This window comes from Arhodomonas aquaeolei DSM 8974, assembly GCF_000374645.1.
In the GTDB taxonomy this organism is placed as follows: Bacteria; Pseudomonadota; Gammaproteobacteria; order Nitrococcales; family Nitrococcaceae; genus Arhodomonas; species Arhodomonas aquaeolei.
On the sequence record NZ_KB894808.1, the window covers coordinates 1 to 56884 of the forward strand.

Sequence of the window (56884 nt, forward strand, 5' to 3'; positions counted from 1 at the left end):
AAGGGGAGCGTCTTGGCCTGGGCCACCTCGCTGACGCTACGGGCATCGATCCGATCGGTCTTCGCGCGCTGCAGCTCAGAGCGCGCGTGGTGAATGACCTGCGCGGGGTTGAGCAGGTGCACGCCGTAGCCGAGGGCATAGAAGCGCTCGGCGAGCGGCTCGCTGTAGATGCCCGTGGCCTCCAGGGCCACCACCGCCTCGGTGAGCCCGAGTGACTCGAGCCAGCGGTGACAGGCCTGCACGCCCGCGGCGGTGTTGGGGAAGCGGCGCTCGTGCCAACGCTCACGCCCGGGGGGCTGGATGGCGGCGTGGAAGTCGTGTTTGGCGACATCGATGCCGAGGGTAACGGCCATGGCTCCTCCCTTTGAGCACGAAGCAGGGTTTACAGGAGCGCCTGCGAGGGGGAGCGCTTCGTCGCGGCCTAACCTTGTCTGTGCAGGCTCTGAGCGCCTCAGGCCTTGGATACCGTTCGGGCTGTATGCGACAAAAATAAAATGGGGAGCAGGGGGCGAATCTACGTCGCAGGCTCTGTCCTGTAGGCCGAAGGTCGGTTACAGCCTCCCTGCTCCCCTCTCTCCCAGGCGTCCCCGGGACCGACACTAAGGGCTACAAACCCTTACCGTCGAAAACACAAGGTCGGTTGCTCCTGGCAGCCAACCTGTTGCCTGGCGGTTCGGTTTGGCGATGCCGGAGATGTCGGCTTCCGGAGGCAGCCGACCTACCCGGGCGCTCCCCGATTCCCTGCCGGGTAGCGTCCCCATGAGTGTGTAAAAGGCGGTAGGCGGGTCACCACGGGCCTCCGTAGGATTTGGGTTGTAGAGACCTTGAACCCTGGAAAAAGGAGACCCGCGATGACGGAGGACAGGATGGCACTGCTGGCGATGGCGGAGAAGGCCGGTGAGACGGATTTTTTGCGTGATCTGGTGCGCGAGGTGCTCCAGGAGCTGATGGAAGCGGAGGTGGACAGCCGCTGCGGGGCGGAGCGCCATGAGCGCAATGCCGAGCGCACGGATCACCGTAACGGCTACCGTAGCCGGCGCTGGGACACGCGGGTGGGGTCGATGGAGCTCTCGATCCCGCGGCTGCGCCACGCGAGCTATCTGCCGGGCTTTCTCGAGCCACGCCGGGCGGCGGAGCAGGCGCTCACGGCGGTGGTGCAGGAGGCCTACATCCAGGGCGTGTCCACGCGCTCGGTGGACGATCTGGTGCGCGCGGCGGGGATGACGGGCATTTCCTCGTCCCAGGTGTCTCGGCTGTGCCAGAGCATCGATGAGCGTGTCTCGGCGTTCCTGTCTCGGCCGATTGAGGGACGCTGGCCGTATCTGTGGCTGGATGCCACCTACGTGAAGGCGCGTGACGGCGCCCGGGTGGTCTCCAAGGCGTGCGTGTTGGCAGTGGCGGTGAACACCGAGGGCCGGCGCGAGGTGCTGGGCCTGGCGGTTGGGCCGGCGGAGACCGAGGCGTTCTGGAAGCAGTTCCTGCGCGATCTCATCGGCCGGGGGATGGCGGGCGTGCAGCTGGTCATCTCCGATGCGCATGCGGGGTTGAAGAAGGCGGTGGCGCAGGTGCTCGGGGCGAGCTGGCAGCGCTGCCGGGTGCACTTCATGCGCGATGTGCTCGCCCACGTGCAAAAGCGCCACCAGTCGATGGTGGCGGCGGCCATCCGCACCGCCTTCGCCCGGCAGGACGGCGCCGAGGCGCGCGCTCAGTGGCGCGAGACGGCGGAGTCGCTGCGCTCTCGCTTCCCGAAGGTGGCGGCGATGATGGATGCCGCCGAGGACGAGGTGCTCGCCCACACCGCCTTCCCGGCGGCGCACTGGTCGAAGATCGCCTCCACCAACCCACTCGAGCGGGTGAACAAGGAGATCAAGCGCCGCAGCGATGTAGTGGGCATCTTCCCCAACGAGGCGGCGATCACGCGCCTGGTTGGCGCCGTGGTGCTGGAGCAGTCCGAGGAATGGCAGGTCGGGCGCTGCTACATGGCCAAGCACAGCCTCGCCGAGCTGCACGACGAGGACAACGACGAGCCCAAGCAGATCCACAACGCAGCCTGAAGTCCCTGACTCGGAGGCCGCGGTGACTCAGAACCATTTACACACTTGACGGGACACTACCCCCTGCCGTGAAGGGTGGGGGCCGGAGTGGCAGGTTTCGTGCGTTCACCGGCCGTTCCGCCCGCTTCCGCTTATCGCGTGTTCATCCGGCCGCCAGGTGCACGGCGAGCCAGACCGCCGGTGGTGTCGTGCTGGTGCGCTCGACCCGGTGGCGCCGATGGGCGGGGATGAGCAGCCAGTCCCCCGGGGCGAGTGTCGTGGTCTCCGGTCCGTCCTCGAAGCGCAGCTCGGCCTCGCCCTGCAGTAGCACGACCCACTCGTCCCACGCCTGGTCGTACCATTCCCCGGCCGGTGTGGCCTGGCCGGTGGAGACGATGCGCTCGATCCGCTCGCCTGTACCCTCGGCGAGGGTATCGAAGCGCTCTTCCGCGAGGGTTTGGGGAACGTCCGCGAACAGATTGCCTCGGGTCATCCGGTACCCGTGCTGGTCGTGCGTGTGAATGGGGCGCCCGGGCGGTGGACCGCCCGGGCGCAAAGGCGTGTGGATTATACCCGCCGGGCGCCTATTCCGCCGGGATGTCGTTCGGCGACTGGATCTGCACGGTCTCGATACCGCCATCCGTGTACTGCCAGATGGCGATGGGCGTGATCACGTCGCCGTTGTCGTCGAAGTCCGCCGGTCCGGCGGCGCCCGAGTAGGCCACGTCCTCGCCGTTCATGATCGCCTTCACGCCGGCGGCGATGCTCTCCGGGTCGCCGGCGATGATCTCCTTGCCCGGCGGGTTGGCGACGCCGCGGATGCGGTCGCGGAGCACCGTGCCGGTGATCTTGTCGGCGCTGTCGAATCCGTCGGCGACGGCCTTGACCGTGGCCAGCCCGATGACCATGGCCGCGTCATAGGCCGACTCGGTGAACGGCGGGATGCGGTCGCGATCGAATTTCGCCTTGAACGCGTCGGCGAAGTTCTTGAAGCCCGGGATGCTCGGGTCCTGGCCCGGCGCGGTGCCGTACAGCCCCTCCAGGTCCTCGGCGCCGACCGCGTTGATGACCTCCTCCGAGCGGTTGCCGTCGACGAACTGCCAGCTGGTGCTGTCGAAGATGTCCCGCGCCTCCTGCAGGAAGGTCGCGCTGTGGCCGGGGTAACTCGCCGCGAACAGCAGCTCCGGGTCGCCCTGGAAGGCCTGGGCGAGCTGCGAGGTGTACGTCGGCTGGGGCTCCTCCGGGTGCGGCACCTGGGCGTTGATGGTCCCGCCGCGTTTCTGGAACGCCCGGGCGAAGGCGTTGGACAGGCCCTGTCCGTAGGGGTTGTTGACGAAGATCGTCGAGGCGCTGTCGAAGGAGTAGTCGTCGAAAATCTCGCCGCGGGCGAGCTGGGCGGCGACCACGCCCTGCAGCGCGTCGGAGGCGGTGGTGCGGAAGAGCATGTCCGCATCCCGGTCCTCGGGCAGGACGGTGATCAGCGGTGAGGTGGAGCCGTTGGATATCTGCAGCACCTCCGCGGGGATGGTCACCGAGGTCGCCACCGCCACGGTCACGCCGCTGGACCAGCCGCCGATGATGGCGGGCACGCCTTCCACCTCGACGAGCTTGCGCGCGGCCTCGATCGCCGGCGTGGGCAGGGTGTTGGTGTCCTCGCTAAGGTGCTCGGCGATCACCGGTCCGCCCATGACCTCCTTGGTGGCCGCGTTGATGTGCTCGACGCCGAGTGCGGCGCCATCGCGGTAGAACTCGCCGAACTCGGCGCCGGCCCCGGTGAAGGGCGCGAGCTGGCCGACCTTGATCGCGGGCGGGGCGTCCTGGGCGCTGGCGGTGCCGGCGATCAGCGCGGTCGCGAGGGCGACGGCGCCGAGCGTGCGGCCCCTGCAGTGTCGTTTCCGTTCCATTGCTTACCCTCCTGCATCTGTAAGCCGGTGGGGAACCCGCACGCCGGGTGCGTGGGAAGGCGACACACAGCGGGCGTGGTGCCCAGGATTTCAGTGTAGACGCTGGCCGGCGTTCGACAATCGGGCACCGCTGCCGCGTCCCGGGCGCGTCGACAGCACGCCCGGGTGTTGCTACGTTCAAAGACGTTGGCGCGAAACGGCGCGGGGAGACGGCATGAGCGCGACGGCCGGTGACGACGAGACAACGGGTGCTGCCGCGGGGACACCCGCGGGACAGGTGCTCCTGGAGGTCCGGGGGCTGGTGCGCGGGTTCGACAGCCTGCGCGCGCTGGACGGCGCGGACATCACCGTTCACGAGGGCACCATCACCGGGCTGATCGGGCCCAACGGCGCGGGTAAGACGACGCTGTTCAACGTGATCACCGGCTTCTACATGGCTCAGGCCGGGCGGGTGGTCTTCGACGGGCACGACATCACCAACCTCCCGCCCCACCGCATCTTCCGTCACGGCCTGTGCCGCACCTTCCAGATCCCGCGGGAGCACGAGAGCCTCTCGGTGCTGGAGAACCTCATGCTCGTGCCCACCGGACAGCAGGGCGAGAGCCTGATGAACGCCTGGTTCCGGCCCGGGGCGGTGCGGCGCCAGGAGCGGGCCAACCGCGACAAGGCCCTGGAGGTGCTGGAGTTCGTCGAGCTCTCCCACGTGCGTGACGAGTACGCGCGGAACCTCTCCGGCGGACAGAAGAAGCTGCTGGAGCTCGCCCGTATCCTCATGACCGACCCGCGCCTGGTGCTCCTCGACGAGCCCGGTGCCGGGGTGAATCCGACGCTGATGCAGCGCCTGACCGACAACATCCGCTATCTCAATGCCGAGCGGGGGATCACCTTCCTGGTCATCGAGCACGACATGGACATGATCATGTCGCTGTGCGACCCGGTGATCGTGATGAGCGAGGGCCGCCAGCTGATGACCGGGCCGCCGGAGGTGGTGCGCCGGGACCCGCGCGTGCTCGAGGCCTATCTCGGAGGGCAGTATGCCGTTGCTGAAGGCTGAGGGCGTCACTGCCGGCTACGGCGACACCGAGATCCTGCGCGATGTGCACCTGGAGGTGGGCGAGGGCGAGATCGTCTCGCTGATCGGCCCCAATGGGGCGGGCAAGTCCACCCTGATGAAGACGGTCTTCGGCCTGGTGCACCCGCGCCAGGGCTCGATCCGGTTCCGCGACACGGAGATCGCCGGGCGCTCGCCCTACGACATCGTCAAGGAGGGCATGTGCTACGTGCCCCAGGTGGCGAACGTGTTCGTGCAGCTCACCGTCGAGGAGAACCTGGAGATGGGCGGCTACCTCCTCGAGGAGCGCGAGCTTGCCGGGCGCAAGGAGCAGGTCTACGAGCTGTTCCCGAAGCTGCGCGAACGCCGCCGCCAGCGGGCGGGCAAGATGTCCGGCGGCGAGCGCCAGATGGTGGCGATCGGCAGCGCGCTGATGCTCGAGCCGGCGCTGCTGCTCCTCGACGAACCCTCGGCGGGGCTCTCGCCCAAGCTGGTGGACGAGATCTTCGAGAACATCCGCCGCATCAACGCCACCGGCCTGGCGGTGCTGATGGTCGAGCAGAACGCCCGCAAGTCGCTGGAGATGGCGGAGCGCGGCTACGTCCTCGCCGGCGGGCAGAACCGCGTGGAGGGCTCGGGGGCCGAGCTGCTGAACGATCCGGACGTGGCCCGGCTGTACCTGGGGGGATGAGCATGAGCGACGAGGCGGCAGCGGTTACACGGCAGCGGCGCCCCGCCGAGCGTATCCGCGCGGTGGTGCAGACCCGCGCCTTCCTGCTCGTGGCGGTGGTGGCGTTGTTCATCGTGCTGGTGGCGCTGGCGATCCACCAGGGGGTGGGTGCCTCGCGGCTCCTGTCCCTGGCTGCCTGGGGCGTGATGCTGGGCGGCATCATCGGTCTCGGCAGCATCGGGCTCACGCTGGTCTACGGCGTGCTCAAGTTCCCCAACTTCTCCCACGGCGCGCTGGTGACCTTCGGCGCGTACTTCACCTACGCGTTCATGGCCTGGCTGCCGGAGAGCGCGCCGCTGCGGCCGCTGTCCTTCGGCTGGACGTTCCCGGTGGCGCTGGTGCTGTCAATGCCGCTGGTGGGGCTGGTGGCGCTCGCGGTCGACCGTGTGGTCTACCGCCGGCTGCGCCGCCAGAACGCCCACCTGGTGCTTTTCGCCATGGCCTCGCTGGCGATGGCGTTCTTCCTGCGCAGCGTGATCTACATCGTCTGGGGGCCGGACTTCCACTTCTTCTTCCCGGGCCGGGCGAATCCGGCGCTGGAGCTGCCGTTCAACATCCGTGTGCGTGCCGACCAGGTCTTCATCCTGCTGCTGGCGCTGGCGATCATGGCCGGGCTCTACGTGCTGCTGGAGCGCACACGCATCGGCAAGGCCATGCGCGCGACCGCGGACAACCCCGAGCTCGCCCAGGTACGGGGCATCAACACCGAGCGGGTGATCGCCTGGACCTGGCTGCTCGGCGGCGCCCTCGCCGCCGCCGGCGGCACGATGTACGGGCTGTCCTCCCAGCTCCGCCCGGAGATGGGCTTCTGGCTGCTGCTGCCGATGTTCGCCGCGGCGATCATGGGCGGGATCGGCAATCCCTACGGCGCCCTCGTCGGGGCGCTGGTGATCGGTGTGACCCACCAGGTATCCACCGCCTTCCTCGATCCCACCTACGGGCCGGCGGTGGCCTTCGTGCTCATGGTGATCGTGCTGCTCGTTCGCCCCCAGGGCCTGTTCGGGCGCGAGGGAGGCTGAGGCAATGGAGACGCTGGTCCTGGTCAAGGCGATGCTGCTGTTCGTGCCCCTGGCGCTGGCTTTCGGACTGGTGCTGCCGGCACGGGCGTGGCGGCCGCTGGCGGCGGTGGTCGTCGGTGCGGTGGTGGCCCTCGCGGCCGCGGCCGGACTCTCGGCGGGGCTGCTCGCCTATGGGGTGTCCTTCGCGATCATGGGCTGCGTCTACGCGCTTCTGGCGCTGGGGCTCAACACCCAGTGGGGCTACACGGGCCACCTGAACTTCGGTGTCGCCGGATTCTTCGCCGTGGGTGCGTTCACCTCCGCGCTGGTGACCATCGAGGCCCCTACCGGGGTCGCCGCGCAGTACACGCAGATGGCGTTCGGGCTGAACATGCCCTTCCTGGTCGGCGTGCTCGCCGCGGCGGTGGTCTCCGGGGTGGTCGCGTTCCTGATCGCGGTGCCGGTGCTGCGGCTGCGCATGGACTTCCTCGCGATCGCGACCATCGGCGTGGCGGAGATCATCCGGCTGATCTTCCAGAATGAGCGCTGGCTCGCCAATGGCCCGCAGCCGCTGCGCGGCATCCCCCAGCCCATGCACTGCCTCGTGGAGGCGAACGGCTGCGGCTGGGCCCCCGGCTGGCTGAACGGGGCCCTGTCCGTGCTCTCACCGCGGGATTACCCGCTGTTCTACCTGGTGATCATCGCGGTGTTCGTGGCGCTGGTGTACGTCGTCATCGAGCGGGCCTGCCGCTCGCCCTGGGGGCGGATGCTGCGCGCGGTGCGCGACGAGGAGTCCTCCGCGGCGATGAACGGCAAGCCCATCACCTACGTGCGCATCCAGTCCTTCGTGGTCGGCGCGGTGATCATGGGCATCGCCGGCGCGCTGTACGCGCACTACACGGTGACCATCGATTACAGCCACTTCCACGCCCTGTTCGCCACCTTTCTGGTGTGGGTGATGCTCATGCTCGGCGGCAGCGGCAATAACCGCGGCGCGATCATCGGGGGATTCATCGTCTGGGGCGTTTGGAGCGGCACCGCCTTCCTCGCCGACGCCATCGAGCCGCTGCTGGCGTTGATCTCCGACGACCTGCCGCGGCGGGCCGCCTACTTCCGCTGGCTGCTGGTGGCGCTGCTGCTCGCCGGCATCGTGCTGTTCCGTCCGCAAGGGCTGCTGCGCGAGGAGAAGGTGGTCTCGCGCTATCTTCGGGACTGACGGTCACGGGCATGCCGGGTAATCCCTGGGCAAGGGCGGCGGTCGGCGGGGCGATCGCCTTCGTGATCGCGAGCCTGGTGAGCAACGGGCTTTTCTTCGGGCTCGCGGCGCCGGTGCTCTTCGATCCGGCGGTGCAGAGCGCCAAGCTCCTGGATGTGCTTTTCGAGGCCTCGCCGCGACCGCTGATGTTCACCAACGGGCCGTTGTACCTGCTCATCGCCGCCGGTATCGGGGTGCTTCACGGCCTGGTGTTCGCCTATATCGAGCCGGTACTGCCCCGGGGCCGGATCCCCCGTGGGGCCGCGTACGCCGTGGTCCTGTGGGTGTTGATGGCGCTGTATTTCGAGTTCCACGCGCCGTTCAACATGTTCCGCGAGCCGGTGGCGCTGCTCGCCCTGGAGCTGGCCCTGTGGGCGGTGGTGGTGCTCGTCGAGGGGCTGCTGCTCTCGTGGCTGTACGGTCCCGGCCGGGACCGGGTGCCGTGAGTCAGGCGCCGCGGGGGCGCCGGCCGCCGGCGCCCCCGCGGCACGGGCCGGGTCAGCCGGCCTGCTCGCTGCGGCTGGGCGGCGCCATGAACTCCGGACCCACCGGATCGGTGATGTGCTCGGCGAGGATGGCGTCGATGCGCTCGAAGTCCGTCTCGGTGAGGTGGAAGTCCATCACCCCGGAGATTGGCTCGAGCTGCTCCGGCCGCCGGGCCCCCCACAGGGCGATGCCGACACCGGGCCGGTCCAGGAGCCAGCGCAGCGCGAGTTCCAGCACGCCCTTGCCGAAGCGCTCCGCGGCGAAGGCATTCAGCGCGTCCACCGCGTCCAGGTACTGGCGGTAGCGCGGGGCCTGGAACTTGGGGTCGTTGTTGCGCAGGTCGTCGCCCTCGAACTGCGTGTCCGCGCGCATCCGTCCCGAGAGCAGGCCACGGCAGAGGGCACCGTAGGTCAGCGTGACCAGGCCCCGCTCGCGCACGTAGGGCAGCAGCCCGGACTCGATGCCGCGCTCGAAGAGGTTGTACGGCGGCTGGACCGTATGCAGCGGCGCCACCGAGCGAAAAGTCTCTGCCTGCTCCGGGGAGAAGTTGCTGACCCCGATTGCGCGGATCTTGCCGTCGCGGTACAGGCGCTCCAGTGTCCGCGCCGTCTCCTCGATGGGGGTCTCCGGGTCCGGCCAGTGGACCTGGTAGATGTCGATATAGTCCGTGCCGAAGCGGCGCAGAGAGTCCTCGACCTCCTGCTGGATCCGCTCCGGGGAGGCGTTGCGCACCACGCCGGCGTCGTTCCACTCCAGTGCCACCTTGGTCGCCAGGACCACGTCCTCGCGCCGGCCGTGGCGGGCGAGGGCGCGGCCGACGATCTCCTCGGAGCGGCCGAAGCCGTAGACCGGTGCGGTGTCGATAAGGCTCACGCCCCGCTCCAGTGCGGAGAGGATGGTGCGGATGGAGCGCTCCTCGTCGGTGCCGCCCCACATCCAGCCGCCGATGGCCCAGGTGCCGAGGCCGATGCGGGAAGCGGTGATCTGCGTGCCGGGGATGTCGATGTGTTCCACGGTCTCACCTCTGGTGTCTGTGCAATCGGGTGTCCACGCCGGGCGGGGGTTATCGCCGTCCACCTTGCCGCGTGTCCTCCTCCCGGCAATGAAGTTTTTGTTTTTCTGATATGTCCCCATCCCGGTATGCTCATGCCGGTGACTTCGCAGACAGGTTCCGCATGGACGGCGGATGGTGCAAGCAATACTTTCTACAGTCCGTAAAGTGGAACTTTAGAGTGGTGCCCATGGCCCGATCCCTGCCGCCCCTCAACGCCGTCCGTGCCTTCGAGGCCGCGGGCCGGCACCGCGGCTTCGCCCGCGCGGCGGAGGAGCTCAGCATCACCGCCGCCGCGGTGGGCCAGCACGTGCGCCGGCTCGAGGAGCGGCTGGGGGCGCGGCTGTTCCGGCGTCACGGTCGCGGGGTGGTGCTGACCGCGGCCGGACGGGCCTATCTTGAGGCGCTGACGCCGGCGCTGGAGCGGATCGAGGCCGCCACGGAGCGTGTGGTGCAGGCCGAGCGAACGGGGATCGTCACCGTCTCCACGACGCCCTCGTTCGCGGCCAAGTGGCTGGTGCCGAGGCTTGCCGGATTTCAGGTCCGGCACCCGGAGATCGATGTCCGCCTGTCCACCTCTAACGCGCTGGCGGACCCGGCGGTGGAGGACGTGGACGTGGCCGTGCGCTACGGCCCCGGCCGCTGGCCGGGGCTCGAGGTCCATCCGCTGATGGAGACCGAGCTCTTCCCCGTGTGCAGCCCGGCCCTGCTGGAGGGGGCGTCGCCGTTGCGGGAGCCGGCCGATCTGCGCCACCACACCGTCCTCCACCTGATGGCGGACGACTGGCCGCGGTGGTTCGCCGCCGCCGGCGTCCCGGAGCTGGCGGCGGTGGCCGAGCGGGGGCCCCGGTTCAGCGACGCCGGCCTGCTGACCGCCGCCGCCGTGGCCGGGCAGGGCGTCGCCCTCGGCCAGCGGGTGCTGGTCGCCGATGATCTTGCCGCCGGCCGGCTGATCGCCCCGTTCTCCGTCACCCTCGCCAGTACCCACGCCTATTACCTCGTGTGCGCCCCGGGTGAGCTGGAGCGTCCCAAGGTCAGCGCCTTCGCGGCGTGGATTCATGGTGAGGCGGGCGGCGTGTTTACCGGCCGTTAGGACCGGCCTTGCCAGCCCGCATGTGGGCAGCGGTCAATCCTGGCGGTGGTAGCTGCGGTAGGCATCCGAGACCACTTCCTCGACATCGACGCTCGGGTCGTCCGGGTCGTGGGCCAGCCAGCGCCGTTCCGCCAGGGCCTGGCGGGCGTCGCGCAGGCCGGCGGCCCAGTGGTCGCGCACGGACGCACGGGAGAATTCGTAGTCCTTGCTGTATGTCTCCGAGGGGCCGCTGCGGTAGATCATGTGGACGATGCACATACTCGTGGTGCACCCCCAGGCGGCGAGTTCGCGGACCCGCGGGTCGTCACGCTCCGCGGCCGGCAGGCGCCGATAGAACTCGTTGATGATCCGTCGCAGTCGGTGACTGGTGCGGTAGTACTCGATGTGGCGGGCGGAGCGGCTGGCGTAGGTGATGTCCTTGTGGCGCTCGAGCACTTCGTCCAGGTTCCGCGGTGCCTCGCCGCGGGCGTCAAAGAGGTCGACCATGAAGCACACCGTGTCCCGGCGGGGGTTGTCGTCCAGGACCGCTTCCAGCGGCGTGTTGGAGACGATCCCGCCGTCCCAGTAGAGCTCGCCGTCCACCGTCACCGGCGGGAAGGCCGGTGGGAGGGCGGTGCTGGCGAGCACGTGCTCGGGGCCGATGCGCCGCTGGGCGGAATCGAAGTAGACGGTGCGGCCGGTGTGCAGGTTCACCGCCCCTAGGCTGAGGCGCATAGGCCCGGCGTTGATCCGCTCGAAGTCCACGAGCGCGGCGATCGTCTCGTGCAGCGCCTCGACGCTGTAGAGGCTGCGCGCGGCGTCGCTGTCCGGGATCAGGCGTGCCGGCGCCAGTGGCGGGCGGGGATGGAAGAACCCGGGCTGGCCCGAGGCCGCGGTGGTGGCGGCGCTGAGGCGGTTGTAGCCCGCGCGCCAGGGCGAATCCCACGCGGGTGCCGGTGCCCAGTCGGAGCGGGTGATGCGCTCCCAGAACGCCTGCAGGCGTTCCAGGCGCCGTTCCGGTGGGTTGCCGGCGATGATCGCCGCCTGGATCGCACCGATGGAGGTGCCGACGACCCAGTCCGGGCGGTGTTCGGCCTCCGCCAGGCCCTCGTAGACGCCGCCCTGGAAGGCACCGAGGGCGCCGCCGCCCTGAAGCACCAGGGCGACCTGGGGTCGCGGTGTGCGTGTGGCGTGTCCGTCGCCGCCGGTGGTCTGATCGTTGCTCATCGGCCCGCCGTCCTGCTGTCGTCGATAAGGCGATGATACCGGTGCCCGCCCGCCTCGGCGACCGCCGTGAAACTACTCCAGGGCGAGCCAGATGCCGACGCCGATCATCAATGTGCCCGCGATGCGGTTGAGTAGGGTAACACCGCCGCGGCGGGCCAGTAGCCGTCCGAGCGCCCGCCCGCCGGTGGCGTAGATCAGCAGTGCCGAGAGCTCGATGGTAAGGATCATCCCGACCAGGGCCGCGAGCTGGGGTGTGAGCGGCAGGGCCGTGTCGATGAAAGGCGGCAGCAGTGCAATGAAGAATGCCCATCCCTTGGGGTTGGCCACCGCGGTCACGAATCCCTGGGCCGCGAGGCCGCGCCGGCCGGTGCCCGGCCCCGGGCTTGCTTCCAGGTCCAGGGCAAGCCGCCCGCGGGAGCGCCACAGCTGGATGCCGAGCCACAGCAGGTAGGCGCCGCCGGCGTAGCGCAGCACGGCGAACGCCATGGGATAGCGCAGCATCACGGTCGCCACGCCCACGACGGCGGCGACCGCGACCACCGCCACCCCCGCGAGCTCGCCGGCCATCATCCACAGCGCACGGCGCACGCCGACGGTGATGCCGAGCGACAGTGCCAGTGTCATACACATCCCCGGCGTGATGGACACCAGAAAGAAGGTGGGCAGGAAGGCGTAGAGCAGTCCGGAGCTGAGAAAGCTGGTCACGGCGGCGATATTCCGGGTGTCGGTGGGTGGCACGCCGGTGCTGTGAGACGCATTCGGCGCTCGCGTTCCGGGGCCCGGGCGCCGCGCCGATCCTCGCGGGTGGGCGCGTGCGTATGCCCGTTTACGGCGTCGGAAATAACATACAATAACGTGGCGGGATGGGGGTGTGGTAGCACCGGGCCGCCGGTCAGCGCGGCCCGGTGGCGCGGGGTCTCAGACGCGGAAACGGGAGACGGCCTCGCGGAGCTGCTCGCCCATGCGGCTGAGCTCGCCGCTGGCCTGGCTGGTCTGCTGTACGCCCTCGGAGCTCTGGCCGGCGGCCTCGACGATGCCGGAGACGTTACGGTTGAGCTCCTCGGCGACCTGTCCCTGCTCCTCGGCGGCGGTGGCGATCTGGGTGATCTGCTCGTGGATCTCCGAGACCGCGGTAGCGATGCCCTGCAGCGCCTCGCGGGCTTGGTGGGAGCGCTCGAGGCTGCTGTGCGAGCGCTCCTGTGAACGCTCCATGGTGGACACGGCGGTGCGCGTGTCGGCGACCAGTCCCTCGATGATGGTGCGGATGCGGTCGGCGGATTCGCTGGAGCGCTTCGCCAGGGCGCGGACCTCCTCGGCGACCACGGCGAAGCCGCGGCCCTGTTCGCCGGCCCGCGCGGCCTCGATGGCGGCGTTGAGGGCGAGAAGGTTGGTCTGTTCGGTGACGTCGTGAATGACGTCGAGCACGGTCTCGATCTCGCGGCTGCGCTCGGCGAGCTGGCTGACCGCGGTGCTGGTGGAGCCGATGTCCTCGGCGAGGGTCTCCATGGCCGTGTGATTCTCCCGGACCACGCCGTCGCCCTCGCGGGCACGCTCGTCGGCGTCGCGGGCGGACTCCTGGACGGTGCCGGCGTTGCGCGAGATCTCCTGTACCGTGGCGGTCATCTCGTTGATGGCCGAGGCGATGTGATCGGTCTCTTGGCGCTGGCTGTCGACGTTGCTTCGGGTCTGGTCGGCGACCTGGCTGAGCTCTTCCGCGGCGGAGGCGAGCTGGTCGGTGGTGCCGCGCACGTCACGGAGGGTCTCCTGGACCTTGGCCACGAAGGCGTTGAACTGGCGGGCGAGCTCGCCGATCTCGTCCTCGCGGGCGACGGGCAGGCGCCGGGTGAGGTCACCCTCGCCCTCGGCGATGTCGCGCATGGCCCCGGCGGTCTCGCGGATGGGGCCGATGATGCGGCGGGTCAGGAACACGGCGATGACGGCGATAACCGCGAAGGCGGCGATGCCGGAGAGCGCGGTTGCCAGGACCTCGCGGCGGACGTTGGCGTTCACCGCCTGCCGTGCGGCGCCGACGTTGGCCTCGATGTCGTTGATGTACACGCCCGTGCCGATCATCCAGTTCCACTTGTCCAGGCCTGTGGTGTAGGAGAGCTTGGGCTCTGCCTTGCCCGTGGCCGGATTATCCCAGCGGTAGCGGTAGAACCCGCCGCCCTCCTTGGCGTCGGCGATGAGCTCGCGGATCAGGTAGTCGCCATTGTCCATCTGGAGATCCCAGAGGTTTTGGCCTTTCAGCTCCGGCTTGGGCCGGGTCACCAGGTTGGTGCCCTCGTAGTCATAGACGTAGATGTAGCCGTTCTTGCCGTAATCGATGCTCCGCAGGATCGCCTTGACCCGCTCCTTGGCGGCCTTGTCGTTCGGCCCGGCGTTGTCGTAGATCGGGCGGATCGCCGTGACCGCAGTATCCACGAGGTTCCTGAGGGATTCCTTGCGGGCCGCAATCAGCGAGTCGCGCAGTTCCGAGACGTCCCGGGCGCCCTGTTCCTGGAGGTTGTTCGCACTCGCAGTGACGATAGCTGCCGTGATCACCGCAAGGGGCATGAGGCAGACCAGCAGGATTCGGGCCTGGATCGTGAGATTGCGAAAAAGCGACATCCGAACGTCCCCGTCGGTGTTTGTTTGCCCGTAATGAATCGAGCCCGGCACGTGAGGGCAGCAAGCTGTGGCACCGCTGCGCGGCGATATCGGCACCAGGTATTACGTTCCGTAACGGCCGCGCCCGCTCGTTCTTTAGCCCGTCGCCTCCGCTGACCGTTACCGCCCTGAGCGGCGGTCGCTCGCGCCGCCAGGCAATCTTCGGGTCCCGGAGACCATGGGCCGGGTCGCTTCGCCGGGTACACGCCCGCGCGACGATGCCGCGATATCGGGTGCCGGCGTGCGGCGGGGGCCGCCGGCGCAGGGGCACGGAATTTATCACCCCCGCCGTCGCCTGTCACCGCGGTCGTTCGCCGCCGGGGCGCCATCAGCGTGTGGACGGCTGGAATCCGCTCTAACGTATGGTGCGCCGTTGCCGATAACCCTATCGGGGACGGGGAAGACCCGGACAGGAGTCGGTGACAGGGACGCCAAGGCCCTTATCAACCATGAACCTTCGTCTAGAGGAATGTGTCGATGCGTTGGCTGCGTGACCTGTCTTTTCGCTGGAAGCTCGGCGTCCCTGTGGCCGTGCTCACCCTCATACTCGTGGTCGTGGCCGGTCTCTCGATGATGCTGCTCGGCAATTTGGCCTACGACGCGCGGACCTATTCCGGGGCGCTGATGCCCGGGGGGTCCCGGGTCCTGGAGGCCGACCGGGACCTCCATCAATCGCTGATCGCCCAGGGTCGGGCGGTACAGGCCGGCAGTGCCGAGGAGCGCAAGGAGCAGCGTGCGGTGCAGGCGGAGAACCTGTCCAAGGCCCGCGAGCGCGTGGCCAAGGCCGCGGAGCTGCTCGGTGACCCCCGGGCGACGAAGCTCGCCGCGCAGTTCGACCGGGAGATCGACCGCTGGGCGGAGATCAACCGTCGTGTCCGCAGCCTCGTGGACGACGGCCGCACCGAGGCAGCGTTCCAGCTCGCCAACGGGGACGGCGCCGAGCAGTTTGATATCGCCCGTGGCCGGCTCGACCAGATGACCGGGCGGGTCAACGACATGGCCGCCGCGCTGTCCGCCTCGGTGGAGGAGGACGTGGTGAGCAGCCGGGTTACGCTGATTACCGCGCTGGTCATCGGGCTGGCGGTCTGTGTTGCCATCCTTATCGTCCTGCCGCGGAGCGTGATCAAGCCGCTGCAGGCGATGTCCGCGCGCGTCGCGGAACTCGCCAGCGGCGAGGGCGACCTCACTATCCGCCTGGCGAACCCGACCCGGGACGAGATTGGCAGGCTGGCGGACCGCATCGATGACTTTCTGGCCATGCTCAACGACATGGTCAGCCGGGCGGCGGACACCACCAATCAGCTCTCCTCCGCCGCCGAGGAGCTGGCTTCGACCAGCCGCGAGACCCAGAGCAATGTCGATGCGCAGCACGACGCGACTGACCAGGTCGGCACCGCCACCAACGAGATGACCGCGACGGTCCAGGAGGTGGCACGCAATGTCGGCGAGGCCGCGGAGTCCGCCAGCGAGGCGACCCGCGAGGCCAACGACATGGCCGCTACCATGGAGCGCACGGTGACCACCGTCGAGGAGCTCGCCCGCCAGCTCGATCGCACCGGCGAGGGGGTCTCCCGGCTCACGGCGGACGCCGAGCAGATCGGTACGGTGCTGGACGTCATCAACGCCGTGGCCGAGCAGACCAATCTGCTCGCGCTCAACGCCGCCATCGAGGCCGCCCGCGCCGGCGAACACGGTCGCGGTTTTGCGGTGGTCGCCGAGGAGGTGCGCACGCTCGCCACCCGCACCCAAGACTCCACCAACGAGATCCGCGACATCATCGAACGGGTGCAGACCGGGGCGCGGGAGTCCTCCCAGCTTATGGAGACCGGGCGCCAGCACAGCAGCGAGACCGTGACCATGGTGCGCGGTTGCGGCGAACAGCTCGAGACCGTGACCGCCGGCATCCAGAGCATCAGTGACATGACCTCGCAGATCGCCTCTGCCGCTGAGGAGCAGAGCAGCACGGTCGAGGAGATCAACCGCAATATCACCGAGATCAGCGAGATCTCCGGCCGCACGGCCACCGGCGCGAGCCAGGTGTCCACCGCGAGCGACGAGCTTGCCCGCCTCGCCAGCGAGCTCGAGGGCCTTATGGGCCGGTTCCGTACCGGCTGACAAGGCCACCACCTGTCCCGGCGCCGCTTTCCGCGGCGGCTGCCGGGACCCGGTCCACTCCTGCCCGCCGACGGTAGATGTCGAGATCCGGCGGTCGCTCCCGGGCAGCGCTTGCGGGAGACTACCGCGGCCCGGCGGCCGGGCCGGCCCCGAGCCTACCGCGTCCTCCGCCATGGATGGTATCCGGTGCCGGTGCCGTTGGCGCCGCCGCCCCGGCTTCGGCGTCGCCGCACTGGCCCGCCCCGTGTACTGCGGTACGGTCATTTGCCGCAGTCCTGGGGTGGCGTGGACAATGAGCCCACTTATTGGTTAAAACCGCAAGCCGGGAGGGCAACACCATGACGGCGCAGACGTCTGTAGGTTTCATCGGGCTCGGTGCCATGGGTGCGCCGATGGCAACCAATCTGGTCAGGGCAGGCTTCGACGTGACGGTGCATAACCGCACCGCCGCCAAGGCACGCCCCCTCGCGGACGCTGGTGCCGCGGTGGCGGACACCCCCGCCGGCGTGGCGGCGGGAGGCGTGGTCATCACCATGCTCGCCGACGACGCCGCGGTGCGCGCCGTGACCCTGGGTGAGGACGGCATCGTCGGGCGGCTGGGGGAAGGCGGCCTCCACGTGATGATGAGCACGGTGGCGGCGGAGACCAGCCATGAGCTCGCCCGCCGGCATGCGGAGCACGGTGAGCAGGTCCTGGTGGCGCCGGTGTTTGGACGCCCGGACATGGCCGAGGCGGCGAAGCTCAATATCTGCGTCTCCGGCGACGACGACGCCAAGGCCCGCGCCCGGCCGTTTCTGGATGCCATGGGCGTCGGGGTGTGGGACTTCGGCGAAGAGTTCGGGGCGGCCAATATCGTCAAGCTCGCGGGCAACTTCATGATCGCCGCGGCCAGCGAGGCCATGGGTGAGGCCTATACCCTGTGCGAGGGTCATGGCATCGACCGCAACAGCGTCCACGAGCTGCTGTCGAGCACGCTGTTCGCGAGCCCGGTCCACCAGGGCTACGGCGCGCGTATCGCCGCCCGGACATACCAGCCCGCGGGCTTTCCCATGCCGCTGGGCCTCAAGGACCTCACCCTTGCCGGCGAGGCCGCGGCACAGGCCCGGGTGCCCATGCCGCTGGCGGACCTGTGCCGGCAGCGCCTGATCGCCGGGATCGCCCATGGTCGCGAGGACTGGGACTGGGCCGGCCTGGCGCAGGGCGTGAGCGACGATGCGGGGAGGGGCTGATGAACGCCATTACCGACTTTGCCTCGTTCCTTCAGGCGGCCCATGCCCAGCCCGAGCCGCAGCGGTTGCTGTTCGTGTGTCTGCGCATCGAGCTGCCCGAGGACCACGATGAGGGGCAGGCGGCGCGCTACCGGGCCGGCCAAGGCGGTGCGCTGTTGCCGGTGATGTACGTGGACAGGCGTGCGGAGGAAGTCGAGAGCTTCGACGCGCTGGTCGAGGAGTCCCGGGCCCAGGGTGAGAGTTGGCAGATCCTGCTCGCGGCCGCACTCGCCGGGCGTGACGGCCGTCCGCCGAGCGATGCGGAGACCGATGAGCAGCTCAAGGTGATGGTGCGCACGGTGCACGCCGGTGGCGACCTGTCGCCGTACCTCGCCTTCGACGGCCACGGAGAGGTGCTGTGGTTCGAGTGACCTCGCCGGAGTGTCACGGCCGTGCCTTTCGGCGCGGCCGCTCCGGGGAGATCTCCGGCGGGTATGTTGATATCCGCCGGGGCCGCCGCTTCGGTGCGCATTGCTCCGTGGCTTGCGTGGAACGTAGTGCACCGCGCCCGCGTATCGGTACCGGACCGGACCCCGTCCACGCCGCCCGGCTGACCCGCCACGGTCTTACTTTCGAGGCGTGCGTACCGTTACCAGGAATGACGGCGAGTCGCGATCGCCGTCACTGGTGCGCCCGCTGGTGAGCTATCCCCGGGTCGGCCCGCCGCTGCCGGATCGACGGAATACGACGGTGAGATTGTTTGCGGGCATCGCGTGGCGCTGCTCGAGGGTCAGGCCGTGCGCCGCCGCGCTCTCCGCCACCGTCTCCAGATCACGGACCCCCCAGCGTGGATCACGGGCGCGCAGGTCGGCGTCGAAGGCGGCGTTGCTCGCCGCCGTATGCGCCCCGTTCTCCCGGTAGGGGCCGTAGAGCACGAGCACGCCGTCGTCGGTGAGGAGCCGGCCGGCCCCAGCCATCAGCGCCTCCGTGACCTCCCAGGGCGCGATATGGATCAGGTTGATGGCGACGATCGCGTCCAGCGGGCCGGTAACCGGCCACGTGGCGGTGACGTCCAGCGTGAGCGGCGCGAGGAGGCCATCACCACCGTGGCGGCGCCAGTGCTCGATGGAGGCCAACGCCGGCGCCTGCGCCTCGCTGGGCTGCCATTCCCAGCCGGGCATGGCGGCGGTGAAGAACGCCGCGTGCTCGCCGGTGCCACTGGCCACCTCGAGCACGCGAGCGCGTTCCGGGATTACCTCGCGGAGCACCGCCAGGATCGGCTCGCGGTTCCGTGCCGCCGCCGGGCTGTGCCGTCGACGATCGTCCGTCATGCCGTCGTCCCGGCCTCGACCGGCGCATTTACTGGTGTGGCCAGGTGCGTTACATGGTCGCCGTGATTCATCGTCGCATTTCCCTCCGTTTTCCGGACTAGACCCCAAGACTACTAACCGGGGCGCGCGCCGCCATAGTGACGCGCGCGTCCGATAGCCGGGTCGTACGCGCAGGATACCGGACCACCTCGAAGTCATGGGTCGGCGTAACCCGTAGCGGCCGGCGTTGTGGATGCCGAGCGGGAGTGGTAGAAGGAGTTCGACAATTCCGAACATCTCATGACGACTTCCGGCCGTGTGCGGCAGCGCAACACGTTCACGAGAACTGCGTGTAGGGGCGCACGAAGTCCACCGGGTCTCGACGCTGTGGCGTGATGAGACGCTATGTCCGTCATCAGAAAGCGAAAGGTCGTCGCATCGATCAGATGAGTCCAGTGTGAGCGCTGCACCCCCCTCCAGGGGCTTAAAAGACCGCGCCGAGGTTCCGTCCTCGCCGCTTCGAGCGGCTTACGGCACTCGAGCCGTGGGCTTGGCTGGAAGGATGCATTCCGGTAACAAAAAACCCCGCGAGAAGCGGGGTTAGAGGATTTCAGGGAACTGTTCGGAAGCCGCTGAGGCGGCGACTACCGAATAGCATTTGTAACCATTTGACATAAAAAGAAACAGTCAAATCGGAAATGGTGGCATGCCCCCAAAGTTGCCCCCATGTCCGCCGGGTGTCCCTACAGCTTGATGCCGAACCGCCGCGCCATGCCGGCCAGTGATTCCTCGACGAAGGCGTCGTGCTCGGCGGTGAGTCTTTCGAAGGTCCGCCAGTGCATGCCCTTGGGCTTGAGGCCGCTGCCGTTGAGGATACCAGGCTCCCAGCCTAGCCGCTCGCGTATTCGGTCGGCGCGGCGTGCTGCCCGATCGTCATCGGTTTCCCGCTGGCTGGGGTAGGCCAGACGGTAGCAGTGCCGGCAGGCGAAGATCGCACCGCCATAGAGGATGGCGACCCGCCGGCCGCAGCCGCGTGCCGGGCAGAGGAACCAGGGGCGGTGGCCGCCCAGATTGCATTCCGTCCAGTTCAGATAGACTGGGTAGCTTTCGTCCTTCCAGTCACTGCCGCCACTGCGGTGGCGATAGGTGAGAATCACCCGGTCGGGTTCGGTGCGCACCTGGATCGAGGCAACCACCTCGCCACGCCGTGACCACTGCCAGCCGAAGGACTGGTGCGGGTCGAGCAGACCGTCCCGCCGCCAACGGCGCACGTCGATGGATCGGTAATCGTCTGTGGTGTCGCTGGCGCCGAAGTGCCAGCGCCGTCCGCTACCCATGCCGCCCATATTCACCTCCGGATTTATCCGAAATCATTTGGCAAGTTCACCTTTTTGTCAGGGCTTCATCGTCGGCTGATCCGTCGTTGTCGCCGGGTTCGGTGTGCGGCAGATACCGCTGGCAATAACGGCGGTCGGTGTCCCACAGCCCCGCGATGGCTTCTGGCTCGCCCTTGGCGCAATGGCCCAGATGCGGATGGTCCGTGCGCCGGAAGTGGGTGCAGTCGTGGCAGCGGACGGCATGCGGGCGCGGTATCGGCCGGTTGGCTACCCGATTCCAGCACCAGGGGGCAGCCCAGCACTTCGCCGGGGAACCACAGCCAGATCGGCCCGCAGTGCTTGCAGGTGGCCCGTTCGGTGTAGTGGGCGGGGCGCTTCCCCTCGTCCATCTCCCGGCGCTGCACCAGTGACCGGACAAAGGCGGCCAGGGTGTCGTTGGTGATCTCGCCCTTGAGCCAGTCCTCGATGTCTTCCGGTGCCAATGCGTCCCGCACTGCCGCCGGTGCGATGGGCAGGTCGCGACAGGCATCAGACAGTGCTTCCAGCAGCCTGGAAGCCGTTTCCTCGGCAACCGCTAACGCAGAATCCGCACTATCCGCAGAATTGCTCGGCATGGCGGTGTTCTGCGCATTGTGCGGATTGTGCGCATGGGGCTTGCCGGCCGCTTCAGCGACACCCAGCGTTTCCCGCCAGCTCATTGCCAGGCCCTCGCGATCTCTGGCCGCACCCTTACCGTGGGTGACGGCGGCCGGCCGGGGCCGTCTCGCGGCGGTTCGATCACTTCCACGTAGCCGCGCTCTTCCAGCGCATCCAGGGCGTCGCGCAGTTTCGAGACGCGGGGGAAGGTGCCGCGCAGGGCGTTGAAGGCTTCGCGCACGGTGAACCGCGCCAGCCGCCCGCGCTCGATCCAGTCCCAGACCAGCCGGGCGGCGGCGATGGTGGGATCGGCCCCCATCATGTCCAGCGCGGCCAGGCTGTGGCGGGTGATGACGGCCATGATCTCCAGGGCGTCGTTCATCGTTTCCGCCGTGATGGCTGCTTCCCAGGGCCTGCCGTGGGCGTGCCTGATCCCGTGCAGCACGCCGGCCAGTCGCGCGGCGGCCCCCGGTGCCTTGCCCGCCCAGTCGGTGAAGTGCTCCAGCTCCCGGCCGGGCTGCATCTGCACCTCGATGGCCTTGGCAAAATCGTGCCATTCCACCTGCGCTTCCTGGGACAGGCGCAGCAGGTGGGGGCGTTCCGTGCCCTGTTCGTCCATGGCCGGTTCCCAGTCCAGCATGGCGATGATGCCGGCCGTGTAGGCATCGCGCACGCCCTCCGGCACCGGATCGGATTGCAGCGCACGAAAACCCAGCGGCGAGGGTGGCAGCAGGTAGAGAAACCGGCCCAGCAGGCCACGGCCGCGAAATCCCGGCTTGGCCGCCAGTCCCCGCAACACATCCGGCTGCGGGCTCAGACCGATGCTCAGGCGCGGGCTGCGCAGATAAACGGCTGGTCGTGAGCCCCGGTCCACGCGCTCCGGGTCGCCGCTGTGCGCCTTCAGCACCAGATCCAGATTGGGAATGCCGTTGGAATAGCGGCCTTGCAGCAGATCGAACACGCCGCCTTCCGACGACAGCCAGGCCATGCACTCGCCGTGCTCGGCCAGCAGGCTGCCCAGCCGTTCCGGCGTCGCGTCCGAGGTCCAGATCTGCGGCTGCATCGGAATGTCCGGCAGATCGGCTTCCAGGTCGGCCGCTTCAGCCGCCAGTTCCTTGGCCTTGTTGGCATCCTTCTCCCTGGCCGCCTTGCTGCGGGTCTCCTTGGCCCGGGCTTCCTGGGTCTTGCGCTCGCTGGTGATGCGCTTGATCTCCGGCTCCATGATCTCGGATTGATCCCGCTCCCACGCCACCAGCGGCGCGGTGGCGGCGGATTGCACGGCGCTCTTGCGGTTGCCGGGCGGCAAAGCCACCACCGCCCACAGATTGCAGGGCTCGAAGTAGCCGGGCTTCACCATCACACGCAGGCGACGCGCCGCTGCCGTGGCACAGGTGACCAGAATCATTCCGGCGGCCAGCTCCGGCGGTGTCTCGGTATCGGCGGCCAAGGCGCGGGCATAGTCCCCGGCCCAGCCAGGCAGGTGTCCCAGGTCGAGGCGGGGCAGGTTGGGCGCGTTCAGCGGGACCAGTGCCGGCCAGTCTTCCGGCGGCGGTGCGGCGGATTTCAGCAGGTCGGCGCTCATGCCCCACCTCCCGCCAGCCACCGGGCCAGATCGTTGAAGTCGGTCAGACTCTCCGGTGCGTCCGCCGGCCACTGCGGCAGCGCCAGCAGCGCATCGGATGCGATGGCGGCGGCCTTTGCCTGGGTGGCTCCCGGATTGCCCGGCGTGCGCCGGTCATCGTCACCGGCGATCACGATTTCGGCGGACTGCCAGCGGCGGCGCGCGGCCACGGCGACGGGTTCCAGATTGCCCGCGTCGATGGCGGCCAGCACCAGGGCGGCCGGGTCGTCCTCCGCGAGCGTGCGGCCCGTCGCCCAGCCTTCGCAGATGATGACGCGCCGGGCCTGTTCCTCGTCGCCGGCAACGGCAATGAAGCAGCCGCGCTTCCGGCCCCCGGAGAGCAGTCGCTTGCGCCCGTCAGGCGCGATGAATTGCAGGCTGCTGATCGAGCCTTCGAAGCTCGTCACCGGCAGTACCAGGCACCCGTGGTAAAGCCTGGCGTTATGAGGCGCGATGCCTTTGGCGACCAGATAGCCGTGGTGTCTTGGCGCGGCGGGCGCGGCGTCCCAGATCCTGCGTGCCCGATTGGCCGCCTCTGCATATCGGTCCTGCCGCGAGCGTTCGGCTTGCAATCTCGCCGCCTTGATTTGGCGCGACAGCGCAGCCTGCGCCTGCGGCGAGCCTGGCCAGCCCTGCCTGGAGAACCAGGTGCGCGAGAGCCCCGAGGACCAGTCGCCAAAGCAGCCACCTTGCCCGTCGTCGAACAGCAGGCACCAGCCGGCCCGGTTACTCGGGCCTTTGTCGGCGCCGGGAAAGCGATGCAGCGTGCCTGGCTCGATTGCGTCCGGCGGTTCCAGCCCCGTGGAGCGGATCGCGTCGCGGAATCGGAGGAGCGCATCAGTCATCGTGCGGCCCTCCCATGCGGTTGATCCGATTCGCCAGCTAAGGGGGAACCAGCCCCACACCGCCAGCGTCACGACGGCCGCTTTCACGCGCGAAGCGATGCCGGTAGAATTGCAGGTACTCTCAGAAGTATTCGGGGTCGCCTGGTGCCCGCCAGCGCGGCCCTTGTTGTTTGTGGTCATCGTTCCGTCCCCCCTTACCGCGCAGCCTGGCGGCTGGTCTCGATCTGCTGCTTCAGCCAGTCGTTCACCTCCGCCTCGATCCAGCCGACGGCACGGCCGCCGAGGGATACGGGCTTGGGAAAGCTGCCTTCCGCGATGCGCAGATAGATCGTGGAACGGGAAAGGCCGGTACGGGCCTTCACGGCGGGAAGTCGAAGGATGGTATGCGTCATGTTGGCACCTCGTTGGGTGTTGTTGAACATGACGCCATTGCGGACGAGCCAGGGGGCTGTCCTTCAAGCTGTCTCGTTGCAGCGGCCGGGAGGCCGCGTCCTTGCTGGGTTTTTGGCTCCGGGCGGGATAGCCCCCTGGATCGGGTCTACCAGCTCAGCGGGGATTTGGCCGGAGCAGGATCGTCTTTCAGGAGCTGTTTCAGGCGCGAAACGGAGATGCCTTCTTCCTCGGCGACGGTCTTCAGGAATGCCCGAACGCCTTTCGCCCTCAACGCTTGTACGCGCTTTTTGAGCCGCTCTCTGCGTTGTGCGGCCGATTCCACGTCGCCAGCGCCCGCGACAGGTTGATCCACCAGCCGGGTCAAGGCGCGCCTGTCCACGCTGAGTGCGCCGTTCTCCAGCGCGAGCACCTCCGCCAACGCAACGGAATGACCGGCCAGCTCCAGGGTGAGCAAGTTTCCGGCCCGCATCACCACATGGCTGGAATGTTTGGCACCCTTGAGCAGGCCAAGCTCCCACCGGCCGCTGGATGTGTCGTCATGCCCCGAGCGGTGCAGACCAAGCAATCGCGCGAGCAAATCGGCAATCGACTCGCCGGAAGCCTGCCATTGTTCCAGTCGGGAGACCGGCACGGACACGCGGTTGATGTCGCTGCGCTTGTCGCAGACGATGAAGGCTCCCACAGCATGCCCCGCACCAGTCGGAGTATGTACGGGCATGACGCATTCACGCTCGCAGCCGGGGCAGATCGTGCTGACCGCGGGCCGCGCCCTGGTAATCACTCCTTCCGACTGCAAGGCCGTAACCGCTTCGGCCGGCCAGTCCGCCAGCTCATCGGCGCCGACTAGTACCCGTTCGCCGTGTGACGCCGCGATCCGGTCGAGCAGCTCGGTAAGCACGGCCTGCTGCGTCATGCCTCAGAGGCTTCCTCGGCCGGTTCAGCTTCCGCCGGCTTCTTGGGCTCGATGCCGGAGGCTTCCAGCATCTCGCGCAGTTTGATGCCCACTTCGTCGTACTTGAGGGAACAGGAGTTGGGATAGGTAAGGCGGATGGGCACCGTCCTGGGCGGCTTGTCCGGGTCGGTGACGACGGACGCTGCGATCTCCACCTGGGTCACGTTGTACAGGTGCATCGGCAGGGACTTGCCGAGCCGGTCCAGCAGGTCATAGACGGCATCGGGATTACGGGAAGTGTCCGCCTCCAGGGTGATGCGCTCGCCCTTTGTGGCCCGCGAGGACAGCCGCAGTTTGCGAACGACCACATCCTCGATGCCGCTGCCCACGTCATAGGTGAAATCGAATGCCCGCTTGCCGAGCAGGTCCAGGTTGTAGACCCGCTCATCCTTCGGATCAGGCGGCAGCTCGTCCAGCTTCAGAATCGTGGTAGCGAACATGCCCTGGAGCGGCTCCACGGCCTTGCGGGGGCCGCGAAAGTTCAGGTCCAGCGTCCCTTCCTTCTGCGAGTAGACGAAGATCACCTCGAAGGCCGGGTTGTGCGGCCGGCGGTCGAACTCGCCATCCACCCACTCGATGCTCTGCTGGGAATAGTCCTCCGGGTAGGCGAAGAAGTAGTCCAGCTCGCCCCGGCGGAAGGGCTCCACGATGCAGTTGTTGCCCCGGCCCTCGGTGCGGTGGAAGTAGTTGCGTATCTGGGTCGCCAGTTGCCGGATGCTGTCGTCGTCAACCGCGGCGGGCCGGTGCCCCATGTTCTTGCGCTTGCGCCAGTAGGGCAGCGTGTCGGCGTGGTAGAAGCGCGTGGCGCCCTTCCAGCACTCGGGATGGTCCAGGTAGGTGACCATGGCGCGGTGGTAGTGGTTGGGCAGGGCTGACAGCGCCTCGATGAACTCGCTCAGGGCCTCGGGGTCGGACTGCTTCTGCCATTCCGCCTCGTCGATGATGGCGCGGAAGCCCTTCTCGCAGCTCAACTCGAAGATGTCCTGAAACTCGGCGTCCATCGGCTTTCGCTGGTCCTCCGGCAGTGCCAGCCAGGCCTCGAACAGTTCGTCCGGCTTGGTCTCCTTCAGCGCGGAAAAGTCCAGATCGCCGAACAGGCCCCGTTCCGCGAAATACCGCGCCAGCAGGGCGTTCGGGACCTGCCGGAAGAAGCTTCGGGTTGAGTAGTGTCGGGCCATGCCTCCCTCCCCAGCCGATTTGCCAGAATCTCCTTGGATTATACGGGACGATGCAGTACATTACAGTACATTTGCAGCCACCCTGCGAAGGACCCCGATGGCCACCACCAAGACCGCGACCGTGACCTTCCGCATTGACCCAGCTGTGAAGGAGGCGCTTCGTACCGCTGCCACCCGCGAGCATCGCTCTATCGCCAACATGGTGGAGGTGCTGATCCGGGATTATTGCGACAAGAACAACATCTCCATCGAGGAGGGAGAGACCGTCGCCGGCCTCCCTCCTTCCCGTGGCCGAAAAGGCAAGTAGCCGCCGGCCATGTCGATGAGCAAGGTTGCTACGCCCCGAATCGGATCAGGCCGTAACCCAAACCCGGACATGAATCTTAGAGAGTGGAACCCGTGCCGATGACAAATCGAGAAAAATTTCAAGCACTGTTGCGCGAGCTTTTCCAGTTCGACTGTGCGGACCTGGACTTCGGCATCTACCGCATCATGAATTACAAGCGGGACGTGATCGAGAAGTTCATCTCGACCGACCTGCCCGAGCTGATTGGTGAAGACCTGAACCGTAATGCCTTGGCCGACCAATCACAAGCCGCAGCGGAGCTTGCTGAAACCGCCGAACAGATTACCGAAACGCTGGGCAAGGAGGCCCTGGATGCCGATGGCAATCTCGCCGAGTCTTATCACGGTACTCCGCTGGGGAAGAAGTACCTGAGCTTGCAGGCGAAGGCAACCGGTGGCCGTGGGCGCGAGGCCCTGGAGGCCACCATCTTCAACCATCTGTACACTTTCTTTAGCCGTTATTACCAGGACGGCGACTTCATCTCCAAGCGCCGCTACTCTAAGCGGCAGAAGTACGCCATCCCGTACAACGGTGAGGAAGTCTATCTTCACTGGGCCAACCACGACCAGTACTACGTCAAGACCGCCGAACATTTCCACGATTACACCTTCACGTCACAAGGCGTGACCGTGCAATTCAAGCTTACTGCCGCCAACGTCGAGCAGAACAATGTCAAGGGTGAGAAACGGCTTTTCCTGCCCCGCGTCAAGGAGCTCGACTGGCGGGAGAAGGCAAACGAGCTGATCATTCCCTTCGAGTACCGGCCGCTGACCGAGCAGGAGAAGGTGACCTACGGGAAGAAGAACCAGCAGGACAAGCTCATAGCGGAGGCCTCTGAGGCCATTCCAAGGAACCTGAAAAAAGCGGATAAGGCCCTCGCCGCCGTTATCGCGGAGCGTCGCAAGGACGGCGATAACCAGCCGGTGACGTTCCTGGAGCATCACCTGCGGCAATACACGCGCAAGAACACTTCCGACTTTTTCATCCACAAGGACTTGAAGGGGTTTCTCTCGCGTGAGCTGGACTTCTACCTGAAGAATGAAGTGCTGAACCTGGACGAGATGGAAGCCGCTGGCGAGGGCCGCTCCGAAGGCTGGTTTCAGGTCCTGCGGGTGATCAAGGCTGTCGGCAGCCGAATCAGCGACTTCCTCGATCAAATCGAGTCCTTCCAGAAGATGCTGTGGGAGAAACGGAAGTTCATCACTGAGACGCAGTACTGCATCACCGTCGGCACCATCGACGAGAGCTTCTATCCCGAGATCGCTGAGTGCGATGCTCAATGGGACGAGTGGAGGGAGCTGTTCCACATTGACGAGGAGCAGACCGACCTGTTTACAAGTGGTAAGAGCAAGGCAGAGCGCCGGGTGGCGTTCCTGAAGGCACATCCGACGCTCTTGATCGACACCTCCCACTTCGCCCCGAGGGTTGTCGATGCCCTTCTCGCCAGTTTCGGTGACCTCGAGGAAATGACGGATGGCGAGCTCTTTCACAGCGAGAACTGGCAAGCCCTAAATTTACTTTCTGAACTGTACTCCGAGGGAGTTAGCTGCATCTACATCGATCCGCCGTTCAACTCCCCTTCCACCCGCATTCTATACAAAAATGACTATCTTCATTCCAGTTGGCTCGCATTAATGAGCAACAGAATCGATTTGTCCCGCCGCTTTCTCGCCGACGGGGTATATGTTGTTGCTATCGACGAGAATGAACAGGAGCGACTGGGATTATTGATCAGGAGTGGCTGGCTGGGAGCCTACGAGATTGTCTGTGTCGCCGTGCGACATAATCCCCGTGGGATACAGGGTGCGAATTTCTCGCACTGTCATGAATATGCCTACTTCATGTATCCCTCAGATTCCGAACGCTACATTGGAGAGCGCAAGCTCGATGAAGTGGATGTACGGAACTTACGCGACAGTGGCCTAGAATCCGATCGTACTGACGCTCGGAACTGCTTCTATCCCATCATCGTGAAGGACGAGGAGATTGTGGGGTTTGGGGATGTTCCGCCTGATGAATACCATCCCGCCGGTGTTAATGAAAGAGACGACGGGGGCCTTATTCGGGTCTGGCCGATCGACACAAGTGGTAACGAGAAGAAGTGGCGATATGCAAGGCAATCTGTCGAACGTATTCTTCCGAAACTGCAAGTGCGGGAAACCCGTGGGAAGCATGAAATATACTTCGCCAAAGATACGGGGACTGTGCGGACACTATGGGATGACGCTCAGTTCGACGCATCTGAGTACGGAACCAAGCTACTCCAACACATTTTTGGCAGAAAGGACTTGGACTTCTCGTATCCGAAGTCTTTGTATACGCTGATCGAAACTCTGCGCGTATCGCTTCGCCCGTCGCCACGCTCTACTGTCTTGGATTATTTCGGTGGTTCGGGGACGACCGCTCATGCAACTATCGGTCTGAATCGGGAGGATGGCGGTAATCGCAAGTTCATCCTCGTTGAAATGGGAGACTACTTTCAAACCGTTCTGTTGCCTCGCATCAAGAAGATTGCATTTGCACCAGAATGGAAGGATGGGAAGCCAGCGCGTAGTGCAACGGCGGAAGAAGCCGAGCGTGGCCCTCGAATCATTAAGTATTGTCGTGTCGAGAGTTTTGAGGACACGTTGAACAACATCGCCTTCGACGAGGCGTTCGATCAGGGCACTCTACAGTTTGAGGATTACCTGCTCAAGTACATGCTCAAGTGGGAGACACGGACGAGCGAAACGCTCCTGAACATCGAGAAGCTCGCCAAGCCCTTCAGCTACAAGCTCACCCTGGCCAAGGGCGACGAGACTATCGACAAGACAGTCGATATACCCGAGACGTTCAATTACCTGCTCGGCCTGCATGTCAGCACACGCAAAGTGTACGACGATGATGGGCGTCGATACCTGGTCTATCACGGCCGCATTGACCATCGACGCATCGCGGTGATCTGGCGTGAGACCGAGGGCTGGCAAAAGAAGGATCTGGAACGCGACAAGAAATTCGTCGTTGAGCAGAAGCTCGCCGAGGGTGTGGATGAAGTGTTCGTCAATGGCGACTCGTTCATTCCCAACGCCAAGGCCCTTGAGCCGGTGTTCAAGGCCCGGATGTTCGCGCCGGTGGAGGCGTAATCCATGCCCGGAGCACGAAACGGCAAACCGGAGTACGTGAAGCTGGAGCAACGGCTGGTTCTGTTGACCTGGCTGAACAGCCTGTTCGGCTATGACAGCAACCGTGATCTTTTGGCTGACCTGCGCGAGGCGGGCGAGGGTTTTGACGCTAGCGGTCGCAGTTACGTGTACCACCGGCTCATCGCGCGCGGCGACAAGGTGAAAATCACCCCCGCAGACTTGGCACGCTACGACGACAACATTCGCGAGCATCTTGAAGCGATGAACGCGCGTCGGCCGGAGCGGATCACGTTGCGGTACTTCCAGCACCTGGCATTGCTGTACACGGAAGTTTTCCTCGATGGCTATTTCAATCATCCGGGGAAGCTCCTGCGGTGGCTGAACGGCTTCGTGGCGAAGCGCAATGCCTCCAAGAGTGCTGGGGAAGCAAAGGACGCCAAGTTCAGTGAGACCGACCTGAAGAAGCTGGCTTACTGGATGGCCACCGGCAGTGGCAAGACGCTGATCATGCATATCAACTATCGGCAGTTCCTGCGATACAACAACTTGCCGCTGGACAATATCCTGCTGATCACGCCGAACGCGGGCCTGAGCGAGCAGCACATCGAGGAGATGACGGCTTCCAATATTCCCTGCCGCCGGTTTGATCTGAATGAAAGCGGCCTTGGGATTTCCGAGCCCGATGCCGTGCGCGTCATCGAGATCACGAAGCTGGTGGAAGAGAAGCGCGGCGGTGGACAGAGCGTGCCGGTCGAGGCCTTCGAGGGCAACAACCTGATCTTCGTCGATGAAGGCCACAAGGGTTCGGGCGGCGAGGCGTGGCGCAGCTTTCGCGACGCGCTGGGGCAGACCGGATTTACCTTCGAGTACAGCGCGACCTTCGGTCAGGCCCTGACGGCGGCTCGGAACGACAAGCTGACCGAGGAGTACGGTAAGGGCATCGTATTCGACTACTCCTACCGGTACTTCCACGGCGACGGATATGGGAAGGACTTCCGTATCCTCAACCTGAAGGAAGAAGCGGCCGAGGACAAAACCGAGACGCTGCTGTTGGGCAACCTGCTGTCGTTCTACGAGCAGCAGCGGGTTTTCGAGGAAGGCGGCGCGGACTTGCGGCCTTACAACCTGGAAAAGCCGCTCTGGGTGTTCGTCGGCAGCAGCGTGAATGCTGTCTACACCGAGAACAAGCAAAAACGCAGCGACGTGCTGACCGTGGCCCGCTTCCTGCATCACCTGCTGGAGAACAAACAAGGCTGGGCGGTCAAGGCGATCAAGCGGCTACTTGGCGGGAAGACCGGGCTGGTGGACCCGGACGGGCAAGACATTTTTGCCGAGAAGTTCCAGTACCTGAAGGATGCTCGTATCGACGCGGAGACGGCCTACCAGGAGCTGCTGGAAAAAGTCCTGCACGCGCCTACCGGCGGCGGCCTGCATTTGTGCGACCTGCGGGGCAGCCCCGGCGAGCTGGGGCTCAAGGCCAGTGGAGGGGACGAATATTTCGGTCTGATCTACATCGGCGATACCAGCGCCTTTAAGAAGCTGGTGGAGGCGGATGATGCTGGCATCACAGTCGAGGAGGATGCCATTGCCAATTCGCTCTTTGAGGGCATCAACGAGCCGGAGACGAGCGTCGAAATATTGATTGGCGCGAAGAAGTTCATGGAGGGGTGGAACTCCTGGCGCGTCTCCAATATGGGGTTACTCAACATTGGCCGGAAGGAAGGCTCGGAAATTATCCAGCTCTTCGGACGTGGCGTGCGACTACGGGGCAAGGACTTCACGCTGAAGCGAAGCTCCGCGCTCGACGGCAGCCACCCTGAGCATCTGCCGGTGCTGGAGACGCTCAACATCTTTGCCGTCCGCGCCAATTACATGTCCCAGTTCCGGGAGTACCTGGAGAAAGAGGGCGTCGAGACAGAAGGCGATGTCGAGCTATCACTGCCGATCCGTACGAACGATGACTTTCTAGGCCAAGGTCTGGTCGTACCGCGCATCCCGGACGACCGAAGCTTCGCCGACGAAGCCGACGTGCTTCTGGATGTCGATCCGGCGATTCGTGTGCGCGTCGATATGTCACTCAAGGTGCAGACGTTCGAAAGTGGGGCGGACGGCTTTACCGCAACCGCGGTGAAGGCCGGTCGCGAGAGGGCCATTCCCGACGCGAGTCTGGGACTTGTGGACTGGGAGCGCGTCTACCTGGAGCTCTTGGAGTACAAGGAGCGGAAAGGCATGCACAACCTGGCCATCCGCCCCGATTTGCCGCGGGCGATCTTTGATAAGAAGGAGCCATCCCGCCTTTATAGCGTTGTTGCTGATGACACCGTCGTTAAGCCGGACTCCTTCGCCGGAACCGCATTCCTTCACGAAGCCGTCCTGACGGTCCTGCGGAAGTACACGGACAAGTTCTATCGCATGCAGCAAGAGCGATGGGATTCGGAGAATATGGTCTACAAGGCGCTGGGTGTCGAGGACTCGAACTTCCAGGACTACATCGTCAAGGTCTCCAGAGGTGAAGCGACTCTCATCGGCGCCATTCAGAAGCTGATCGACGAAGCCGATAGCATCTACCGCCAGGATTTGACCGACTTGCCGACGATCCACTTCGACCGTCACCTGTATCAGCCGCTGTTGATCGAGCGAGGCGATAAGGTGCGAAGCGATCCGCCGGGGCTCAAAGAGAGCGAGCGGCAGTTTGTCGGTGATCTGCGTGCTTACTGCCGCGCGGAACGGGACGGCGCACTGGCAGATGCCGAAGTGTACCTGCTACGTAATCTGAGCCGAGGCAAGGGGATCGGCTTCTTCGAGACGCGAGGCTTCTACCCCGACTTTATCCTCTGGATCAAGACTGCCCATCAGCAACGCATCGTATTCGTGGAGCCCCACGGGATGGTGCACGCCGAAGCCTATCAGCACGACGAGAAGGCGCGATTACATGAATCGCTCCCGGAACTGGCCAAGGCCATGTGCAAGCGGACGAAGATGACCGATGTCGTCCTGGATTCGTTCATTGTTTCCGCGACACCGTACGACGATCTGCGCACCAGGTATGACGACGGAAGCTGGGATCGGGATAAGTTCGCGTCGGCTCATATTCTGTTTCCGATACGGGACAGCGAGTACGACTACATCAGACGAATCGTCAAAGGATGCTCGAAGGATAGTTGACCGACAGAGAGCGTGCCGAAGCGTGGCAGATGCTCCCGGACCGCCCGTCACGCCGCTTGCATGCTACGCGGGCAAGCGCCGCGCCGGGCTGCGCCGTGCCAGCGTCGGGGCCGCCAGACTGCCTCCGCAAGCTCCGGCAGCCTGGCTCCGCGGCTTCGTTCGACGCCTGGCCCCTCCGTTACCGCCCGCGCTCCGCCACGGCGCCCTTCGCCCCGGAAAGCGGGGCCAAGGGCTTGCGGCTCCGCAGCGGGCTACGCCGTGCCGGAATCGGGCACCGCCGGCTGCTGCGCAACCGGCTCGGTGGCTTCGGCCGGGTTGGGTTCCCTTCGTTGCCGCTTGCGCGGGGCCACTGGCAGGCTCGGCTGTCGCCCAGCCTGCCGCGCCCCCGCACGGCGTTGCGCCTTCCCGCCCACCATTGTTTCAGGCTCCGGTAAGACTCGGTGCCGCCTGCCCAACCAGGGTCGGTGTCGGCAACTGAACATAATGCTTGGAATTATGCGCAGCACAAAAGGCGTGCTGTTCGCTTCGCCGCATAATTTGCATTATGTGTAAGTTGCCTCCGCCTGTTTTTGATCCCCCGCCCGCCAACCCGTCCGCCCCCAAGGGGCTCCCTGGTGGCTTCGCTCAGGCGCTTTGGTTAATCGGGATGACTACGGCGCCGGCTTTCAGCTTGTCGAGATAATCCGCCCATTCCTGCATCATCTTGCGCCGTTCCGGCAGGTGGGCCGTGCGGTTGTAGGCGCGGCCGTTGGGGTCGCGCACGGCGTGGGCGAGCTGGTGCTCGATGAAGTCGGGCCGGAAGCCCAGTACTTCATCCAGGATGGTGCGCGCCATCGCCCGGAAGCCGTGGCCGCTCATTTCTTCCTTGCTGATCCCCATGCGCCGCATGGCGGCGAGGATGGCGTTGTCGCTCATAGGCTTGTCGCCCTTGGGGTTTCGGGCGCTGGGGAAAACATACCGGCCATTGCCTGTGAGAGGATGCAGCTCGCGGAGGATGTCCACGGCCTGGCGGGAGAGGGGAACGATATGCGGCGTGTTGGTCTTCTTGACCGTATAGCGCCATTCCGCCGCTTCCAGATCGATGTCGTCCCATTCGGCATGGCGCAGTTCGCCGGGGCGGACGAATACCAGCGGCGCCAGGCGCAGGGCGCAACGCACGGGGAGGGTGCCTTCATACCCATCCAAGGCGCGCAACACCTCGGACACTTTCTTGGGCTCCGTGACGGAGGCGAAATGCGTTCCCTTGACCGGCGGTAACGCGCCGCGCAGATCGCCGGAGGGGTCACGTTCGGCCCGGCCGGTCGCCACGGCATAGCGGAACACCTGGCCGCAATTGCCCAGGGCACGATGCGCCGTCTCCAGGGCGCCGCGCTGTTCAATGCGCCGGATCACTTCCAGCAGTTGCGGGGCGGTGATGTCGGCAATGGGTTTACCGCCGAGCCAGGGGAAGATGTCGCGCTCCAGGCGGCGGATGATCCGATCGCCGTGATTGGCCGACCAGTTGGGGGAGTGCTTGGCGTACCATTCGCGGGCGACCGCCTCAAAGCTATTCGCCGCCCGCTCCACCTTCGCGGCCCTGGTGGCCTTGCGGTTCTCGCTGGGGTCGATGTCATTGGCCAGAAGCTTACGCGCCTCGTCCCGCCGGTCGCGGGCATCCTTCAGGGATACATCGGGATAGACACCCAGGGAGAGCCGCTTTTCCTTGCCCCCATATCGGTACTTCAGCCGCCACCACTTGCCCCCGCTGGGGGCAACTTCCAGATACAGCCCGCCACCGTCAAAGAGCTTCCGGGCCTTATCGCCGGGTTTGGCGTTACGGATCGCGGTATCGGTCAGCGACATGGGGCAACTCCCTGCGGGGGCAGTTCACTTGCCCCGAATGTTGCCCCCAGTCGCCCCCGGATGTCAACGAATCCTGTTGCCCCTTGCTGGACGACGTGGAAAAGAAAAAGCCCGCTGTTACGCGGGCTTGAGGACTTCGTTGGATGGTTCTGGATGTTGAAATGGTGGAGGCGGCGGGAATCGAACCCGCGTCCGCGGGACCTCCGCCCCAGGGTCTACATGCTTAGATCCGTCTATTATTTTTAGCCAGCTGCCACCCGACGGACAGGGTGTGCAGTCGGCGATCCCGTCAAGGTTTCGCGCAACGGATCCGGGCGGTCCGAGGCGCTATCCCGTGTGCTATGCCGGTCGAACATCGGCCACGGGAGACCGGATGCCGACCGCTCGCGGTTATTTAGGCCGCGAGGGCGTAGTTGTCGTCGTTGGCAACTATCTTTGCTGCCACATGTTTTACGAGGTTGAGTGACGTCCTCGGCATGCACCTGAGGTTTTGCGACCCGCGTCGAAGCCAAGTCGCCCCCTGTTCATCAGATATGACAGTCTAGGGCATAGCGGAGTTCCGCGCGAGCCCCGATATCGTCACACGTTGTGCTTGAGGATGCGTGCGCGGTCGCGCTGCCAGTCGCGCTCCTTCTTGTCCGCGCGTTTGTCGTGCTGCTTCTTGCCCTTGGCGAGGCCGATCGTCAGCTTGGCGTTGCCCCGCTTCCAGTGCAGGTCCAGTGGCACGACGGTGTAGCCCTTCTGCTCCGTGGCGCCGATGAGCCGGTCGATCTCGCGGCGGTGCAGCAGCAGCTTGCGCGTGCGGATCGGGTCCGGGTGGATGTGTGTCGACGCCGTGGGCAGGGGCGGGAAGTTCGCCCCGATGAGCCACGCCTCGTCATTCTTCAGCAGGACGTACCCCTCCGTGAGGTTGGCCCGACCCTGGCGGAGGCTCTTGACCTCCCAGCCTTCCAGGGCGATGCCCGCCTCCATGGTGTCCTCGATGAAGAACTCGTGCCGTGCCTTGCGGTTGACCGCGATGAGGTTGTCGGCACCCGTGGACTTTTTCTTGCCTGCTTTCTTGCTCACGTTGCCATTCTAATCGTCCGCCCGGGCTGCGCCAACGCCCGTGCTTGCCGGGGCGGCGGACAGTGCCGACAATGTTGGCTGGTCCGAGTCGGGAGGACGCGGTGGCAACAGGGTTTACACGGCCGGCGAGCGGGCGCGGGGTGACGCTGCTCCTCGTCGGTGCCACCGTCGGGCTGGGCAATATCTGGCGTTTCCCCTGGCTGGTGGGTGAGTACGGGGGCGGCGCGTTCCTGCTGCTGTATCTGCTCTGCCTCGCCGGCCTCGGCCTGCCGCTGATGATCGCGGAGCTGGTGATCGGAGAACGCGCCGGCGTGGCCGCACCGCGGGGGCTCGGGCGCCTGGCGATACGCGAGGGCCATTCACCGGCCTGGGGCGCGATCGGCGTTGCCTCGGTGGCGGCGGGCGTGGTGCTGCTGCCGGTCTACGGTATCGTCGGCGGCTGGTCGCTGGCCTACATCTTCCGCGCCGCGGGCGGGAGCTTCGAGGGCCTGGACGCCCTGGCCGCCGCGCGGCTGTTCCGCGCGCTGGTCCACGACGGCGAGGCCCTGCTGGGCTGGTACACCCTGTTCATCGGTGCCGCGGTGCTGGTCGCGGGGCGGGACGTGCGCTACGGCATCGAGGTGGCGGCGCGCTGGTTCGTGCCCCTGCTCGCGGTGCTGCTCGGCGCGCTGGTGGCAGTGCAGTGGGACTCGCCCGGGCTGCCGGCGGCGCTGGCGTTCCTGTTCGTGCCGGACTGGGGGGCGGTCACGGTGGAGGCGGTACTTGCCGCGCTGGGGCACGCCTTCTTCACGCTGAGCCTGGGGGCCGGGGTGATGATCGCCTTCGGTGCGTACTGCCGGGGCGGGGTGATCGTCCCGGCGGTGGCGACGGTGGTGATGGACACGCTGTTCGCGGTGCTCGCGGGCCTCGCGGTCCTGCCGGCGCTGTTCAACGGCGGGTTGTCGGCGAGCGGCGGTGCCGGGCTGGCGTTCCAGACGCTGCCGGTGGTCTTCGGCGGCATGAGCGGTGGCGATTACCTCGGCGTGCTGTTCTTTGCGGCGCTGAGCCTGGCGGCGTGGACGTCCACCTGCGCGCTCATGGAGCCGGCGGTGGCATGGCTGAGCGCCTCGCCGCGGCGCGATCGGCCGATGGCGGCGGCGATGGTGGGTGTCGTCGTCTGGATACTGGGCCTGGTGCCGTTGCTCACCCTGGGGATGCCGGGGCGCTGGCAGCTGCCGGTGGCCGGCGGCATGGGGCTGTTCGACGCGCTCAACCGTGGCGTGGCGGTGGTGGTGCTGCCGTTGGTGGGGCTCGGTGTGGCGCTCTACGCCGGCTGGGTGCTGTCGCCCGAGAGCGTGCGGATCGCGTTGCGTCGCGGTGCGGCGGCGCCGGTGTGGCGTTTTTTGGTAAGGTTTGTGGCGCCCGCGGCGCTGGTGGTTATCGGCGTGGAGGCCAGCGGGCTCCGGGTCGGCTGAATCAGTACAGGGGAGGACAATGACGACGGTCTCGCGCTCCGCGATGGTCCCGTATTCCGCACAGGCGATGTTCGAACTGGTGGACGATGTCAACGCCTACCAGCGATTTCTCCCGTGGGTGAAGTCGAGCCGCGAGCTCTATCGCGACGAGGATACGGTCGAGGCCACGCTGGTCTTCTCCAAGGGGGGCTTCGAGAAGTCCTTTACCACCCGTAACCGGCGCCAGCCGGGCAAGATGATCGAGCTGCGCCTGGTCGAGGGGCCGTTCCGTCACCTGCAGGGCTACTGGCAGTTCCGCGACCTCGACGAGAACGCCTGCCGGGTCTCGCTGGAGCTGGAGTTCGAGTTCTCTTCGCGGTTGCTCGGCATGGCCTTCGGGCGGGTGTTCACCCAGGTCGCCAACACGCTGGTGGACTCCTTCGTCCAGCGGGCCCGCGAGGTCTATGGCGGGGAGTGAGGGCGCGGCCGCGGGGCAGTTGCATGTCGAGGTCGCCTATGCCCGGCCCGACGTGCAGGTGCTGATCCCGGTGTCGCTGCCGTCTCCGGTGACGGCGGGGGAGGCCATCGAGGCCTCCGGGATCCGTGGGCGCTTTCCCGAGATCGACCTTGCGCGCCAGACGGTGGGGGTGTTCGCCACGCCGGTGGCACTGGATCACGTGCTACACGACGGCGACCGGGTGGAGATTTACCGGGCGCTGCAGGTGGACCCAAAGGAGATGCGGCGCCGGCGGGCCGGCGCGCGGCGCTGACCGGGCTCAGTCCCCGCTGTAAAGCGGGTTGCCGGACTCGATATAGGCGCCTTTGGCACGGGCGAGGCCATTGTCATCGAAGTACAGCGTCAGCCGCTCGTGGCTTCGCTCGTCGAATTCATCGCCCCGCGGTACATAGGAATAGATGTAGTCCCAGCGGTCGGCATGGAAGGGATCGTCGATGCTGGGCGTGCCCATGAGGAACCGGACCTGCTCGCGGCTCATCCCGGGGCGCAGCTGGGCGACGTCCTCCTTGGCGATCACCGTTCCCTGCTGGAGATCCGGCTTGTAGACGATCGGCAGGTCGCTGACGCTGCAGCCGCCAAGCAGCAAGGCGCTAATGTATACTATTGGCAATACGCGCACGGTTGCCGTCCTCAATCTCAGGCAGTGACGAGCGCGCATCATAACTCAGCCACCGCCACATTGACACGAGCGCAACGGGAGGCGTTTTGGAGTCCAAAGACTTGCGCAAGGCCGGACTCAAGGTGACCCTGCCGCGGGTGAAGATCCTCGAGATCCTCGAGGGCAACCGCGAGGAGCACCTCTCCGCCGAGGACGTCTACCGGCATCTCATGAATGCCGGTGCCGACATCGGACTGGCGACCGTGTATCGCGTGCTCACGCAGTTCGAGGCGGCAGGCATCGTCAAGCGGCACAACTTCGAGGGCAATCAGGCGGTTTTCGAGCTGGACGAGGGCAGTCACCACGACCACATGGTCTGCGTCGAGTGCGGCCAGATCCAGGAGTTCGTCGACGAGACCATCGAGGAACGCCAGAAGGCGGTCGCCCGTGACCACGACTTCGAGCTTACCGACCACTCCCTGATCCTCTACGGCCGTTGCACGCAGTGCCGGGGCCAGGGGACGCAGGCCTAGCAGATTTCTTCGCGGCAGGGCGTTCACCGTGGTGAACGGTCTGCCGTCCCCGGCAAGGATCCCGCTCCGGGTGCGGGTGCTCAGGCGCTCGCGCGCTGGAGCATCTCGCGGGCGTGGTTGAGCGTGTTCTCGGTAATTTCCACGCCGCCGAGCATCCGCGCGATCTCTCGGGTGCGCTCCTCGGGCTCGAGTACGGCGATATGGGTGCGCGTGCGCCCGTCGTCCATGTCCTTTTGCACCTGCAACTGATGATGCGCCTGGGCCGCCACCTGGGGCAGATGGGTGATGCACAGCACCTGCGCACCGGTGCCGAGTTCCCGGAGCTTGCGACCCACGACCTCCGCCACGGCGCCGCCGAGGCCGGTGTCCGCCTCGTCGAAGACCATCGTGGGGATGCGGCTGACGTCCGCTGTCGCTACCGCCAGCGCCAGGCCGATACGCGAGAGCTCGCCGCCGGAGGCCACCCGCTGTAGCGGGCCGAAGGGCTGATCCGGGTTGGTGCGCACGGTGAAGGCGATCTCATCCAGGCCGTGAGGGGACGGCGTGGCGTCGGCTTCGTGGTTCACGTCCACCACCATCTCCGCGGCGGCCATGCCGAGCTCGCCGATCAGGTCGTTGATGCGCCCGGCCAGCGTCTCCGCGGCGTCACGCCGGTGACCGGAGAGCGTGGTGGCGGCGTCACGGTAGGCCGCGTCGGCCTCGGCGAGCTCGCGGTCCAGCTCGGCGAGCCGGGTCTCGGCGTTCTCCAGCCCGGTGAGCTCCTCGCGCAGGGCCTCCAGGCGCTCCGGGAGCTCCTCCGTGCGCACGCGGTGCTTGCGGGCGAGATCGGTGAGGGTGGAGAGCCGCTGCTCGACCCATTCCAGGCGCTCCGGGTCCACTTCCAGGCCGTCGAGGAAGTGGCGCAGCTCCTGGCAGCCCTCCTCGAGCTGGACCTGGGCGTTGGCGAGCAGCTCGTGGGCGCCCTCCAGGCCCGGGTCGTTCAGCGAGGCGAGCTCGCGGGTGACCCCGCCGAGCTGGCCCTGGATGGCGTTGTCGTCGTCATAGAGTGCGGCGAGGGCGGACTGGCAGGTCTCGATGAGGGTGCCCGCGGAGGCGAGCCGGCGCTGTTCGGCGTCCAGGGCGGTGATGTCCTCGGCGGTGGTCACCACCGCCTCCAGCTCCTCGACCTGGAAGCGCAGCAGCTCCAGGCGGTCGCCGTAGTCCTCGCCGCCACCCTCGAGACGGCGCTTCTCGTCGCGCAGGGCGCGCCAGTGACGGTGGGCCTCGCGCACGGCCTCCAGGGCCTCCGTGTAGCCGCCGAAGTCGTCCAGGATCTGGCGCTGGACCTCGCGGCGCATCAGGGACTGGTGGGCGTGCTGGCCGTGGATGTCGACCAGGTGGCGGCCCAGGCGTTCGAGCTGTTGCAGGGGCACGGGCCGGCCGTTGAGCCAGGCCTGGGAGCGGCCGCTGCGGTGGAGGACGCGGCGGAGCATACACTCGTCGTCCTCGGCCATGTCCTGCTCATCGAGCCACGCCCTGGCCGCCGGGTTGTCGGCGACGTCGAACTGGACGTTGATCTCGGTGCGGTCTGCGCCTTCGGGGATGAGCCCGCTGCCGGCCCGGTCTCCCAGGCACAGGCCCAGGGCGTCGAGGAGGATGGACTTGCCGGCGCCGGTCTCGCCGGTGAGCGCGGTCATGCCGCCGTCAAGCTCGATGTCCGCGCGGTCGACGATGGTGAAGTTGCGGATGTGGATGTGGCGTAGCATGCGCCTCCCGTCCTGATCCCTGCGCGTGCGGTCGCGACGCAGCCCACAGGGTACATCAAACCGGGTGACCGTCACCCCAGCGCAGCTTCGCCCGCAGGATGTCGAAGTACTGGTAGCCCGGGGGGTGGAGGAGGTGCACCGGGGCGTCGTGGCGCCGGACGTGGACGCTCGCACCGGGCACCGGCTCCAGGTTCTTCTGGCTGTCGCAGCTCAGCCGGATCTGCGCCATCTGGTCGCCGGGCATGCGGATCTCGATATGCGAGCCGGCGCTGATGACCAGCGGGCGGTTCGAGAGGGTGTGCGGGCAGATGGGAACCAGCGCCATGGCGTCCACGTCCGGGTGGAGGATGGGGCCGCCGCCGGACATGGCGTAGGCCGTGGAACCCGTGGGCGTGGAGATGATCAGCCCGTCGGAGCGGTACTGGTTGCACAGCTGGCCGTCGATCCAGGTCTCGAACTCGATCATCCGTGCCGTGTGCCACTTGTGCAGGACCACGTCGTTGAGCGCGATCCCGGCATCGAGCACGCGGCCCTCGCCGTCGCGGAGTTCTGCGGAGAGCATCATGCGGTCGTCCGCGGTGTACTGCCCCTCCAGGACCTTGTCGATCTCGGCGAAATCGCCGGGGGAGACGTCCACCAGGAAACCCAGGCGCCCGCGGTTGACCCCAAGGATCGGCACCTCCGAGCCGGCGACCGTGTGCGCTGCGGTCAGCAGGGTACCGTCCCCGCCGATGGCGACGAGCAGGTCCACCCGCTCGGCGAGGGGCGTCGCGCCCGTGCGCTCGCAGTCGCCGGCGACGTGGTCGGGGACGGTCCGGCCGTCGACGATCACGGTGCAGCCGCGGCCGCGGAGGTGGTCGGCGATGCGCTGGATGGTGTCGGTCACCGCGGCGTCGTCGGGCTTGCCGGTGAGTCCGATGGTGCTGAATACCTGCATGGGAGGCCTGTCGCGTGGATTGGCGCGACCGTAGCATGATCACGGGGACGGGCCAATGTGCGGCGACGGGCGCGTTGACAGCCCGTGCGGGCGTTGATAGCTTCGCTTAGCACTCTCGGTCCGGGAGTGCCAACTCATGACCTCACTCGATTTTCCCCTGGCGGGGTCGAACGGAAGCGCATGGTCGGTCGGACGGGAGAAACGCAGCTCAATCCCCGCGCCCAGCGCCTGCTGAAGGCGCTCGTGGAGCTCTATATCCGCAGCGGCCAGCCGGTGGGCTCGCGTACGCTCACGCGTCAGTCGGGCCTCGACGTGAGCCCGGCTACGGTGCGCAACGTCATGGCCGACCTGGAGGAGGCGGGGTTCATCTGCTCGCCGCACACCTCCGCCGGCCGGGTGCCCACCGACCTCGGCTACCGCTTCTTCGTGGACTCGCTGCTCACGGTCCAGCCCATGGACGCTTCCGACGTCCGCCAGCTCAGCATCCAGCTCGAGCGCGACGGCGGCACCACCGAGCTCGTGGACAAGGCCTCGACGCTGCTCTCCGGGCTGACCCGGCTGGCCGGCGTGGTCACGCTGCCCCGGCGCAACGGCGGGACCCTCCGGCACGTGGAGTTCCTGCCGCTCTCGGAACGCCGGGTACTCGCCATCCTCGTGCTCAACGACCACGACGTCCAGAACCGCGTGATCCACACCGAGCGCGAGTACTCCGCGGCCGAGCTCCAGCGCCTGAGCAATTATCTCAGCGCCGAGTATGCCGGCCGCGAGATCGGCTCCGTGCGCGAGCTGCTCCTCGAGCAGATGAAGGCGGACCGCGAGCAGATGAACTCGCTGATGACCTCCGTCATCGACGTGGCGCAGCGGCTGTTCGCCGACGAGCAGGGCGAGGACGAGGACTACGTCATCGCCGGCGAGACCAACCTGATGACCTTCGCCGAGCTCTCGGACGTGGACAAGCTCAAGGAGCTGTTCGACGCGTTCGAGCGCAAGCGCGACATCCTGCACCTGCTCGACCGCTGCCTGTGCGCGGACGGCGTGCAGATCTTCATCGGCGAGGAGTCGGGCTACGAGATCTTCGACGGCGTGAGCCTGGTGACCTCCAGCTACCGCGCCGAGGGCGAGGTCCTGGGGGTGCTCGGCGTGATCGGGCCGACACGGATGGACTACGACCGGGTGATCCCGATCGTCGATGTGACCGCGCGTCTGCTCGGTCACGCCTTGAATCCCAATTCCTGAACCCCAGCATAGGTCCCGGAGCGGGCCGTAAACGCGCGGCCTGTCGGTATCGGGATCCTATCGTGACAGTACAGTCGTCCTGAACGGAGACACCATATGACAGAGGAAGAGCGCAACGAGTCCCAGGCGTCCACGTCCGCCGAGGCCGTAAGCGAGACGGATGCCGGGGCCCGGCCCGAGGGCGAAGGCGGGGGCGGCTCGACGGACGAGGTCGAGGCCCTGCGGACCCAGCTCGAGGAGGCGCAGGCGAAGGCCGAGGAGAACTGGAACCAGCTCCTGCGCGTGCGTGCCGAGATGGAGAACGTCCGGCGGCGTGCCGAGCGCGACGTCGAGCAGGCACGGCGCTACGGGGTGGAGAAGTTCGCCGGCGAGCTGCTCGCCGTGCGCGACAGCCTCGAGATGGGCGTCAACGCGGCCCAGGAAGAGGGCGCGGACGTGGAGAAGCTGCGCGAGGGCTCCGAGCTGACCCTGCGCATGCTCCAGCAGGCCATGGAGAAGTTCGACATCCAGGCGCTGGACCCGACCGGCGAGAAGTTCGACCCGTCGCGCCACGAGGCCATGGCGGCGCAGGAGTCGGCGGAGCACGAGCCCAACACGGTGCTGCAGGTCGTGCAGAAGGGCTATCTGCTCGGCGACCGCCTGCTTCGGCCGGCGATGGTGATCGTTTCGCGAGCGGCCTCCGGCGGTGGTCAGGGCGACCAGGTCGACGAGCAGGCTTGAAACACGACACTACGACCTCACTTAAGGGCGTAGACCGAAAGCAGACCGCTCCCGGGTGCCGGGGGTGACAGGAATCCGGAAGGAGTTGTTGCATTATGGGTAAGATCATCGGCATCGATCTGGGGACCACGAACTCGTGCGTCGCCGTCATGGAGGGGGGGCAGACCCGGGTCATCGAAAACGCAGAGGGCGAGCGCACCACGCCGTCCACCGTTGCGTTCGCCGAGGACGGCGAGGTCCTCGTCGGCGCCGCCGCCAAGCGTCAGGCGGTGACCAATCCCGAGAACACTGTCTACGCGGCCAAGCGCTTGATCGGCCGGCGTTTCGAGGAGGACGTCGTCCAGCGTGACGTCCGCGAGATGCCGTACAACATCGTCAAGGCGGACAACGGCGACGCGTGGGTCGAGGTCCGTGACAAGAAGATGGCGCCGCCGGAGATCTCCGCGCGCGTGCTCCAGAAGATGAAGAAGACCGCCGAGGACTACCTGGGCGAAGAGGTCACCGAGGCGGTGATCACCGTACCGGCGTACTTCAACGACTCCCAGCGCCAGGCCACCAAGGACGCGGGCAAGATCGCCGGCCTCGAGGTCAAGCGCATCATCAACGAGCCCACCGCGGCGGCGCTGGCCTATGGCATGGACAAGAAGGGTGGTGACCGCAAGATCGCCGTCTACGACCTCGGTGGCGGTACCTTCGACATCTCCATCATCGAGATCGCCGAGGTCGAGGGCGAGCACCAGTTCGAGGTGCTTTCCACCAACGGCGACACCTTCCTCGGCGGCGAGGACTTCGACCGCGCGATCATCGATTACCTGATCGCCGAGTTCAAGAAGGACCAGGGCATCGACCTGGGCGGCGACCGGCTGGCGATGCAGCGCCTCAAGGAAGCCTCGGAGAAGGCGAAGATCGAGCTGTCCGCGAGCCAGCAGACGGAGATCAATCTCCCCTACATCACCGCGGACCAGACCGGGCCGAAGCACCTCAACCTGAAGCTGACCCGGGCGAAGCTCGAGTCGCTGGTCGAGGACATCGTCGAGCGTACCCTCGAGCCCTGCAAGACCGCGCTCAAGGACGCGGGCCAGTCCGCCTCCGACATCGACGACGTGATCCTCGTCGGCGGCCAGACGCGCATGCCCAAGGTCCAGGAGGCCGTGAAGGGCTTCTTCGGCAAGGACGCGCGCAAGGACGTCAACCCGGACGAGGCCGTCGCCATCGGTGCGGCGATCCAGGGCGGCGTGCTCGGCGGCGACGTCAAGGACGTGCTGCTGCTCGACGTCACCCCGCTGTCGCTCGGCATCGAGACCCTCGGCGGCGTGATGACCAAGCTCATCGAGAAGAACACCACCATCCCGACCAAGGCGAATCAGGTGTTCTCCACCGCCGAGGACAACCAGAACGCCGTGACGGTCCACGTCCTCCAGGGCGAGCGCGAGATGGCGAAGGACAACAAGTCCCTCGGCAAGTTCGACCTTCAGGACATCCCGCCGGCGCCCCGGGGTGTGCCGCAGATCGAGGTCACCTTCGACATCGACGCCAACGGCATCCTCAACGTCTCGGCCAAGGACAAGGGCACCGGCAAGGAGCAGTCCATCGTCATCAAGGCCTCCAGCGGCCTGAACGAGGACGAGATCGATCGCATGGTGCAGGACGCCGAGCAGCACGCCGAGGAGGACAAGAAGGCGCGCGAGCTCGTCGAGGCCCGCAATCAGGCCGACAATCTCATCCACGCGGCCCGCAAGTCCGTGAAGGACCTGGGCGAGAAGGTGACCGAGGATGAGAAGAACGAGGTCGAGAACGCGATCTCCGAGCTCGAGGAGGCCATGAAGGGCAGCGACAAGGAGGCGATCGAGTCCAAGACCCAGGCCCTGTCCGAGGTCTCCGGCAAGCTCGCCGAGCGGCTCTACCAGAACGAGGGCGAGCAGGGCGGCGAGACCGCCGGCGGCGAGCAGGCCTCTTCCGGCGGCCAGGGCACCTCGTCCAGTCAGGACGACGTGGTCGACGCCGAGTTCGAGGAGGTCAAGGACGACGAGCGCAAGTGATCCGGCACGGGGGTGCCCGGCGCCCCCGGCGGTTCCCACGGGCGCAGGATGTGGCCGGCATCCTGCGCCTTTTCGTTCGCGGCGTGGGGTGAGCGAGCCCTAACCGGTATACTCCCCGCCGGAGAGTGACCAGACACGAACGGCCTGAGTGCAACGCAACCATGTCGAAACGCGACTACTACGAGCTCCTGGGCGTCTCGCGCAACGCCTCGGACGGCGACATCAAGAAGGCGTATCGCCGCATGGCGATGAAGTATCACCCGGACCGCAATCCGGGTGACGAGGACGCGGAGGCACGTTTCAAGGAGGTCCAGGAGGCCTACGAGGTCCTCGGCGACTCCCAGAAACGCGCCGCCTATGACCAGTTCGGCCACGCCGGCGTGGATCCGAACGCCGGTATGGGCGGCGGCTTCGGTGGTGGCGGGGGCGCCAGCTTTTCGGATATCTTCTCCGACGTCTTCGGCGACATCTTCGGCGGTGGCGGAGGCGGCGGCAGCCGCATGTTCCGCGGCGCCGACCTGCGCTACACCCTGGAGCTGGACCTCGAGGACGCGGTTTTCGGCACCGAGACGGAGATCGAGGTGCCCACCCTCACCGACTGCGAGACCTGCAGCGGTAGCGGCTCCGCGCCGGGAACCCGGCCCGAGACCTGCCCGACCTGTAACGGTCACGGCGATGTCCGTGTCCAGCAGGGTTTCTTCTCCATTCAGCAGACCTGCCCGCGCTGCCGCGGTGCCGGCAAGGTGATCACCGATCCCTGCAAGAGCTGCGGCGGCAAGGGGCGCGTGCAGGAGACCAAGACCCTGTCCGTTCGCATCCCCGCCGGGGTCGACAGCGGCGACCGCATCCGCCTCAACGGCGAGGGCGAGCCCGGCGAGAACGGCGGTCCGCCCGGGGATCTCTACGTCCAGGTGGCGGTCAAGCCGCACCCGATCTTCAAGCGCGACGGCTCGGACCTGCGCTGCGACATCCCCGTCGCCATGCCCACGGCCGCACTGGGTGGTGAGCTCGAGGTGCCCACCCTGGATGGCCGCGTGAACCTGCGCGTGCCCGCCGGCACCCAGTCTGGCAAGGTGTTCCGGATCCGTGGCAAGGGTGTGAAGCCCGTGCGCGGCGGCCCCGCGGGTGATCTGCTGGTGCGGGTCAATGTCGAGACCCCCGTGAACCTCACCGCCCGTCAGCGCGAGTTGCTCGAGGAGCTCGCCGAGACCCTGGAGCACGGCGGCGAGAAGCACAATCCGCGCGGGAGTTCTTGGGTCGACTCGGTGAAGTCCTTCTTCGAGAACATGCGTTTCTAGTGCCGGACCGGAGGCAATGGCATGACACGGATCGGTATCGTCGGCGCCGCCGGGCGCATGGGCCGGAACCTGATTCAGGCCACGATCGACCGCGAGGACCTCACCCTGGCTGCGGCGGTGGACCGGCCCGGCGGCAGCCTGATAGGTGCCGACGCGGGTGAGCTCATCGGCGCGGGTAGCCTCGGCGTGGCCATCGGTGACGATCTCGCTGCGATGGCGGACCACTTCGACGTCCTCATCGACTTCACCCTGCCCGAGGCGACCGACGCCAACCTCGCGATCTGCCGCCAGCGCGGCCGTGCGCTGGTGATCGGCACCACAGGGCACTCGGAGGAGCAGCGCGGGCGCATTCGCGAGATCGCGGGGGAGATCCCGGTGGTGTTCGCGGCGAACTACAGCGCCGGCGTCACCCTGTGCCTGCGCCTCGTCGACATGGCGGCGCGGGCGCTCGGCGACGACTTCGACACCGAGGTCATCGAGGCCCACCACCGCCACAAGGTGGATGCCCCATCGGGCACCGCGCTGCGCCTGGGCGAGGTGCTCGCCAGGGCGTTGGACCGGGACCTGGACGAGTGCGCCGTCTACGGCCGCCAGGGCCACACGGGGGAGCGGGCCGCCCGCACGATCGGCTTCGAGACCATCCGCGGCGGAGACATCGTCGGCGAGCACACGGTGATGTTCGCCGGTATCGGCGAGCGCGTCGAGATCGCCCACCGCGCCTCCAGCCGGATGACCTTCGCCAGGGGCGCCGTGCGCGCGGCGCAGTGGGTCGCGACACGCGGGCCCGGCCTCTACGACATGGAGGATGTGCTCGGACTGCGCGGCTAGCGCGCCGGTTCCTTCAGGCCGGGCGTCAGGCCCGGCCACTACCCGCCTTATTTGTGCTCTATAAGCACATCTGATTGTCCTCTATGTCTCAATGTTCCCTGTCCACATGCCGGTAAACACTTGTTAGTCTTGACTCATCGGGACTTTTATGAATTTTCGGCACTTAACGAGGCATTGAGCATGCAACAGCAACCGCAGCACCGCCCGCCTACCCCGGCGAGCGGCTATTACTTCGCCGAGGCCGAGCCGGAGCAGGACAGGGCGGTATCGTACAGCCTCACCGCCGCTCATGGCTGGGAGTTCCTCATCGACAACCACGTACGTGAGCAGGATACCGGCGCGGAGGTGGTGCACGCCGCCGTGCTGGGTGAGAACTGACGCCCAACGTCCGTGCTCGTCTCCCGTGTGACCCCGGCCGGTTTAGCCCCCCGGCCGGGGTTTTTTGTTGCACTCCCCGGCAACACCACCGGCGCGACCGCCGGCAGGGGCCGCAGGCCCGGCGCGGGAGGGGGCGTCGCGGCAATCCGGGACGCGCTATCCGTCTGGCCTGCGCCATTGTGCCCGGGGCATCGGGAGCACTCCGGCGAAGGCCCGAGTCGACCCGGAGAGCGAAAACGGTGTGAGCAGGCGATTGGAGCGGCGCGCCGGTGGGGCCGGGCACACGCGCCGATTGCCCGTTATGCTGGGTGAGAACCACACGGAGGGTGCGATGAGCGACGCGATCTACACGGTCTTGCGCGATGGTATCGCTCGGCGGCGGGACGAGGCCCTGGCGATGGTCGAGACACTGGCCGCGATCAATTCCGGCAGCACCAACACCGCCGGCGTGCAGGCGGTCGCGGAGGCCGCGGCGGCGGCATTCGACGGGCTCGGCGCGGAGGTGGTGACCGAGACGCTGCCGCCCTGGGAGCGCGTGGACGACGAGGGCGAGCACCGCTCGGAGACACTGGGGCCGCTGGTGCGACTGGTCCGCGAGGTGCCCGGTGCGCCGTCGGTGCTGCTGACGGGCCATACGGACACGGTGTTCCCCGCGGATTCCCCGTTCCAGTCCGTCTGGCGCGAGGGTTCCCGGCTGCGCGGCCCGGGCGTGGCGGACATGAAGGGCGGGCTGGTGGTGATGCGCGAGGCGCTCCGCGCGCTGGAGTCCGGCCCGGCGGCTGGGCGCATCGGCTGGGAGGTGATCCTCAACCCCGACGAGGAGATCGGCTCGCCCGTCTCCGCCCCCGTGCTGGCGGCCGCGGCGGCCCGCCATCGGGCCGGGCTGGTGTTCGAGCCCTCGCTGCCGGACGGCACCCTCGCCGGGGCCCGCCGGGGCAGCGGCAACTGGACGGCCGTGTTTGCCGGCCGCAGCGCCCACGCCGGCCGTGAACACCACCTGGGCCGCAACGCCGTCGCCGCGGCGGCGCGCTTCATTACCGCCATCGATGCCCTCAACGGACAGCGTCCCGGTGTCACCGTGAATCCCGCCTTCGTGCGCGGCGGCGGCGCCAGCAACGTGGTCCCCGACCGGACGGTGGTGCGCTTCAACGTGCGCGTCACCGATGACGACGATGCCGCCTGGGTGGAACGCCAGCTCGAGCAGGCCGTCGCCTCGGTCCATGCGCCGCCGGACTACACCGTGGCCCTCCACGGCGGTTTCTCGCGCCCCCCGAAGCCCATGAGCGCCGGCCAGCAGACCCTGCTGGACGCACTGAGGGCCTGCGCCGAGGTCACCGGCGGGACCCTCGACTGGGCCCCCACCGGGGGGTGCTGCGACGGTAACAACCTCGCCGCCGCCGGGCTGCCCAACGTCGACACTCTGGGCGTGGTCGGCGGCGGCATCCACAGCGACAGCGAATACATGGAGATCGACTCCCTGGTCGAGCGTGCCGGGCTGGTGGGCAGCCTGCTGGTGGCGCTCGCGACGGGGGACGCGGCGTTTCCGGAGGGCGGCGATGCACGTGATCCGGCCGGTCCGTGAGACCGATATCGATGTCCTCTGCGAGCTGGTGACGGGCACCGGCGTGGGCATGACCTCGCTGCCCCGGGACCGCGATTCCCTGGCGCGGCGGGTGCAGACGTCGCTGGAAACCGTCGAGGCCGGGCCGGCGCGGCTGGCCGATGCTGAGCGGGCGCTGCTGTTCGTGCTCGAGAACCTGGACACCGGCGCCGTGGTCGGCACCACCGGTCTGCATACCGGCATCGGCCTGAGCGAGCCGTTCTACAGCTATCGGGTGAGCACGGTGGTGCATGCCTCGCCGACCCTGGGCGTGCACCGGGTCATCCCCACGCTGTACCTCAACAACGACTACACCGGTGGCACCGAGGTGGGCTCGCTGTTCCTGCACGCCGGCCACCGCGGCGGCGGCCTCGGGCGGCTGCTGTCGCGCTCGCGGCTGCTGCTGCTCGCCAACCACCGCGAGCACTTCCCGGAGAAGGTGATCGCGGAGATGCGCGGTGTCACCGACGCACGCGGCCGTTCGCCGTTCTGGGACGGCCTCGGCCGGCACTTCTTCTCCATGCCCTTCCGCCGGGCGGACTACCTCACCGGCACCCGGGGCAAACGCTTCATCGCGGAGCTCATGCCGCGCAATCCGATCTACGTCCCCCTGCTGCCGACGGCGGCGCAGGAGGTCATCGGCGAGGTCCACCCGGATACCCGCCGGGCCCGGGCGCTGCTGGAGGCGGAGGGTTTCCACTACGAGGGTTACGTGGACATCTTCGACGGCGGCGCGACCCTGGAGGCGCGTATCGGCGGCATCGACGCCGTGATACGCAGCCGGGCCCTGCGCCTGACCCCGGGGCAGCCGGCGGCGGGCAGTCCCCAGTGCCTGGTGGCGACCATGCGCTGGTCCGCCTTCCGCTGTGTGCTCGCGCCGCTGGAGGTGCGTGGCAACGAGGCAGTGGTCGACGAGGCGGTGGCCGGGGCACTGGCGGTGCCGTCGGGGGAGACGGTCCGCGCGGTGCCGGTGGACCCGGATGCGCGGCACATGCACTGGCTCGGGAGGGCACTGGATGAGTGACGCGTCGCTGTATATCGACGGGGCCTGGACGGCCGGACGGGGCGAGGCGGTCACCTCGCTGGACCCCGCCACCGGCGAGGCCTGCTGGCAGGGGAGGGGCGCAGACGCCGCCCAGGTCGATGAGGCGGTGGCTGCCGCGCGTGGCGCCTTCCCGGCGTGGGCACGGCTGTCCGTGGACGAGCGCACCGGAGTCGTGGAGCGCTTCGCCGCGATGCTGCGCGAGCGCCGGGAGTCGCTGGCGGGGGTGATCGCCGAGGACACCGGCAAGCCCCTGTGGGAGGCCCGCGGCGAGGTCGACGCAATGATCGCCAAGGTCGCGATCTCGCGCCAGGCGCGGGACGAACGTACCGGCGAGCGCGTGCTCGCCGAGTCCCCGGTGCGCGCCGAGCTGCGCCATCGCCCCCACGGCGTGATGGCGGTGTTCGGGCCGTTCAACTTCCCCGGGCACCTGCCCAACGGGCACATCGTGCCGGCCCTTCTGGCCGGCAACACCGTGGTCTTCAAGCCCAGCGAACAGGCCCCGGCGGTGGCGGAGGCCACCGTGCACGCCTGGGTCGAGGCGGGCCTGCCGGCCGGCGTGATGAATCTGGTGCAGGGCGGTGCCGACACCGGCCGGGCGCTCGCCTCGGCGCGGGGGATCGACGGGCTGCTGTTCACCGGCAGCGAGGCCACGGGGCTGGCCCTCCATGAGGGCCTTGCCCGTCAGCCGCAGAAGATCCTGGCCCTGGAGATGGGCGGCAACAACCCGCTGGTGGTGCTCCCGGGGGCCGATCCGCGGGCGGCGGCGCTGCTCACGCTGCAGTCGGCCTTCGCCACCGCCGGCCAGCGCTGCAGCTGCGCCCGGCGGCTCTACCTGCCACGGGGCAGGGAAGGCGACCGGCTGCTGGAGGCACTGACCGGGGCGGCCCGTGCGCTGCGGGTGGGCGATTGCGACGACGATCCCGAGGTGTTCATGGGGCCGGTGATCAGCGACGCGGCAGCGCGCGTCCTCGTCCACGCCCAGGAGCGTCTGGCCGCCCTGGGCGGCCGGGTGATCGAGCCGCTCGCCCACCTGCGCGAGGGCACCGGTCGGGTGCGCCCGGGACTGGTGGACGTGGAGGGCATCGACGTCCCGGACGAGGAGTGGTTCGGCCCGCTGCTGCGGGTGAGCCGGCACGACGGGCTCGACGACGCCATCGCCCGCTGCAACGACACCCGTTTCGGCCTGTCTGCCGGGCTTATCGGTGGCGACGCGGCGGCGTTCGAGCGCTTCCGCAGCGAGGTCCGGGCCGGCGTGGTGAACTGGAACCGGCCGCTGACCGGGGCGAGCTCGGCGGCACCGTTCGGCGGCGTGGGCGTGAGCGGCAATCATCGCCCGGGCGCCTACTATGCCGCGGACTACTGTGCCTATCCGGTGGCCTCGCTGATGACCGAGGCACCGGCGCTGCCGGAGACGCTGCCTCCCGGGGTGACGCTGTGACCGCACGGGAGGTGAATTTCGACGGCCTCGTGGGGCCGACCCACAACTATGCCGGACTCGCCCGGGGGAATATCGCCTCGATGCGCCATGCCGGGCTCGTGGCCAACCCCCGGGAGGCGGCGCTGCAGGGCCTGGAGAAGATGCGCGCGCTGGCCGACCTCGGTGTCGCCCAGGCGGTGCTGCCGCCCCACGAGCGCCCCTGCCTGTCCCTGCTGCGCGGTGTCGGTTTCACCGGTGATGACGCCCGGGTGCTCGAGCGCGCGGCCGCCGATGCCCCGCGGCTGCTCGCCGCCGCGAGCTCGGCGGCGGCGATGTGGACCGCCAACGCGGCCACCGTCTCGCCCTCGGCGGACACCGCCGACGCCCGGGTGCACTTTACCCCGGCGAACCTGGTGAGCCAGCTCCACCGCAGCATCGAGGCGCCGACCACGGCGCGGGTGCTGCGCGCGATCTTCCCCGCGGGGCCCCGGTTCGCGCATCACGAGCCGCTGCCCGCCACGCCCGGCCTGGGCGACGAGGGCGCGGCCAACCACACGCGTTTTGCCGGCACCCCTGGTGCCCCCGGCGTCTCTCTGTTCGTCTTCGGCGGCGACGGCCAGGCCGGGCCGCAGCGCTATCCGGCACGCCAGGCCCGGGCGGCGAGCGAGGCGGTGGCCCGCCTGCACGGCCTCGATCCGGCCCGCGTGGTCTTCGCCCGCCAGGACCCGAAGGCCATCGATGCCGGCGTGTTCCACAACGACGTGATCGCCGTCGGCCACGAGCGGCTGCTGTTCGCCCACGAGCGGGCCTTCGCCGAGCACGACGCCGTGCTGGAACGCCTTGCCGAGGCGGTGCCCGGGCTCGATGTGGTGGAGGTCCCGGAGCGGGACGTGCCCCTGGCGGATGCGGTGGCGTCGTACCTGTTCAACAGCCAGATCGTGACCACCGGGGCGGGGGAGCGCGCGCTCGTCGTGCCGGAGTCCTGCCGGCGGGTGCCGTCGGTGGCGGCCTACCTGGCCCGCTGCGAGGCCCACGGCGCACCGTTCGCCCGGGTCGTCTACCGCGACGTCCACCAGAGCATGCGCAACGGCGGCGGACCCGCCTGCCTGCGGCTGCGGGTGGTGCTCACCGACGAGGAGGCCGCGGCGTGCGCGCCGGGCGTATGGCTGGACGCCGACCGCCACGGGCGCCTCGCCGACTGGGTCCGCCGGCACTACCGGGACCGCCTCGCCCCCGCCGACCTGGCGGACCCGCAGCTGCTCACGGAGTCCCGCGCGGCGCTGGACGAGTTGACGCGGCTGCTCGGGCTCGGCAGCGTTTACGCCTTCCAGCGCGCCGGCGCATGAGTCCCCCCGATCAGCAACGAGGAGTCCAATGACCACATCGCATCCCGATCGCGCGTTCTACGACACCGTCATGGTGCCCAACTACAACCCCGCCGGGGTGATCCCGGTGCGCGGGGAAGGCTCCCGCGTGTGGGACCAGCAGGGCCGGGAGTACCTGGACCTGGCCGGCGGCATCGCCGTGACCGCGCTCGGCCATGCCCACCCGAGGCTGGTGGCCGCGCTCACCGGCCAGGCCGGGCGGCTGTGGCACGTCGCCAACGTGTTCGCCACCGAGCCGGCGATGACCCTGGCGGGCCGGCTCACGGAGCTGACCTTCGCCGACCGGGTGTTCTTCGCCAACTCCGGCGCCGAGGCCAACGAGGCGGCCCTCAAGCTCGCGCGCCGCTATGCCTACGACCGCGGCGAGACCGCGCGCACGGAGATCATCGCCTTCGAGCAGGGCTTTCACGGGCGCACGCTGTTCACCGTCACCGCCGGCGGCCAGCCCAAGTACACCGAGGGGTTCGGACCGTTGCCGGGAGACATCCGCCATGTGCCCTACAACGATATCGCCGCGCTGGAGGCCGCGGTCTCCTCGCGCACCTGCGCGGTGCTGGTCGAGCCGGTGCAGGGCGAGGGCGGCGTGACCCCCGCGGACGCGGAATTCCTCGCCGCGGCCCGCCGGGTCTGCGACGAGCACGGTGCGCTGCTGATCTTCGACGAGGTCCAGACCGGCGTCGGGCGCACCGGCGATCTCTACGCGTACATGGGCTATGGCGTGGAGCCCGACATCCTCACCACCGCCAAGGCGCTGGGCAACGGCATCCCGATCTCCGCGATGCTCACCCGCGAGGCGGTGGCGCAGGTCTTCCAGCCGGGGACCCACGGCAGCACCTATGGCGGCAACCCGCTCGCCTGCGCGGTAGCCGCGGAGGTGATCGATATCGTCTCCCAGCCGGACGTCCTCGCCGGGGTGCGTGAGCGCGGCGAGCGGTTGCGGGCCGGGCTGGAGCGCATCAACGCCGCCCACGGCTGTTTCGCGGAGATCCGCGGCCGCGGGCTGCTCGTCGGTGCGCAGCTGGTGCCGGAGTGGGCCGGACGCGCGCGGGATATCCTCCGGGCGGCCCTGGACGAGGGCGTGCTCACGCTGATCGCCGGGCCGGACGTCGTGCGGCTCGCTCCGTCGCTGATCATCCCGGAGGCCGAGGTGGACGAGGCCCTGGTCCGCCTGGAGCGCGCCGTCGCGCGGGTGGCCGGGGCCTGACGCGGCCGTGCCGCTGGTATAGTAGTCGTCTGAACGGCTTGCGCGAGGGCGTCATGGAATATCTTCCGGAGTTCCTTACGGTGGCGACGGTCCATCTGCTGGCGGTGGCCAGCCCCGGTCCGGATTTCGCCGTGGTCGTGCGCGAGAGCGTCGGCCACGGCCGCCGTCTGGGGGTGCTCACCAGCCTCGGCGTGGGCACGGGCATCCTGGTGCACGTCGCCTACTCGCTGCTCGGCATCGGGCTGATCGTCTCCCAGTCGATCCTTGCGTTCACGCTGATGAAGTATCTCGGCGCGGCCTACCTGGTATGGCTCGGCGTGCGCGCGCTACGCGCCCGTCCCGCGGACGCGGCGACGGATTCGGTCGTCGCGCGGCGGGCTGCACCGGCGGCGCACCGGGCGTTCGTTACCGGCTTTCTCACCAACGGCCTCAACCCCAAGGCCACGCTGTTCTTCCTCTCGCTGTTCTCGGTGGTGATCAGCGCGGACACGCCGCTGGCTCTGCAGGTCGCCTACGGCGGATACATGGCGGTGGCGACGGCGGCGTGGTTCTCGCTGCTGGCCGTGGCCTTCGGTCATGCCCGGGTGCGTGCCGGCTTCGCCCGGCTCGGCCACTGGTTCGAGCGCATCATGGGGGGTGTGCTGATCGCCCTCGGGGTGAGCATCGCGGCCGCGGGGGCGCGCCGGGTGTGAGCGGGGCGGATGACGGGATCCTCGTGCTCGCCACCGGTGGTACCTTCGACAAGGTCTACGCCGACGCCCTGAGCGAGTTCCGCGTGGGCGAGCCGCAGGCGCCGGGGATCCTCGAGCAGGCCAGGGTGGATGTCGCCTGGCAGGTGGAGGCCGTCCTGGCGAAGGACAGCCTGGAGCTCACCGACGCCGACCGCCGGGCGCTGCGCGCGCGTGTCGAGGCCTCCGGTGCCCGCCGGGTGATCATCACCCATGGCACCGACACCATGGCGGAGACCGCCGAGGCCCTGGCGGGCGGTGACGGGCGCACCATCGTGCTGGTCGGCGCGATGCAGCCGGCGCGCATGCGCGAGACCGATGCGCCGTTCAACCTGGGCTTCGCGCTGGCGGCGGTGCAGCTGCTCGTCCCGGGAGTCTATATCGCCATGAACGGCCGCGTGTTCGAGGCCGGGCGGGTCCGCAAGGACCGCCGTGCCGGCCGTTTCGAGGCCACGCCGCCCCGGGGCTGATCCGCCGGGGCCGGCGATGGTCCCGCCTTCCCGGTATCCGATGACAGAGGAGTCGCGACGGTGGAATGGGCCGTTGCCCCGGAGTTCTATCTGCTGCTGGCCGCGGTGGGCTTCGCCGCCGGCTGGCTCGACGCCATTGCCGGCGGGGGCGGCCTGATCGCGCTGCCGGCACTGCTGCTGAGCGGCGTGCCACCGCTCAACGCCCTGGCGACCAACAAGCTCCAGGGCACGATGGGGGCGTTCACCGCGGCGGCGAGCTATGTCCGCCAGGGCTGGGTGGACCTGTCCTGGGCGCGGGGGCTGATCGTCGCGTCGTTCGTCGGCGCGGGGGCGGGTACGCTGCTCGTACAGTACATGGACAATGACGTCGTGGAGCGGCTCCTGCCGCTGCTGCTCGTGGTGATGGTGCTCTACTTCGCCTTCTCGCCGCGGCTCGGCGATCTGGAGAGCGAGCCCCGGATGGGGCGGCTGGGCTACGGGCTCACGGCGGCGCCGGCCATCGGCTTCTACGACGGCTTCTTCGGCCCGGGCACGGGCTCGTTCTTCACCGCTTCGGCGGTGGCGCTCCTCGGTGCCAGCGCCCGCCGTGCGGTGGCGCTCACCAAGGTGCTGAACGTCACCAGTAATATCGCCTCGATGATCCTGTTCATCAGCGGCGGCTATGTCCTCTGGGGCGTGGGCGCGGCGATGATCGTCGGTCAGCTCGCCGGTGCGGTGCTGGGCGCGCGCATGGCGATCCGGGGCGGCGTGGCGCTGATCCGCCCGCTGGTGGTGCTGGTCTGTCTCGCCATGCTCGCGCGCATCGTCTGGGCGCGTTTCCTCTGAGCACCCCCGTCGCCGGAGCGTACGGTTCCGGCCGCTGCCGGTAGCCGTTAGGCTGGCACCTTTCGATCAGCCCGCATGTCTTATCGGATCGCCCTGCGACCGGCGCGGCGTGGCGGAGGCCGGTGTTCACGCATCGGCACGCGCGGGCGGCCCGCCGGTGATCGGGGCCATTCGGCCGGGGTGACGGATGCGGGCCGGAGGAGGGCGGAATGCGCATCTCGGCGAGATGGCTGGGACGGCTGATGAATCTCTGGCCGCCGTTCCTGGGTGCCGGCATACGCGTGCGCGAGATCACCCCCGACTGGCGGCGGGCGGTGGTAGCGCTGCATCACCGGCGCTGGACCAGCAATTATG

At 67.7% G+C, this 56884-nt stretch carries 52 protein-coding genes and 1 other RNA gene (1 of these 53 cut by a window edge); 32 read left to right on the forward strand and 21 right to left on the reverse strand.

Annotated elements, in window-relative coordinates; all coding sequences use genetic code 11:
• Positions 1–353: IS110 family transposase (locus C516_RS0110120; protein ID WP_018718269.1), on the reverse strand; the 353-nt coding region annotated here is incomplete at its 3' end.
• A gap of 498 nt (positions 354–851) precedes the next feature.
• On the opposite strand from C516_RS0110120, the gene C516_RS0110125 reads away from it, so the two are divergent.
• A complete protein-coding gene (locus tag C516_RS0110125) occupies positions 852–2054 on the forward strand; it encodes an IS256 family transposase (RefSeq protein WP_018718270.1) in 1203 nt (400 codons plus the stop codon).
• A gap of 142 nt (positions 2055–2196) precedes the next feature.
• On the opposite strand, the gene C516_RS0110130 is transcribed toward C516_RS0110125, so the two are convergent.
• Together C516_RS0110130 and C516_RS0110135 are read right to left on the reverse strand one after the other, a co-directional pair.
• The gene (locus C516_RS0110130; protein WP_018718271.1) at positions 2197–2526 is read right to left on the reverse strand and encodes a cupin domain-containing protein; all 330 of its coding nucleotides are present in this window, start codon (positions 2524–2526) and stop codon (positions 2197–2199) included.
• A 91-nt stretch (positions 2527–2617) separates the two neighbouring features.
• Positions 2618–3937, reverse strand: a complete 1320-nt coding sequence (locus tag C516_RS0110135; protein WP_018718272.1) for an ABC transporter substrate-binding protein — start codon at positions 3935–3937, stop codon at positions 2618–2620.
• 214 nt (positions 3938–4151) lie between these two features.
• Between C516_RS0110135 and C516_RS0110140 the strand changes: the two genes are divergently transcribed.
• Genes C516_RS0110140 through C516_RS0110160 form a run of 5 tightly spaced genes read left to right on the forward strand, consistent with a single transcriptional unit; the run spans position 4152 to position 8417 of the window.
• Entirely contained in the window at positions 4152–4991 is an 840-nt protein-coding gene (locus C516_RS0110140; RefSeq protein WP_018718273.1) for an ABC transporter ATP-binding protein, read from the forward strand.
• Complete coding sequence (locus tag C516_RS0110145) at positions 4972–5679, forward strand: ABC transporter ATP-binding protein (protein WP_040409458.1); 708 nt, start codon at positions 4972–4974, stop codon at positions 5677–5679. The genes C516_RS0110140 and C516_RS0110145 overlap by 20 nt, the downstream gene beginning before the upstream one ends.
• Positions 5680–5681: 2 nt before the next feature.
• Positions 5682–6737: a branched-chain amino acid ABC transporter permease gene (locus C516_RS0110150; protein ID WP_169509141.1), complete on the forward strand. Its 1056-nt coding sequence runs from the start codon at positions 5682–5684 to the stop codon at positions 6735–6737.
• A 4-nt stretch (positions 6738–6741) separates the two neighbouring features.
• Entirely contained in the window at positions 6742–7932 is a 1191-nt protein-coding gene (locus C516_RS0110155; protein WP_018718276.1) for a branched-chain amino acid ABC transporter permease, read from the forward strand.
• An 11-nt stretch (positions 7933–7943) separates the two neighbouring features.
• Positions 7944–8417, forward strand: a complete 474-nt coding sequence (locus C516_RS0110160) for a hypothetical protein (protein ID WP_018718277.1) — start codon at positions 7944–7946, stop codon at positions 8415–8417.
• A 52-nt stretch (positions 8418–8469) separates the two neighbouring features.
• Here C516_RS0110160 and C516_RS0110165 read toward each other — a convergent pair whose 3' ends face one another.
• The gene (locus tag C516_RS0110165) at positions 8470–9471 is read right to left on the reverse strand and encodes an aldo/keto reductase (protein ID WP_018718278.1); all 1002 of its coding nucleotides are present in this window, start codon (positions 9469–9471) and stop codon (positions 8470–8472) included.
• A gap of 227 nt (positions 9472–9698) precedes the next feature.
• Here C516_RS0110165 and gcvA point away from each other — a divergent pair, with 227 nt between their 5' ends.
• The gene (gene gcvA, locus C516_RS0110170) at positions 9699–10601 is read left to right on the forward strand and encodes a transcriptional regulator GcvA (RefSeq protein ID WP_018718279.1); all 903 of its coding nucleotides are present in this window, start codon (positions 9699–9701) and stop codon (positions 10599–10601) included.
• A gap of 33 nt (positions 10602–10634) precedes the next feature.
• Here gcvA and C516_RS19270 read toward each other — a convergent pair whose 3' ends face one another.
• From C516_RS19270 to C516_RS0110185, 3 genes are all read right to left on the reverse strand, one after another.
• Entirely contained in the window at positions 10635–11807 is a 1173-nt protein-coding gene (locus tag C516_RS19270) for a patatin-like phospholipase family protein (RefSeq protein WP_018718280.1), read from the reverse strand.
• A 72-nt stretch (positions 11808–11879) separates the two neighbouring features.
• Complete coding sequence (locus tag C516_RS0110180) at positions 11880–12512, reverse strand: LysE family translocator (RefSeq protein WP_040409467.1); 633 nt, start codon at positions 12510–12512, stop codon at positions 11880–11882.
• Between the two features lie 213 nt (positions 12513–12725).
• The gene (locus C516_RS0110185) at positions 12726–14417 is read right to left on the reverse strand and encodes a methyl-accepting chemotaxis protein (protein ID WP_018718282.1); all 1692 of its coding nucleotides are present in this window, start codon (positions 14415–14417) and stop codon (positions 12726–12728) included.
• 516 nt (positions 14418–14933) lie between these two features.
• On the opposite strand from C516_RS0110185, the gene C516_RS0110190 reads away from it, so the two are divergent.
• The 3 genes from C516_RS0110190 to C516_RS0110200 all read left to right on the forward strand — a co-directional run bounded on the left by C516_RS0110190 (position 14934) and on the right by C516_RS0110200 (position 18210).
• Positions 14934–16571: a methyl-accepting chemotaxis protein gene (locus C516_RS0110190; protein ID WP_018718283.1), complete on the forward strand. Its 1638-nt coding sequence runs from the start codon at positions 14934–14936 to the stop codon at positions 16569–16571.
• 338 nt (positions 16572–16909) lie between these two features.
• On the forward strand, positions 16910–17800 hold the full coding sequence (locus C516_RS0110195; protein ID WP_018718284.1) for an NAD(P)-dependent oxidoreductase: 891 nt from the start codon (positions 16910–16912) through the stop codon (positions 17798–17800).
• The gene (locus tag C516_RS0110200) at positions 17800–18210 is read left to right on the forward strand and encodes a hypothetical protein (RefSeq protein ID WP_018718285.1); all 411 of its coding nucleotides are present in this window, start codon (positions 17800–17802) and stop codon (positions 18208–18210) included. Before C516_RS0110195 ends, C516_RS0110200 begins: the two co-directional genes overlap by 1 nt.
• 273 nt (positions 18211–18483) lie before the next feature.
• Here the strand turns inward: C516_RS0110200 and C516_RS0110205 are convergent, their stop codons facing one another.
• From C516_RS0110205 to C516_RS0110235, 8 genes are all read right to left on the reverse strand, one after another.
• The gene (locus C516_RS0110205; protein ID WP_018718286.1) at positions 18484–19110 is read right to left on the reverse strand and encodes a DUF938 domain-containing protein; all 627 of its coding nucleotides are present in this window, start codon (positions 19108–19110) and stop codon (positions 18484–18486) included.
• A 722-nt stretch (positions 19111–19832) separates the two neighbouring features.
• Positions 19833–20435 carry a hypothetical protein gene (locus C516_RS0110210; protein ID WP_018718287.1) on the reverse strand — a complete coding sequence of 201 codons (603 nt, stop codon included), beginning with the start codon at positions 20433–20435 and terminating at the stop codon, positions 19833–19835.
• A 56-nt stretch (positions 20436–20491) separates the two neighbouring features.
• Positions 20492–21124 (reverse strand): hypothetical protein, encoded by a 633-nt coding sequence (locus tag C516_RS21040; protein ID WP_156831203.1) that lies wholly within the window; start codon positions 21122–21124, stop codon positions 20492–20494.
• Complete coding sequence (locus C516_RS0110215; protein ID WP_018718288.1) at positions 21121–22644, reverse strand: YfjI family protein; 1524 nt, start codon at positions 22642–22644, stop codon at positions 21121–21123. The genes C516_RS21040 and C516_RS0110215 overlap by 4 nt, the downstream gene beginning before the upstream one ends.
• On the reverse strand, positions 22641–23528 hold the full coding sequence (locus tag C516_RS20830) for a toprim domain-containing protein (protein WP_040409459.1): 888 nt from the start codon (positions 23526–23528) through the stop codon (positions 22641–22643). Before C516_RS20830 ends, C516_RS0110215 begins: the two co-directional genes overlap by 4 nt.
• Positions 23529–23722: 194 nt before the next feature.
• On the reverse strand, positions 23723–23920 hold the full coding sequence (locus C516_RS0110225) for a helix-turn-helix transcriptional regulator (protein WP_026321097.1): 198 nt from the start codon (positions 23918–23920) through the stop codon (positions 23723–23725).
• Between the two features lie 146 nt (positions 23921–24066).
• On the reverse strand, positions 24067–24834 hold the full coding sequence (locus C516_RS0110230) for a hypothetical protein (protein WP_018718291.1): 768 nt from the start codon (positions 24832–24834) through the stop codon (positions 24067–24069).
• Positions 24831–26051, reverse strand: a complete 1221-nt coding sequence (locus C516_RS0110235) for a hypothetical protein (protein ID WP_018718292.1) — start codon at positions 26049–26051, stop codon at positions 24831–24833. The genes C516_RS0110230 and C516_RS0110235 overlap by 4 nt, the downstream gene beginning before the upstream one ends.
• Before the next feature lie 97 nt (positions 26052–26148).
• Between C516_RS0110235 and C516_RS0110240 the strand changes: the two genes are divergently transcribed.
• The 3 genes from C516_RS0110240 to C516_RS0110250 all read left to right on the forward strand — a co-directional run bounded on the left by C516_RS0110240 (position 26149) and on the right by C516_RS0110250 (position 32684).
• Positions 26149–26358, forward strand: a complete 210-nt coding sequence (locus C516_RS0110240) for a type II toxin-antitoxin system antitoxin (protein ID WP_018718293.1) — start codon at positions 26149–26151, stop codon at positions 26356–26358.
• A gap of 98 nt (positions 26359–26456) precedes the next feature.
• Positions 26457–29519 (forward strand): DNA methyltransferase, encoded by a 3063-nt coding sequence (locus C516_RS0110245; RefSeq protein ID WP_018718294.1) that lies wholly within the window; start codon positions 26457–26459, stop codon positions 29517–29519.
• 3 nt (positions 29520–29522) lie between these two features.
• Entirely contained in the window at positions 29523–32684 is a 3162-nt protein-coding gene (locus tag C516_RS0110250; protein WP_026321098.1) for a DEAD/DEAH box helicase family protein, read from the forward strand.
• A gap of 624 nt (positions 32685–33308) precedes the next feature.
• On the opposite strand, the gene C516_RS0110255 is transcribed toward C516_RS0110250, so the two are convergent.
• The 3 genes from C516_RS0110255 to smpB all read right to left on the reverse strand — a co-directional run bounded on the left by C516_RS0110255 (position 33309) and on the right by smpB (position 35594).
• Positions 33309–34526 carry a tyrosine-type recombinase/integrase gene (locus tag C516_RS0110255; protein WP_018718296.1) on the reverse strand — a complete coding sequence of 406 codons (1218 nt, stop codon included), beginning with the start codon at positions 34524–34526 and terminating at the stop codon, positions 33309–33311.
• A 162-nt stretch (positions 34527–34688) separates the two neighbouring features.
• Positions 34689–35047, reverse strand: a transfer-messenger RNA (tmRNA) gene (gene ssrA / locus C516_RS20835).
• A gap of 58 nt (positions 35048–35105) precedes the next feature.
• A complete protein-coding gene (smpB, locus tag C516_RS0110260; RefSeq protein ID WP_018718297.1) occupies positions 35106–35594 on the reverse strand; it encodes an SsrA-binding protein SmpB in 489 nt (162 codons plus the stop codon).
• A gap of 101 nt (positions 35595–35695) precedes the next feature.
• On the opposite strand from smpB, the gene C516_RS19280 reads away from it, so the two are divergent.
• Genes C516_RS19280 through C516_RS0110275 form a run of 3 tightly spaced genes read left to right on the forward strand, consistent with a single transcriptional unit; the run spans position 35696 to position 37797 of the window.
• Positions 35696–37048 (forward strand): sodium-dependent transporter, encoded by a 1353-nt coding sequence (locus tag C516_RS19280; protein ID WP_169509142.1) that lies wholly within the window; start codon positions 35696–35698, stop codon positions 37046–37048.
• Positions 37049–37067: 19 nt separating this feature from the next.
• Positions 37068–37505 carry a type II toxin-antitoxin system RatA family toxin gene (locus tag C516_RS0110270; protein ID WP_018718299.1) on the forward strand — a complete coding sequence of 146 codons (438 nt, stop codon included), beginning with the start codon at positions 37068–37070 and terminating at the stop codon, positions 37503–37505.
• Positions 37492–37797, forward strand: coding sequence for an RnfH family protein (locus tag C516_RS0110275; RefSeq protein WP_018718300.1), 306 nt, complete (start codon positions 37492–37494; stop codon positions 37795–37797). The genes C516_RS0110270 and C516_RS0110275 overlap by 14 nt, the downstream gene beginning before the upstream one ends.
• 6 nt (positions 37798–37803) lie before the next feature.
• Here the strand turns inward: C516_RS0110275 and C516_RS19285 are convergent, their stop codons facing one another.
• Positions 37804–38163 (reverse strand): outer membrane protein assembly factor BamE, encoded by a 360-nt coding sequence (locus tag C516_RS19285; protein WP_169509143.1) that lies wholly within the window; start codon positions 38161–38163, stop codon positions 37804–37806.
• Between the two features lie 86 nt (positions 38164–38249).
• Here C516_RS19285 and fur point away from each other — a divergent pair, with 86 nt between their 5' ends.
• Positions 38250–38675 carry a ferric iron uptake transcriptional regulator gene (fur, locus tag C516_RS0110285; RefSeq protein WP_018718302.1) on the forward strand — a complete coding sequence of 142 codons (426 nt, stop codon included), beginning with the start codon at positions 38250–38252 and terminating at the stop codon, positions 38673–38675.
• 80 nt (positions 38676–38755) lie between these two features.
• Here fur and recN read toward each other — a convergent pair whose 3' ends face one another.
• Both recN and C516_RS0110295 read right to left on the reverse strand, forming a co-directional pair.
• The gene (gene recN, locus C516_RS0110290) at positions 38756–40420 is read right to left on the reverse strand and encodes a DNA repair protein RecN (protein ID WP_018718303.1); all 1665 of its coding nucleotides are present in this window, start codon (positions 40418–40420) and stop codon (positions 38756–38758) included.
• Between the two features lie 55 nt (positions 40421–40475).
• The gene (locus C516_RS0110295) at positions 40476–41357 is read right to left on the reverse strand and encodes an NAD(+) kinase (RefSeq protein ID WP_018718304.1); all 882 of its coding nucleotides are present in this window, start codon (positions 41355–41357) and stop codon (positions 40476–40478) included.
• Positions 41358–41537: 180 nt separating this feature from the next.
• Between C516_RS0110295 and hrcA the strand changes: the two genes are divergently transcribed.
• The 15 genes from hrcA to C516_RS0110370 form a co-directional block, all read left to right on the forward strand.
• On the forward strand, positions 41538–42593 hold the full coding sequence (gene hrcA / locus C516_RS0110300; RefSeq protein ID WP_018718305.1) for a heat-inducible transcriptional repressor HrcA: 1056 nt from the start codon (positions 41538–41540) through the stop codon (positions 42591–42593).
• A 96-nt stretch (positions 42594–42689) separates the two neighbouring features.
• Positions 42690–43313, forward strand: coding sequence for a nucleotide exchange factor GrpE (grpE, locus tag C516_RS0110305; RefSeq protein WP_018718306.1), 624 nt, complete (start codon positions 42690–42692; stop codon positions 43311–43313).
• Between the two features lie 95 nt (positions 43314–43408).
• Positions 43409–45352 carry a molecular chaperone DnaK gene (dnaK, locus tag C516_RS0110310; RefSeq protein WP_018718307.1) on the forward strand — a complete coding sequence of 648 codons (1944 nt, stop codon included), beginning with the start codon at positions 43409–43411 and terminating at the stop codon, positions 45350–45352.
• A 161-nt stretch (positions 45353–45513) separates the two neighbouring features.
• A complete protein-coding gene (dnaJ, locus tag C516_RS0110315) occupies positions 45514–46650 on the forward strand; it encodes a molecular chaperone DnaJ (protein ID WP_018718308.1) in 1137 nt (378 codons plus the stop codon).
• Between the two features lie 21 nt (positions 46651–46671).
• Entirely contained in the window at positions 46672–47478 is an 807-nt protein-coding gene (dapB, locus tag C516_RS0110320) for a 4-hydroxy-tetrahydrodipicolinate reductase (RefSeq protein ID WP_018718309.1), read from the forward strand.
• A gap of 180 nt (positions 47479–47658) precedes the next feature.
• On the forward strand, positions 47659–47856 hold the full coding sequence (locus C516_RS0110325) for a hypothetical protein (RefSeq protein ID WP_018718310.1): 198 nt from the start codon (positions 47659–47661) through the stop codon (positions 47854–47856).
• A gap of 331 nt (positions 47857–48187) precedes the next feature.
• Positions 48188–49438, forward strand: coding sequence for a hydrolase (locus C516_RS0110330; protein WP_018718311.1), 1251 nt, complete (start codon positions 48188–48190; stop codon positions 49436–49438).
• Positions 49413–50480 carry an arginine N-succinyltransferase gene (astA, locus tag C516_RS0110335; RefSeq protein WP_018718312.1) on the forward strand — a complete coding sequence of 356 codons (1068 nt, stop codon included), beginning with the start codon at positions 49413–49415 and terminating at the stop codon, positions 50478–50480. Before C516_RS0110330 ends, astA begins: the two co-directional genes overlap by 26 nt.
• On the forward strand, positions 50473–51939 hold the full coding sequence (gene astD / locus C516_RS0110340; RefSeq protein WP_018718313.1) for a succinylglutamate-semialdehyde dehydrogenase: 1467 nt from the start codon (positions 50473–50475) through the stop codon (positions 51937–51939). The genes astA and astD overlap by 8 nt, the downstream gene beginning before the upstream one ends.
• The gene (gene astB, locus C516_RS0110345) at positions 51936–53264 is read left to right on the forward strand and encodes an N-succinylarginine dihydrolase (RefSeq protein WP_018718314.1); all 1329 of its coding nucleotides are present in this window, start codon (positions 51936–51938) and stop codon (positions 53262–53264) included. Before astD ends, astB begins: the two co-directional genes overlap by 4 nt.
• 28 nt (positions 53265–53292) lie before the next feature.
• Positions 53293–54507: an aspartate aminotransferase family protein gene (locus tag C516_RS0110350; protein WP_018718315.1), complete on the forward strand. Its 1215-nt coding sequence runs from the start codon at positions 53293–53295 to the stop codon at positions 54505–54507.
• A 53-nt stretch (positions 54508–54560) separates the two neighbouring features.
• Positions 54561–55199, forward strand: a complete 639-nt coding sequence (locus C516_RS0110355; RefSeq protein WP_018718316.1) for a LysE family transporter — start codon at positions 54561–54563, stop codon at positions 55197–55199.
• On the forward strand, positions 55196–55705 hold the full coding sequence (locus C516_RS0110360) for an asparaginase domain-containing protein (RefSeq protein WP_018718317.1): 510 nt from the start codon (positions 55196–55198) through the stop codon (positions 55703–55705). Before C516_RS0110355 ends, C516_RS0110360 begins: the two co-directional genes overlap by 4 nt.
• 60 nt (positions 55706–55765) lie before the next feature.
• Positions 55766–56530, forward strand: coding sequence for a TSUP family transporter (locus C516_RS0110365; RefSeq protein ID WP_018718318.1), 765 nt, complete (start codon positions 55766–55768; stop codon positions 56528–56530).
• 209 nt (positions 56531–56739) lie between these two features.
• Positions 56740–56884, forward strand: partial view of a DUF4442 domain-containing protein gene (locus C516_RS0110370; RefSeq protein ID WP_018718319.1) — the start only. Its footprint extends 347 nt past the window's final position; the window shows 145 of its 492 coding nt (coding positions 1–145); it begins with the start codon at positions 56740–56742; the stop codon falls past the right edge of the window.

Bases quoted from the DNA above. Each gene is read 5' to 3' on its own strand.
- dapB (WP_018718309.1), top strand. From the start codon at position 46,672: ATGACACGGATCGGTATCGTCGGCGCCGCCGGGCGCATGGGCCGGAAC.
- C516_RS0110230 (WP_018718291.1), bottom strand. From the start codon at position 24,834: ATGACGCAGCAGGCCGTGCTTACCGAGCTGCTCGACCGGATCGCGGCG.
- recN (WP_018718303.1), bottom strand. From the start codon at position 40,420: ATGCTACGCCACATCCACATCCGCAACTTCACCATCGTCGACCGCGCG.
- C516_RS0110185 (WP_018718282.1), bottom strand. From the start codon at position 14,417: ATGTCGCTTTTTCGCAATCTCACGATCCAGGCCCGAATCCTGCTGGTC.
- C516_RS0110210 (WP_018718287.1), bottom strand. From the start codon at position 20,435: ATGGGCGGCATGGGTAGCGGACGGCGCTGGCACTTCGGCGCCAGCGAC.
- C516_RS0110250 (WP_026321098.1), top strand. From the start codon at position 29,523: ATGCCCGGAGCACGAAACGGCAAACCGGAGTACGTGAAGCTGGAGCAA.
- C516_RS0110275 (WP_018718300.1), top strand. From the start codon at position 37,492: ATGGCGGGGAGTGAGGGCGCGGCCGCGGGGCAGTTGCATGTCGAGGTC.
- C516_RS0110295 (WP_018718304.1), bottom strand. From the start codon at position 41,357: ATGCAGGTATTCAGCACCATCGGACTCACCGGCAAGCCCGACGACGCC.
- C516_RS0110245 (WP_018718294.1), top strand. From the start codon at position 26,457: ATGACAAATCGAGAAAAATTTCAAGCACTGTTGCGCGAGCTTTTCCAG.
- C516_RS0110145 (WP_040409458.1), top strand. From the start codon at position 4,972: ATGCCGTTGCTGAAGGCTGAGGGCGTCACTGCCGGCTACGGCGACACC.
- hrcA (WP_018718305.1), top strand. From the start codon at position 41,538: ATGGTCGGTCGGACGGGAGAAACGCAGCTCAATCCCCGCGCCCAGCGC.
- C516_RS0110150 (WP_169509141.1), top strand. From the start codon at position 5,682: ATGAGCGACGAGGCGGCAGCGGTTACACGGCAGCGGCGCCCCGCCGAG.
- dnaK (WP_018718307.1), top strand. From the start codon at position 43,409: ATGGGTAAGATCATCGGCATCGATCTGGGGACCACGAACTCGTGCGTC.
- C516_RS0110190 (WP_018718283.1), top strand. From the start codon at position 14,934: ATGCGTTGGCTGCGTGACCTGTCTTTTCGCTGGAAGCTCGGCGTCCCT.
- C516_RS0110330 (WP_018718311.1), top strand. From the start codon at position 48,188: ATGAGCGACGCGATCTACACGGTCTTGCGCGATGGTATCGCTCGGCGG.
- astD (WP_018718313.1), top strand. From the start codon at position 50,473: ATGAGTGACGCGTCGCTGTATATCGACGGGGCCTGGACGGCCGGACGG.
- C516_RS0110205 (WP_018718286.1), bottom strand. From the start codon at position 19,110: ATGACGGACGATCGTCGACGGCACAGCCCGGCGGCGGCACGGAACCGC.
- C516_RS0110130 (WP_018718271.1), bottom strand. From the start codon at position 2,526: ATGACCCGAGGCAATCTGTTCGCGGACGTTCCCCAAACCCTCGCGGAA.
- C516_RS20830 (WP_040409459.1), bottom strand. From the start codon at position 23,528: ATGACTGATGCGCTCCTCCGATTCCGCGACGCGATCCGCTCCACGGGG.
- C516_RS0110270 (WP_018718299.1), top strand. From the start codon at position 37,068: ATGACGACGGTCTCGCGCTCCGCGATGGTCCCGTATTCCGCACAGGCG.
- C516_RS0110215 (WP_018718288.1), bottom strand. From the start codon at position 22,644: ATGAGCGCCGACCTGCTGAAATCCGCCGCACCGCCGCCGGAAGACTGG.
- C516_RS0110160 (WP_018718277.1), top strand. From the start codon at position 7,944: ATGCCGGGTAATCCCTGGGCAAGGGCGGCGGTCGGCGGGGCGATCGCC.
- astA (WP_018718312.1), top strand. From the start codon at position 49,413: ATGCACGTGATCCGGCCGGTCCGTGAGACCGATATCGATGTCCTCTGC.
- C516_RS0110355 (WP_018718316.1), top strand. From the start codon at position 54,561: ATGGAATATCTTCCGGAGTTCCTTACGGTGGCGACGGTCCATCTGCTG.
- C516_RS0110255 (WP_018718296.1), bottom strand. From the start codon at position 34,526: ATGTCGCTGACCGATACCGCGATCCGTAACGCCAAACCCGGCGATAAG.
- C516_RS0110350 (WP_018718315.1), top strand. From the start codon at position 53,293: ATGACCACATCGCATCCCGATCGCGCGTTCTACGACACCGTCATGGTG.
- C516_RS21040 (WP_156831203.1), bottom strand. From the start codon at position 21,124: ATGAGCTGGCGGGAAACGCTGGGTGTCGCTGAAGCGGCCGGCAAGCCC.
- C516_RS0110135 (WP_018718272.1), bottom strand. From the start codon at position 3,937: ATGGAACGGAAACGACACTGCAGGGGCCGCACGCTCGGCGCCGTCGCC.
- C516_RS0110195 (WP_018718284.1), top strand. From the start codon at position 16,910: ATGACGGCGCAGACGTCTGTAGGTTTCATCGGGCTCGGTGCCATGGGT.
- C516_RS0110235 (WP_018718292.1), bottom strand. From the start codon at position 26,051: ATGGCCCGACACTACTCAACCCGAAGCTTCTTCCGGCAGGTCCCGAAC.
- C516_RS0110225 (WP_026321097.1), bottom strand. From the start codon at position 23,920: ATGACGCATACCATCCTTCGACTTCCCGCCGTGAAGGCCCGTACCGGC.
- dnaJ (WP_018718308.1), top strand. From the start codon at position 45,514: ATGTCGAAACGCGACTACTACGAGCTCCTGGGCGTCTCGCGCAACGCC.
- C516_RS0110140 (WP_018718273.1), top strand. From the start codon at position 4,152: ATGAGCGCGACGGCCGGTGACGACGAGACAACGGGTGCTGCCGCGGGG.
- C516_RS0110325 (WP_018718310.1), top strand. From the start codon at position 47,659: ATGCAACAGCAACCGCAGCACCGCCCGCCTACCCCGGCGAGCGGCTAT.
- C516_RS19270 (WP_018718280.1), bottom strand. From the start codon at position 11,807: ATGAGCAACGATCAGACCACCGGCGGCGACGGACACGCCACACGCACA.
- C516_RS0110240 (WP_018718293.1), top strand. From the start codon at position 26,149: ATGGCCACCACCAAGACCGCGACCGTGACCTTCCGCATTGACCCAGCT.
- C516_RS0110200 (WP_018718285.1), top strand. From the start codon at position 17,800: ATGAACGCCATTACCGACTTTGCCTCGTTCCTTCAGGCGGCCCATGCC.
- C516_RS0110125 (WP_018718270.1), top strand. From the start codon at position 852: ATGACGGAGGACAGGATGGCACTGCTGGCGATGGCGGAGAAGGCCGGT.
- gcvA (WP_018718279.1), top strand. From the start codon at position 9,699: ATGGCCCGATCCCTGCCGCCCCTCAACGCCGTCCGTGCCTTCGAGGCC.
- C516_RS0110155 (WP_018718276.1), top strand. From the start codon at position 6,742: ATGGAGACGCTGGTCCTGGTCAAGGCGATGCTGCTGTTCGTGCCCCTG.
- grpE (WP_018718306.1), top strand. From the start codon at position 42,690: ATGACAGAGGAAGAGCGCAACGAGTCCCAGGCGTCCACGTCCGCCGAG.